A 54825-nucleotide genomic window follows, 5' to 3' on the forward strand; every position below is an offset into this window, starting at 1 on the left:
GTCTTCGACAGTCCCGACTGGTTCGAAGTGCAACCGCTGTACGGCAAGGCGGTCATCTGCGCGCTGGCCCATCTCGGCGGCCACCCCGTTGCCGTGGTGGCCAACCAGCCCAAGGTGCTGGCCGGCTCCATCGATGCCGACGCAGCCGACAAGGCGGCGCACTTCATCATGGTGGCCGACTCGTTCCACCTGCCGATCGTGTTCCTCGCCGACAATCCCGGCATGCTGCCGGGCAGCCGGTCCGAGCGCAGCGGCGTGCTGCGCGCCGGTGCGCGCATGTTCGCGGCGCAGACCGCGGCCACCACGCTGAAGCTGCACCTGACGCTGCGCAAGGCGTACGGGTTCGGCTCGATGGTGATGTCGCTGTTGAGTTTCGACCATCAGGTCGCGACCTTCGCCTACCCGGGGGCGACGATGGGCGCGATGAGCGCGGCGGCGCTCACCCGCGCATCTCACGCCGGCGAGGACCTGTCCGCCAAGCTGCGCAGCGCCGAGCTGCAGGCGTCGTATCGATCGGCCGAGCACATGGGCTTCGACGAGCTCATCGATCCCCGCGAGACGCGCGACGCGCTGCTCGCCTCGTTGCGGCGCGGCCTGTCCAGCCGGCAGGCGGCCGCCGAACCCGTTGCGCGCACGGTCATCATGCCCTAAATTTCTCCCGCGAGCAGACGCAAAAGCCCCCATTTCGCCGTGAAATTGGGGGCTTTTGCGTCTGCTCGCGTTACCTAGGCGCCCGACCGATAGGCGGCCACCACGGGCTCGAGTTCGTCGGGTGTGCCGCCGTGCAGGATCACCGCGTCGGCCCCGTAGTCGAACTCCTTGCGGATGCGCGCGGCGCACTGGCTGGCCGACCCGGTGGCCGAAGGCTGCAGCCATTCGTCGGGAATCAGCGTCGCGATGTGCTCGATCTGCTCCGGCGTCGCCTTGTGGTCGATGCCGCCCGCGATCGACGTCACCACCGGGTCTTCCCGAAAGCGTTGCAGCACAGCAGGATCCCAGCCGTTGGTGCGCACCATCAGGTCGCCATAGCCCTGCAGGTAGGTGGCCAGGCGCGCGACGGTCTTCTTCAGCCGCAGCTGTTCGGGAAGGTGATCGCCGACGGTGGCGAAGCATGACCACACCCGAACGGCGTCGGGATCGCGCCCGGCCCGCTCCGCGGCGGTCTTGACGGTCGCCACGCAGCGCTGCAGCGTCTCCGGGGTGAAGTAGGTGTGCAGGATGACGTCGTCGAAGACTCGGCCGCCGAGGGCGAGCGTGTTGGGTCCGAAGGCCACCAGCGCCAGGCGAATGTCCTCGTTGAAGTCCGGATCGAGGAACAGGATCGGGTACTTGCCCATCGGGCCGTCGTGGTTGAAGATCAGCTCGCCGTGCCACAGCCGGCGCATCACCTGTGCCCAGTCCTCCATCTGCGCCGTGGTGACGGCCGGGATGCCGAACGCGCCGTAGATGGCGGCGATGCCGCGGCCGATGCCGAGCGTGAACCTCCCGCCGGAAAGGCGGTGCATGGTGGTCGCCCAGGATCCGGTGATCAGCGGGTGGCGAGTGTTGTGATTGGTTGCGGCCGTCGCGATTTGGATTCGGCTGGTCACCGCGCAGGCCGCCCCGACGAGCGAGGACGCTTCCTTGACGTTCCAGCGCTCGGAGATGAAAGCGGTACCGAACCCGAGTTCCTCGCCGCGGCGGGCCTCGTCCATCAGGGTGGCCGGCCCCTCGCCGCCGGCGCCGGCCAGCAGGTAGTAGCCCAGCTCGTCCAGTGCGCGCTCGCTCAATTCCAAACCCCTTGCTGGTAGCCGCAATTCCAGACCTCGACGATCTTGCCGGCGACGATGCGGAACACCTCGATGCTGGCGACGTGGGTGTCGGCGCCGTCCGTGGTGGTCATCGTCGAGTCGTAGACGATCGCGACGTGCTCGCCGTCGTCACCGGCGACCACGATGTTGAGGTCGAAGCGCAACCGGTCGAACATCTCCCAGACGTCGGCGATGCGTCGGACCGCCTGCGCGTGGGTCAGCGTGTGCGCCTCGCCCACCTCGTGCCGGACGACGGTGTCGGCGAACAACTCCCCGGCCAACGCGAGGTCGCGCTCGTTCCAGACCACCAGGTTGTAGAGCTCGACCACCTCGCGCGCCGTCCGCGTGGTCACCCGGCCACCTCGCCCAGGAAGCGCTCGGTCACCTTGAGCACGCGCCGGGAGAAGATGTGACCGACGTGGCCGCCGTCGTACCAGTACAGCTGGCCGCCCCAGCGTTCCTGCAGCGCTTCGGCGGGCTCGCGCATCGCCATCCGGTCGTGCCACGCCCCGACGATGAGCCGGCGCTGCGGCGGCGGCGCGGGTTCGGCCCGCAGCGGGTCGATCACCGACGTGAGCCTCGACACCTCCGGAGACCCGAGCAGCTCGCGGAATCCCGCGCGTGAGTGCCCGAAGCGCCCCATGTGTCGCGCGATCATCGCGTTGAGCCCCAGGATCGGGGTGTACAGCGCCACCGCGTCGACCTGCCGTTCGAGATGGGAAACCAGCGCGGCCACCGGCGTCCCCATCGAAATGCCTGCCACCACAACGGCGCTCGCCTGCGGCTGCACCCAGCGCACGACGGCGCGAACCTCCGACACCGCGCGCATCATGCCCGCGACGTTGCCCAGCGGGTCCACGTCGGGGTAGGCCGGCCATTCACCGCGCCGGCAACCGTGACCGGGTTGCACCGGCATGGCGACGTTGAACCCCAGCCCGTGATGGATGCGGCCGATGCGGGACAGCAACAGGTCCTCCGTGCCGCCCTGGCCGGCGCCGTGAACCCAGACCAGCCACGGCCGGGGGCCGCCGCGGTGCCGGCACACGTGCACCACCGCCCGCGCCGGGCCGCCCAGGCCGTCGGCCTCCAGCGTTGCCGGCAGCCTCGGATCGTGTTCGAACGTCATCCGCTCGTAGGCCAGGCCGGCGATCCGACGCCGCCGCACCGAGGTCGCCCGCAACGGCTCCGGCTCGGCATGCGCCCCGTCGATGCCCAGCGCCGACAATTCCTCGGCCGCCGCCGCGCAGGCCTCCCGCGGCCGCGGCGCGGGCGGACTGCCGCTCAGCAGCGAAAAGCCGCTCAGTACAAGCTCATCCAGCATGACCTCGCCGAATTGCCGGACGCCTCGCGGCGATACCGGGGCCCAGCCCGTTGATTCGTTCAGGCCGGACACCGTGCGCGGCAGCAGCATGCCCAGCTCGCGGGTGACGTCCAGTGCGCGGCGCAGCATTACGCCAGCTTGAAGCCGGTGTATCCGCCGGCCGCGATTTCGTCGCAGCGGCGCCGGTATTCGGGGATTCCGCCGGTATAGCCCATATACATCCGTTTCTTGCCGGGCACGTTGCCACCGTTGTACCAGGAGTTGCAGGACGGGTGCATCAGGACGGTCGGTGCGACGAGTGCGGTGGCGTGGTCGATCCACTCCTGCTGGGCCGCGGGCGTCGCCTCGATGGTGCGGATCCCGTTGCTGCTCAGGTGGGCGATGCAGTCGCCGATCCACTCCACGTGCTGCTCCAGCGCGGCCACGAAGTTGGTTGCGGCGCTGGGACTCCCGGGCCCCTGGATGGTGAACAGGTTCGGGAAGCCGGCCACCGCCAACCCCAGGTACGACAGCGGCCCGTGGCCGGCCCAGAAATCGCCGAGCGACACGCCGCCGCGGCCGCGGACGTCGATGCGGCTGAGCGCGCCGGTCATCGCGTCGAATCCGGTGGCGTAGACGATGACGTCCATTTCGTGGCAACCCCGGTCAGTGCGGATGCCGGTCGGCGTCACCTCGCGGATGGGCGCCGCGCGCAGGTCGACGAGCGTGACGTTGTCCCGGTTGAACGTCTCGTAGTACCCCTGGTCGATGATCGGTCGCTTGCAGCCGAACGGATGATCGGGCACCAGGGCGGTCGCGGTGTCCGGGTCCTTGACGATCCTGGCCACCGCCTCCCCGTACAGCTTGCCGGCCATCCGGTTGGCCTCGATGTCGAAGAAGATGTCTCCCCAGTTCAGCGCGCCGAGGATGCCGTTGTCCTCGATGGCGCGCAGCTGCTCCTCGCGGGTCGCCGACTTCAGCGGCGGCCTGCCTAGCATCCCGAGCAGCACCGAGAAGGCGCTCAGCCGCGCCGCGCCGACCGGATGGGCCCGCTGCGCCGCCCGGATCTCGTCGTAGCGGGCCTTCATCTCGTCCAGCTCGCCGGGCTCCAGGCGCCGCACCCGCCACGGCAGCGTGTACGCCGGCGAGCGCTGAAACACCGTCAACCGCAGGGCTTCCCGGGCGACGACCGGAATGAGCTGGACGCCGGTCGAGCCGGTGCCGATGACACCGACGCGCTTCCCGGTGAGATCGACACCCGCCCTTGGCCAGCGGCTGGTGAACAGCGAGGTTCCGGCGAAGGTGTCCATCCCGGGGATGCCGGGTTCCAGCGGCACCGACAGGATGCCGGTCGCTGCGATGACGAACGGGGCCCTGAACGTCTGGCCCGCAGCGGTTCGCACCACCCATGCCCCGGCGTCCTCGTCGAAGGCCATCGCGACGACCTCGGTGCAGAACTGGATGTCGCGGCGCAGATCCAGGCGGTCGGCGACGAAGTTCAGGTAGGCCTCGATCTCGGGCTGAGCCGGCATGGACTCCGTCCACACCCAGTCCCGCTGAATCTCGTCGGAGAAGCTGTAGGAGTACTCGATGCTTTCGATGTCGCAGCGTGCGCCGGGATACCGGTTGAACAGCCAGGTGCCGCCGACGTTTTCGGCTTTCTCGAGCAACCGGGTCCGAATGCCCAGCTCCCGCAGCCGGTGCAGCATGTAGAGCCCGGAGAATCCGGCGCCGATCACCAGGGCGTCGAAGCGTTCCATAAAGCTCCCTTGCCGCATGATCGAGGAACTGCTGAAATCTATACTGTAAACGGCTTAGTATCAATCAATCGGAGGCCCGGCGTGAAAGTGTCCTTCACCTGGAAGGTAACCGGGTGGTTCATGGTCGGGTGGTCGCCCGAGTTCCCGACCGGCGAGGTGCGGCCGCTGCACTATTTCGGCGAGGACCTGGTGGCCTACCGCGACGAGTCCGGTGAGCTCCATGTGCCGGAGGCGCACTGCAAGCACCTCGGCGCCCATTTCGAGTACGTGCATCACGCCACGGTGACGCCGCGGGTGCTGGACTGGAAGATCGTCGACCACGAGTGGCAGTTCGTCGCGGGGTGGCCGGACGCGCGCAGCGACGACCCCGAGGATCTCGCGTTGCGCTTCCACAGCCACCTGTTCGGCCTCGGCGGCGCTATCAGCGTCTTCGAGGGGGCGCAGAATCACCGGCTGATCTTCACCTGCACACCGGTCGACGACGAGTGTTCCGACCTGTTCTATTCGATCCGGTGGCCGCGGGTCCCCGGCGACACCGCCGACGTGCCGCAGGGCACGCTGCTTGACGTCATCGAGAAGCAGTTCCTGTCCACCGTCTTCGACGACCTGCAAATCTGGCGCTACCAGAAGTACGTCGATCGTCCGGCCCTGTCCAGGGCGGATGCGAAAGGGTATATGGCACTGCGCAAATGGGCGACCCAGTTCTACGAAGTGCCGGCATGACGGCGCTGGAGGACCTCGCGGCGCCCGAGCACACCGCGATCGTCACCCAGGAGTGCCAGGGCGCGGTGATGGGCCCGAACGCCGGCCTGGGGATGCTGGCCACCGAGGCGCGCCGAGTCGCCCTGCCGAACATCGTGCGGCTGTTGCCCGCGGCCCGGGCCGCCGGTGTGCGGGTGGTGCACTGCCTGGTCCGCCGGCGCCCCGACGGGCTCGGCTCCAACCACAACGCCAAGATCTTCGCCATCGGAGGAGGGGGCATCGACATCACCCCCGGCACACCCGGGGCCGCCCTGCTGCCCGAACTAGGGCCTGAGCCAACGGATCTGGTCCTCAGCCGCTGGCACGGCGTCGGACCTATGGGGGGCACCGACCTCGACGCGGTGCTGCGCAACCTCGGGGTCACCACCCTGGTCGTGGTGGGCGTGTCGCTCAACATCGCGATACCCAACGTCGTCATGGATGCGGTCAACGCCGCCTACCGCGTCGTCGTGCCCAAAGACGCGGTCGCCGGCGTGCCCGCCGAGTACGGCGCCGCCATCATCGCCAACACGCTGTCGTTGCTCGCGACGATCACCACCACCGACGACCTGCTTCGGGCGTGGGAGCGCCCATGACCGAGACAGAGCCCGGGGTTCGCGGCGGGTTCCCCGAGATCAAGCCGGCCGAGCAGGCGCCCGCCGGGCTGGGCCGGTTCGTCGCCGCGCTGCGCCGCCTGCAGGATCTCACCGTCTCCACCGATAGCTCGGCGTGGGAGGCCGCGGCCGAGCACGTCGAACGGGCGTGCGCGCTGCTGGACGGGCATCAGGTGGCCGAAGGCGCAGCACCTGGCGGGCGGGTCATCGAGCTGCCCGGGCTGGGGCACCCGCTGCTGCCGCCCTGGCTGGTCACGGAATCGGGGCCGGATGGGGTGACAATGGACGGGCACTTCTCCCGCGCCCACGTCGGCGGGAACAACGCCGTGCACGGCGGCATGATCCCGCTCTTCTACGACTGGCTGTTCGGGATGGTCGTCTCGACCGCGGGCTGCCCGCCCACCCGCACCGCCTTCCTGCACGTCGACTATCGCAACATCACCCCGATCGACGAACCGTTGACCGCCCGTGGCCGGATTACGAACGTCGACGGCAGGAAATTCTTCGTTGCGGCTACCATGACGGCTGCCGACGGCACGCTGCTCAGCGAGGCCGACGGCCTGATGGTCCGCCTGCTACCCCACCAGCCGTGAGAGGCACGATGTCCGACACCACAACGCAATTCACCGTGCCCGAGGTCGCCAAAGCCGTCGCCGCGGCAATCCCGGACCGCGACCTGGTGATCCGGGGCGACCGCCGATACAGCTATGCGCAGGTCCTGGAGCGGGCGAACCGGCTTGCCGCATACCTGCACTCGCGCGGTCTGGGGTGTCACACCGAACGTTCCGCGCTCGCGGGCCATGAGGTCGGCCAGGACCTGCTCGGCCTGTACGCCTACAACGGCAACGAGTTCGTCGAGGCCCTGCTGGGCGCCTTTGCCGCGCGGGTCGCCCCCTTCAATGTCAACTTCCGCTACGTCAAAAGCGAGCTGCAATACCTACTGGCGGATTCCGGGGCCTCCGCCCTGATCTATCACTCAGCGTTCGCGCCGCGGGTCGCCGAGATCCTGCCGGAGCTGCCGCAGCTGCGCGTCCTGATACAGATCGCCGACGATTCGGGCAACGACTTGATCTACGGCGCGGTGGATTACGAGGCCGCGCTGGCGTCCAGCGCGCCGGAGCCGCCGCCCGTGCAGCATTCGCCCGACGACCTCTACGTGCTCTACACGGGCGGCACGACGGGGATGCCGAAGGGTGTGCTGTGGCGTCAGCACGACATCTTCATGACGTCATTCGGCGGGCGGAACCTGATGACCGGCGAGCCATCAGCGTCGGTCGAGGAGATCGTTGCGCGGCTGAGCACCGGCCCGGGCACCAAGTTGCTGATCTTGCCGCCACTGATCCACGGCGCCGCCCAGTGGAGCGTGATGACCGCGATCACGACCGGGCAGTCCGTCGTCTTCCCCTCTGTCGTAGACCATTTGGACGCCGACGACGTGGTGCGCACCATCGAGCGCGAGCGGGTCAGCGTGGTGACGGTCGTCGGGGATGCGATGGCGCGACCGCTGGTGGCCGCCATCGAGAAGGGCACCGCCGACGTGTCGTCATTGGCCGTGGTCGCCAACGGCGGCGCGCTGTTGACGCCGTACGTCAAGCAACGCCTGATCGAGGCGCTGCCGAACGCCGTCGTGGTCGACGGCGTCGGATCCTCGGAGACCGGGGCGCAGATGCACCACCTGTCCGCCCCGGGCGCGGTGTCGACCGGAACGTTCAACGCCGGGCCCGACACCTTCGTGGTGGCCGAGGATCTGTCCGCGATCCTTCGGCACGGTCACGACGGTATCGGCTGGCTCGCGCAGCGTGGCTATGTTCCGTTGGGCTACAAGGGCGATGCGGCCAAGACGGCCAAGACCTTCCCGGTGATCGAAGGCGTGCGGTATGCCGTCCCCGGCGACCGCGCGCGCCACCGCGCCGACGGCGCCATCGAATTGCTGGGCCGCGACTCGGTGACCATCAATTCCGGCGGCGAGAAGATCTTCGTCGAGGAGGTCGAAACCGCGATCGCGTCGCATCCGGCGGTGGCAGACGTGGTGGTAGCCGGGCGGCCCAGCGAACGTTGGGGCCAGGAGGTGGTGGCCATCGTCGCGCTCGCCGAGGGTGCAAGTGCCGACGCCGACGAGCTCGTCACCCACGCGGCGAAGTCGTTGGCGCGCTACAAACTTCCCAAGGCGATCGTCTTCCGTCCGGTGATCGAGCGCAGTCCGTCGGGCAAGGCCGACTACCGGTGGGCGCGCGAGCAGGCGGTGACCGGCTGACACCTCAAACCGGTGATGGGAGCCGAATTCTCAACAGCGCCTGACGATACGAGGCGGTGACGAGCAGTTCGTCGCGGCCTTGTCGCACGCACACGTTGGTCGGCAGTGACCCGCCGGGCAGGACGATCGCATCCAGGATCCGGCCCGTCTCGCCGACGAGGTCGAGCCGGTCGCCGCCCGTCAACGCCACCCAGCAGGCCCCATCAGCCCGAACCGCCATTCCCGCCGGCCAGCCGCGCTCGAAGGTGCACAGCACGTCACCGGCGGTGCCGTCGAGGGAGCCCGTCGCTCCGATCGGATAGCGCACGAGCTGCGCGCCGGACGTCGCGGTCACCAGCAGTCGGCGCCAATCCGGGCTGAAGCCAAGGCCATTGATCCAGACCGGCCCGTTTTCGAGGATCAAATCCTTAACGCCGGTGTCGGCATCGACGGTCCACAGCCATCCGCGCTTGCTTTGGTCGGGGTGGAAGAGCTCCATTTCGGCGCGGGTGTCGGTGACCCACAGCCGGCCGTCGGGCCCGAACGCGAGATCGTTCGGCGCGTCCATACCTTCGGCGAGGTAGTCGACCCGGCCGTCGCGGATGACCTGCACCCCGGGCTCGGCCGTCGCGTCGGAACCGAAACTGCCGCCGTTCTGGGCGACGAAGATGGATCCATCGGACCCGACGCACAGGCCGTTGGGCCCGCCACCCGTGTCGATCCTTTCCGGCGAGCCGCCGGCCGGGTCGACGATGTATACACAGCCGTGCGTGACCGAGACCAGCGCGACCCTGCCGTCCGGCAGATAGGCGGGTCCTTCGGTGAAGCCCAGCCCGTCGGCGATCGTTTCGACCGTCATCAGGTCACCTTCTTCGGCGATGAACAGGCGCGGTACCGGACGGCGCGCTGGGGGATCATGTTACGGACGGGTCGGTCCGGACGGGGAAACGACGGGGATCGGCCGCAACCAGCCCCGACCCCATGTTGTCTACTGTAAGAATTACAGTAGGATCTTGCGCAAGGACCGCCCGTTCCTGCGGAAGATGCTGGAGATCTAGGTGACGACCAACGTCCACACCGGCCCGGAGACCGTCAGCCTGCGTGACCCCTACCCCTTCTTCGCCCACAAGCGCCGGCAGGCCGGCGCCTTCCGCGGCACGGTCATGGACTATTCCAAGACGCCGGAGTCGCTGCTGCCCAAGCGCGAGTATTCGGCGGTGTCGTTCGACGCGGTGAACACGGTGTTCCGGGACGGCCGGGTGTTCAGCTCCGCACCGTATGACAAAACGATCGGACTCTTCATGGGGCCGACGATTCTGGCGATGGAGGGCAAGGAGCACCGCGACCATCGCAATCTGGTCTCGGCGGCGTTCAAGTCCAGGGCGCTGGCCCGGTGGGAGCCCGCCATCGTAAGGCCGATCTGCAACACGTTGATCGACGAGTTCATCGACGCCGGCGAGGCCGACCTGGTCCGGCAGTTCACCTTCGAATTTCCCACCCGGGTCATCGCCCAGCTCCTGGGCCTGCCGGCCGAAGACCTGCCGGTGTTTCGCCGGCGCGCGGTGGAATTGATCAGCTACCACGTGAATTACGAGCGGGCCTTCGAGGCGTCGGCGGCGCTGAAGGACTACTTCCTCGAGCAGATCGAGCGACGCAGGTCCGCGCCCACCGAGGACATCATCGGCGACCTGGTGGCCGCCGAGATCGACGGCGAAAAGCTCAGCGACGAGGCGATTTACTCCTTCCTGCGCCTGTTGCTGCCCGCCGGCCTGGAGACCACCTACCGGTCGTCGGGAAACCTGTTGTATCTGTTGCTCACCCATCCCGACCAGTTCGCGGCGGTTCAGGCGGACCATGGGCTGATCGGCCAGGCGATCGAGGAGGGGCTGCGCTACGAGACCCCGCTGACCACGGTGCAGCGATTCACCACGGAGGACACCGAACTGGACGGTGTGGAGATCCCCGCCCGCGCCGTGGTCGGAGTGTGCATCGGTTCCGCGAATCGTGACGAGCGGCGCTGGCCACGTTCCGAAGAATTCGACGTCTTCCGTCCGCACCTGCCGCACATCTCCTTCGCCGCCGGCGAGCACACCTGCCTTGGCCTGAACCTGGCGCGGCTGGAGACGCGGGTCGCCCTCGAATGCCTGCTGAATCGGCTGACCAACCTCAACCTGCTGACCGCCGGCGACCCACACATCCACGGCCAGCCCTTCCGTTCGCCGACCGCGCTTCCGGTCACGTTCGACGCGAAGTAGGGTCCGAAAATGGTAAAAGTCATGTCGGGCTTCCGGGTCCTCGAACTAGCGCAATTCACCTTCGTCCCGGCGGCGGGGGCCATCCTCGCCGACTGGGGCGCGGACGTCATCAAGGTCGAGCACCCACTGCGCGGCGACACCCAGCGCGGCTTCCTCAACATGGGCGGCATCCAGGTCGACCCCGAGCGACACCCGCTCATGGAGCATCCCAACCGGGGCAAGCGCAGCGTGGGCATCGACATCGCCACACCGGGCGGTCAGGAAGTGATCTACGAACTGGCCAAGGCCTCCGACGTGTTCCTCACCAATTACCTTCCCGCGCAGCGCCAGAAGCACAAGTTCGACGTCGAGCACATCCGCGCGGTGAACCCGAACATCGTCTATGCGCGCGGTTCGGCGCACGGCGACAAGGGGATCGAGCGCGACATCGGCGGCTACGACGGCACGGTGTTCTGGACGCGCAGCGGCATCGGCTACGCGCTGACTCCGGCGGAGCTGGGCGGCGCACTGGGACAGGGCATTCCCGCGTTCGGCGACTCAATCGGCGGCATGTTCATCGCGGGCGGCATCGCGGCTGCGCTGCTGCATCGCGAACGCACCGGCGAGGCCGTCGAGCTCGACGTCTCGCTGTTGAGCACCGCCTGGTGGGCCGCCGGGGCCAGCGTGACGCAGGGCATGGAGACCGGCGAGGTGATGCGCACGCCCATGCCGGGTCCCGGCGCGCGATCCGTCAATCCCTTCATGGGTAACTACGAAACCTCCGACGGCGGCACGATCAACCTGTGCATCATCAGCCCGACCGGCTTGATTCGTGACACCTTCGAGCACCTCGGCATCCCGGAGGCCGCAGACGATCCCCGGTTTTCCGAGGTGCTCCCGCTGATCCAAAACGCCGACGCGGCCGCCGAGCTTATCGCGAAGGCCTTCGCGGCCAAGCCCTTTGGCTACTGGCGCCAGCACCTGAAGACGATGAAGGGCCAGTGGGCGCCCTTCCAGAGCCTCCTCGACCTGGTCGACGACGAGCAGGCCATCGCCAACGACATGATCTCCGAGGTCGAACTGGCCGGTGGCGGAAAGCCTTTCCGCGTCGTGCGCGGCCCCGTTCAGTTCAATCACGAGCCGCTGGTGACCACTCGGGCGCCGCAGGCATCCGAGCACACCGAGCTCGTGCTGATGGAGCTCGGCATGGACTGGGACCGCATCGCCGAACTCAAGGACTCGGGAGCAATCGCTTGAACCGCGCCGGGAGCGACGAGCGGTGGCCGTGACCCGTCGGCCCGACCAGTTCCCCATCTCCGCCGCGCGGCTGACCGTCGCGGGCGCGGACGTGCGGCGCGATGACCTCGCCGGGATCGTCGCGGGCGCCGACGCCGTGCTGTCGACGCTCGGCGTGCCGTTCACGCGCAGGCCCGTCGACACGTATTCCGTCGGCACCCGCAATATCGTGAACGCGATGCGCGAGTCGGGCGTCATCCGGCTTGTCGTGGTGAGTTCCACCGGCGCCTACGCGGCGCGCGGCCGGCGCCGTGCGCCACTGGCGTAGCGGCTGTTCGAGCCGATCATCACCCGGACCATCGGCAAGACCGTCTACGAGGACACCGCCGGATGGAAGCGGTGGTGCGCGAGAGCGGCCTGGACTGGACGATCGTGCGTCCGTCCGGGTTGTTCGATTTAACGGAGTTGACGAGTTATGTTGCGGGAGAATTTGATCCGGTCGGCGCCTTCACGGCGCGCGTCGACCTGGCGGACTACCTCGTCAAACTTGCCCAAGACGGCACCACACGATCCAGGACCGTTGTCATCTCGACAACCCAACACATTCCGACCATGTGGGAGATGGTCCGCCGCGAGGCCTTCAAGAGCGATGCCACAGCCGCGCCGAGCGCCTAACCCACCGGATTAACAAACGCCCTTGATCGGGTTGCCGCCGGGTGCCCACGCAGCGACGTCAGGGTTAATTTAAATCCCAGGCAGAAATCGCACTGCTGTTGTCATCGGGTTTGCTCGTAGGCTAACGCCGGAAAAACCTGCTCGAAGTCGAGGTCAGGAGTTGCGGTGTCTACTACCGAATTTCCATCCGAGGACGTCCCACTGGCCGCGGATGAGCACTTCGTAACCATCCAGGCGAGCCCCGAGTTCGCCGAACTTCGGCGCAAACTACGCCGGTTCGTGTTTCCGATGACGGCGCTCTTCCTCGCCTGGTACGCCGCCTACGTGCTGTTGGGCGCCTTCGCGCACGACTTCATGGCGACCAAGGTCTTCGGGAACGTCAACGTCGGACTGCTGATCGGACTGGGCCAATTCCTGACGACATTCATCATCACCGGGCTCTACGTAAGGTTCGCGGACCGGGAGCTTGACCCGAGAGCCGCAGCAATTCGCGCGGAAGGCCAGGCTTCATGACCCTACTGGCCGCCGGTCAGCAGACGATCGGGAATCCCATCGCCAACATCGCGATCTTCGCGGTCTTCGTCCTGATCACCCTGTACGTGGTGATCCGGGCCAGCCAGCGAAACGCCACCGCGACCGAGTTCTTCACCGCCGACCGGGCGTTCACGGGCCCGCAGAACGGCATCGCCATCGCCGGCGATTATCTTTCCGCGGCCAGCTTCCTCGGCATCGCCGGCGCGATCGCGGTCTACGGCTACGACGGGTTCCTGTATTCGATCGGATTCCTGGTGGCCTGGTTGGTGGCCCTGCTCTTGGTCGCCGAACTGATACGCAACACAGGCAAATTCACCATGGCGGACGTGCTGAGCTTCCGGCTCAGGCAGCGCCCGGTGCGGCTGGTCGCTGCGATCTCGACGCTGACGGTGTCCTTGTTCTACCTCCTCGCGCAGATGGCCGGAGCGGGTGGTTTGGTCGCCCTGCTGCTCAATGTCAAAGGGCGCCTTGGTGAGTCGATCGTCATCGCGGTCGTCGGTGTTCTGATGATCGTCTACGTCCTGGTTGGTGGGATGAAGGGCACCACGTGGGTGCAGATCATCAAGGCCGTGCTGCTGATACTCGGTGCGGCGACGATGACGGTGATGGTGCTGGCGAAGTTCGGCTTCAACTTCTCCGACATCCTGGGGTCGGCGCAGTCGGCGGTCTCGCACGCCACCACCAAGGGCGTCGGCGGCCGCAACGTGTTGGCCCCCGGCGCGCAATACGGTGGGTCGACGACGTCGAAGATCAACCTGCTGTCGCTGGGCCTTGCGCTGGTGCTGGGCACCGCGGGCCTGCCCCATGTGTTGATGCGTTTCTACACGGTGCCGACCGCGAAAGAGGCGCGGAGGTCGGTGGTCTGGGCCATCGGCCTCATCGGCGCGTTTTATCTGTTCACGCTGGCGCTGGGCTATGGCGCCGCCGCCGTCGTCGGGCCCGACCGGATCCTCAAGGCCGCCGGCGGCCAGAACTCGGCGGCACCGTTGCTGGCGTTCCAGCTCGGCGGCGTGGTCCTGCTCGGCGTCATTTCCGCGGTGGCATTCGCGACGATCCTCGCCGTGGTCGCGGGTCTGACGATCACCGCGTCGACGTCGTTCGCCCACGACATCTATGCCAGCCTGATCAAGCGCCACACGGTGACCGAGAGCGAACAGGTGCGGGTGTCCCGCATCACCGCCGTGGTGCTGGGCATATTCGGCATCGCGCTGGGCATCCTGGCCAACGGCCAGAACGTCGCCTTCCTGGTGGCGCTCGCGTTCGCGATCGCGGCCTCGGCCAACCTGCCGACGATCCTGTATTCGCTGTATTGGCGGCGGTTCAACACCCGCGGCGCGCTGTGGAGCATGTACGGCGGCCTGATCTCGACCATCGTGCTGATCGTCTTCTCCCCCGCGGTGTCGGGCGCCAAAGCCGCGATGATCCCCGGCGCGGACTTCGCCTGGTTCCCGCTCTCCAATCCGGGCATCGTGTCGATCCCGCTGTCGTTCATCCTCGGCATCGCCGGCACGCTGTCGTCGCCCGATCGCGGCGATCCCGTGCGCAACGCCGAGATGGAGGTCCGTTCGCTTACCGGCATCGGCGCGGAGAAGGCCGTCGTCACGCACTAGCTGCTCGGCACGGCCGCGCGAACGGCTACGGCGTCTTCTGCACTGGCGGTGAGTAATTCGGCTTGCCCAGGCCGAGCATGTACTGGCCGATCATGTTGCGGAACACCTCCAGCGTGCCGCCATAGATGCCCACCAGCGGGGCGAACCGGTAGGCGTACTCGGCGCTGCCGTCGTCGGCGGCTCCGTCGGTCCCGTATGGCAAGGCAGAGGCCGCGCCGAGGATGTCCATCAGGTCCGGCGAGATGTCGCGCATCGTCTGCGCGATCGCGACGCGGCCGAAGATGCTCGGGGACGATAGCGCGACTTCCAATCGAGCAGCGCTGCGGCCCAGGCGGTAGGCGACGGACTTGTCGTCGATCAGCCGGCCCCCGTCGGGGTCGGGCCGGCTGACGCGGGCCGCGGCCTTGTCGACGGCCTCGGCCATGAATCCCGCCTGGTGCATCATGATTGAGGTGTCCTGCAGACCGTCAGGCGCTGCGGCGACCGCGCCGTGCTCGACGTTGAGCGGCTCGCGCAGCACCGTCCAGCCCGCGTTCACGTCGCCGAGCCGGTACTTGTCGTCGACGCGAACGTCGCTGTAGTAGACGATGTTGGTCCGGTCGCCGTCCACCGTGCGGATGCCCTGGATCTCGATGCCCGGCGAGTCGAGCGGGACCAGGAACATGGTCAGGCTCTTGTGTTTCGGCGCGTCGGGGTCGGTGTTGGTGATCAGGAACACGTACTGACAGTTATGCGCGCCGGTGGTGAACATCTTGGAGCCATTGATGACCCAGCTCGATCCATCCGCCTCCCGCACGGCGCGGGTCTTACAGGTGGCGACGTCGGAACCGCCTTCGGGCTCGGTATAGCCGAGGCAGAGCCGAACCTCGCCGCTGAAAACCTTGGGCAGCACCTCGTCGCGCAGTTCGGGCGACCCGAACTTCGCAACCGAGCGGGCCACCATGGCGGTGGTCCCCCAGGTCACCCAGGGCACGTGGACCCGCCGCTTCTCCAGCTCCCAGATGCGGCGCCGGAGCCGGCTGAACCCGCCCTCGGATTCCGGTTTCCACTCTGCCTCCAAATAGCCTGCGGCGCCGAACTTCAGGTGCAGACCCTCGTCGAAGTTGTCGCCCGTCTCGCGATCGCGACGCCGGACCTCTTCGGTCATGTGGGTGCTCAGGAAATTCCGCGCCTCGTCGCGGAAGGCCTCGTCTTCCGTCGACAGCTCGACTCGGGAGAAGTCCATTCTTTTCGCTCCTACCCTAGGCCGGCCGGCGTGCGGTCTCGCGGGCCGCGACGAGCTCGCCGACCCGCGCGGCGGTGGCGCCCGGATCGCCGGCGGCCAGCGGCCAGCCCCGCGCCCGCACCAGATACGCCGTGGCCGCGGCCTCGGAGGACACCCCCAGGCCGCCCTGGATGTGCACCGCCATCGTGGCGGCCTTGGCGGCCTCCTCGGCCATGAAGACGAAAGCCGACGGCGCCAAGTCGGGGCGTTCGTCGGGTTCGTTGTCCAGGAACCAGGCGGCCCGGCGGGCGAGGTTACGCCCGCCCTGAACGGTGATCGCCATGTTCGCCAACGGGTGCGAGATCGCCTGCAGCGTGGAGATCGGCACGCCCAGCGTGTAGCGGGTCTTGGCGAACTCCGCGGCGATCGTCATCGTCTCCTCGACCAGGCCGACCAGCGCCGCCGCGGTGAGCAGCCGCCATTCGTCCAGGGCCCGTTGGTAACTCGCCACCGCGTCGGGCCCCTCGGCCACCACCGCGCGGGTGTCGGCGGCGGCCGGATCCACCCAGGCCATCGGCAACCGGCCGATGTTGTCCACCTTCGCCGGCCGGGTGCCGAAGGTCAGCCGCACCACCCGGTCGCCGTCGCGGACGACGATGTGGTCGGCGATCGAGCCCGTCGGAATCAGGCGCACACCCGGCCCGGCGTCGATGCGCGCGTCGAGCGCGGCCAGCTGTTCACCACTGGCCACACCGGCGGTGTCGGCGCCGAGGCGTGCCAGCAGCCGGGTGGCGCACACGTGGTCGATCCACGGGACCGGGGCCAGCGACCGGCCGATCTCCTCGGCCACCAGGGTGAGGTCGACGAGTGTCGCGCCGTCGCCGCCGCAGGACTCCGGCAGCGCCATCGTCGTCGCGCCCATGGCGCACAGCCGTTCCCACAGGTTCCGGTCGAAACCGGATTGCTCTGCCGCGCGGACCGTTTCGATCGAGCAGTGCGTCTTGAAGAATTGCTTGTACGCGTCTTGCAGCGCCACGTGGTCATCGGACAGGCTGTAGTCGAGTCTGCGCAGCTCGAAGCGGTCCATGGTCAATGGTCCTTCCCGAAGAAGAATTCCTGCGCATTGTTGTACAGGTAGTTGTCCAGTACTTCGGGCGGCAGGTCCAGCGCTCGGGCCTCGGGGATCACCCGGTGCATGCGCAGCACCGGCCAGTCCGACGCGTAGATCACCTTGTCCGGGCCACGCGTGCGCATGTAGTGCAGCAGGCTTTCCGGCAGTCGCTTGGGCGACCACGCCGACGTCATCAGGCGCAGGTTGGCGTATTTGAGCAGCAACCGGATGGCGACGTCCCACCACGGGTCGGCCCCGTGGATCATGCACAGCTTCAGCTCCGGGAACCGCACGCAGACGCGGTCCAGGTGCATCGGATGCTGCACCTCGCCGGGAATCGGGGGGCCCGGGATGCCGGTGTTGACGCACAGCGGCAGTTCCAGCTCCGCGCACTTCGCGTAGAGCGGGTAGTACACGGCGTCGCTGGGCGGGTATTGCCCGTCGCCCCAAAAGCTGGGTCCCACGACGGCATACGCGACCGGCAGGTCGCCGACGGCGGCGGTCAGTTCGCGCAGCGACCGCACCGGGCGCAGCAGGTTGACCCCGCCCATCGCCAGGGCGAACCGGTCCGGCCTGGCCTCGACGAACTTGCGCGCGGTGGTGGACGGGCCGGCGAGGGAGTCCATCAGGATCGCCCTCTGCACGCCGTGGGCGTCCATCTCGTCGAGCAGCTCGGCCAGATCGACCGGCGCGAACATCGACTCCGGGCCCTTGAAGTAGTCGTCGCGGACCTTGAGCATCCAGGCGGGCTGTGCGTCGGACTCCCCGAAATGCACGTTGACCAGGCAGTCAATCGCTTTGGTGTTCATGGCACCTTCTGTTCGGCCTGCTCGCGGGCCCATCGATAGTTGGGCTTGCCGTTGCCGAGTCGCTGGATCTGCGCGACGAAGATGAACGCCTTGGGCGCCTTGAAATGCGCCAGCTGCGAGGTGCAGAAGGTGTAGAGCGCCCGCCCGTCGGCGCTCAGGTCGCCGCCCGGGTGCACAGCGACGAGCGCGACGACCTCCTGCCCCCACCGCTCGCTCGGCCGTCCCACCACCAGGGCGTCGGCGACGCCCGGGTGCGCGCGCAGCACCTCTTCGACCTCTTCGACGAACACCTTCTCGCCGCCCGTGTTGACGACCAACGAGTCGCGACCGAAAAGCCTTATGGTACCGTCTTTTTCGAGAGAGGCCCGGTCGCCGGGGATGACCACGCGGCGGCCGTCAATCTGCGGGAAGGTAAGCCGAGTGGCCTCGGCGTCGCCGAAGTAGCCGAGCGGAATCCGGCCCGTCCTCGCGGCCCAGCCGACCTCCTGTTCGCCGGGGCGCAGGAAGCGCGTGCGGTCGGCGGAGACGACGGTGGCCCCCTCCCTGGGTTGGAACGTCTCGCTGGCGGTCCCCTCGCGGCTGTGCCCGAACGCCATGTTGCCGCTCTCGGACGACCCATAGCCCTCGATGATGGTGACGTGCGGCAGGCATTCCATCAGTGCCCGTTTGTATTTCGCGTTGGTGGCGGCCCCGCCGGTGCCGATGGCGTTCAGCGAGGAGAGGTCGTAGCGACGCGCGCGGAGTTCGGCGATCAGCGGCCCGGCGTACGCGTCGCCGACCATCGTCATCATGCCCACCTTCTCCCGCTCTGCGGTTTCCCACACCGAACGCACGTCGAGCTTGTTGCGGTCGTCGTAGAGAACGACCGGCAGCCCGGCGCACAGCGCCGCGAACGCGGTCCACATGCCCGCCGCGTGCATCAGGGGAGAAACCGCGAACCACGGCGGACCGCCACCGCGCACCTTGTCGTGGATCTCGGTGACGCTGTCGTGGTCGGCTCCGACCATGGACGACACGTACATGTCGCTCTGGCGCCACAGGACTCCCTTGGGGCGGCCGGTCGTTCCGCCGGTGCACATCATGATCACGTCGTCCGGCGAACCCACCGGGCGCGCGTTCGGGTCGCCGGCGGCCAGGGCGTCGTCCAGCGCCACGGCGCCCGGCAGTTCGGGCGCGCCGCTGCCATCGTCGACGGAGATCAGCAGCTCGGTCCCATCGGGGGGCAGCACATCGGCGAACCGGGCGCCGAGGGCGCGGTGGTAGATGATTGCCCGGGGCCGCACGTAGGCGAGCAGGTCGGCGATTTCGCGCGGCGAGTAGTGGTGGTTGACGTTGACCGGGACGGTGCGCGCTTTGAGGCATCCGATCACCATGTCGGGGTACAGGTCGTTGTACATCAGCAGCGCGACGCGGTCCTGGCCGCATTCCCAAGGTTCGAGCGTCTCGCGCTCGGCGTGGGCGCCAAACCCCTTGCCGTGCAGAAAGTTCGCCAGCCGGGTGGTGCGGGCCGCCGATTCGGCGAACGTGCTTCGGCGGTCACCGCAGACGGTCATCAGACGGTCTCCGATGACGTCGGCGATGGCGTCGAGAACGGCGCCCACGGTCCACTCGCTCATGGTGTCAGCGGCTAGGCGGACGATCCGACCTGGACACCGAGGAGGTCGAGGGCGTTGTCGCGCATGATTTTTCGGACGTCGGAAGCACTGAAGCCGACGAGCTCTCCGGTGAAGGACACCGGCGACTCGAGGCCTTCGCCGTGCGGCCAGTCGGACCCGAACAGGATCTTGTCGATGCCGATCGCGTCGGCGAGCTCCTCCAGGTCGTCCTCGTAGTAGGGCGCGATCCAGACGTTGCTGCGCAACTGCTCGACCGGGTCCTCGGGGAAATGCCGCGGATAGTTGTTGGCCGCCTTCTTCAGCCGCTTGATTAGCCGGTGCACGAAGTAGGAGCCGTTTTCGATGCTGACCGCCTTGAGTTTCGGGTGGCGGGTGAACACGCCGTGCACGATCATCGAGGCCATCGTGTCGTGGATGGCGCGGTCGTCGAGGAGCACCGTGTCCAGCGGGTCCTTTTCGCCGAATCCCTCGAAGGTCGCCTTGCCGCCCCATTGCGCGGCGATGTGCAAATAGCCGCTGTCGCTGAGGTGGAAGCCCACCGGCACGCCCGCCTCGGCCAGCCGGGCCCACACCGGGTCGTGGCTGGGATCGCCCAGCGACCGCGGCTTGACCACGCCGGGCACGGGCGCCGGCCGTACCAGCACCAGCTTGGCGCCGCGCGCCAGCACGAAGTCGACCTCTTCGAGCGCCGCGGCCGGATCGGCCAGGGAGATGATCGGCGCGGCAATGATCCGGTGATCGGGCCGATCGAAGCCCCAGTCCTCGTCGAGCCAGAGGTTGAATGCGTGGACCGACGCGATCGTCGCGTCGATGTCGTGCTTGAGCGCCTCCTCGACGCCGCAACCGAAAGTCGGCAGCATGAAAGCCGTCTCGATGTCCTGCAGGTCCATCACAGCGATCCGCGCCTCGCGGTTCTGGTACTCGGGGTGGTCGCTCAGCCTCTCCACCTTCATCAGCGAGGCCGGATCGACACCCTCCGGGATCTCGCCGCGGAACAACAAGTCCAGGCAGCCGGGCACGATGATCGGGTCGAAGGTGGGGTTGGGGATGAAGTGGTTGACGCGGTCCCCGATCACGGCCCAGGTGCGCTTGCCGTCGCTGAGCATCTGCACGCCGCGTCGCTTGAACCTCTTGTCCAAGTGGCGGGTGAAGGCGTCCAGCGGCTCGTAATAGTGGTTGTCGACGTCGATCGCCCGGTAATCCAAGTCGGCCATGATCATCCTTTCCGGTGCAACCGGCAAAACTAAGCTTCTGTTGAAGTGAGCTTCCCCAACAAAGAAGGGAATTGGGGCGGGCGCTTCTCGAGGAAGCTGGTGATCCCTTCGATGACATCCGGTCGCGGCATCGCCTCGTGCAGCAGAACCTCGGCCCGCGCCGTGGCGTCTACGACGTCGCGGGTGGCGTCGCCATAGACCTGCTGTTTGATCACCGCCATCGCAGCGGGCGAACAGTTTCGCGCGATGTCCTCGGCGTACTCGAGGGCACGCGACATCAGGCTTTCGGGGGCGACGACTTCTTTGACGAGGCCCAGCTCGGCCGCCTCCTCGGCGAGAAAGGTGCGGCCGCTGAGCAACAGGTCGAGGGCCACTCCCCAACTGGTCAGCCGCGGAAGAATCCAGGAGACGCCGAATTCGGCGATCAGTCCGCGGCGGGCGAACACGGCGGCGAACTTGGCCCCGGTGGCCGCGAAGCGGACGTCGCACATCAGGGCCTGGGTCAGACCGATGCCGACGCAGGCCCCGTTGATCGCCGCGACGACGGGCTTGCGCAGCGTGGTGACGAAGTGGGGTGGGCGCTCGCCGACCAATGCGGCAAGGTCGGTCTGGGCCGCCTTCTCCATCGTCTTGTCGTAAGTCGCCGCCGAACTCGGCGCGCCCAGATACGCGCCGGCGCAGAATCCCTTGCCCCGACCGGTCACCACGATCACCCGGATGTCCTGATCCTGTTCGGCGCGGTCGATTCCGGCGTAGAACGCGGCGGCGATGTCGGGGCCCCAGGCATTGAGGCGATCCGGGCGATTGAATGTCAGGATGGCGACACCGCTCGCCGTGGCCTCGTAGAGCACCGCGTCTTCGGAAGCACCGTCGCTGCCGGACACCTGTCGCGGCACCTCCTCACGCTCGCGCACCCGATAATCGTCCGACTTTGTACGCATACTGTATACCTATCGGTAGCGCATTCCACAACCGGCGCTACCTGCACGCGAACCGCGACCACACAGCGTTTTTCGGCGCGTTCAGCCGGGCGCGGCCGCACTCAGCGCGACGGCCGCCGCCGGGCGACCAGCTTGACGATCGCCAGGAGGATCACGGCCCCCAACAGACATGTCAGGAAGGAGAAGAACAGACCCCGACCATTGACGTCGACACCCAGGCCGCGTAGGACGAAACCGCCGAGCAATCCACCGACCACACCGACCACGATGTTGAGCAGCAGCCCCATCTGGGCGTCGGTCCCCGTGATTTTGCTGCCCACCCAGCCCGCCAAGCCCCCGACGACGATCCAGCCGATGACACCCAGCGTGAGCACCGTCCGATCCTAACCGCGGGTGCAGGGGTTTGGGATGGCCATGCGGGGGTTATCGATGACTCGTGAACACAGCGTGGAGGGGCCTGCGCCGGGTGCGCTCGGTGGTGCTGCGGGCCGAGCTGGCGGTGACGGGCGCGCAGATCCTCTTCTGGGCCGCGCTGATCGGCGTTGTGGCCGGGCTCGCGTTGCGGGCGTGGACCAGGCACCGTCAGTCGCAAGCGGAGCCGGAGGCGCCGGTCCTGGCGGATTGAGGCTGTGGCGTCGGCCACCTGGGCGAGATGTTTGCGTAGGTGGCGTGTGCGGGAAGCCTGCAAGGCAAGCCATCCATCAATGGGAGGGAGATGCAATGGTTGACGCCAAGAGCGGGCCGGTCCAGGCCATTCGGGGAATCGTCGAAGGCGTGATCGGCAACGCCAAGGAGTTGATCGGCACGGTCATCGGCAGCAATGACCTGGTCAACGAAGGCGAAGCCCAGCAGGACAAGGCTGACGCGCAGCGCAATGTCGCACGCAAGGAAGCCGCGGCGGAGAAGGCGCGCGGCAAGGCGAAGGCGGCCGAGGAGCGCGAGCGGGCCGAGCAGAACTAACCGCTGGTCATACGGAGCGGGCCCGGTTCACAGCGGGCCCGCTTCGATGCGTAAGTCGTTCTACCGCAACACGGTTTCGATCAGGCCGAGGCGTCGGTACGCGTTCTCGATCTGGTCCTTCGCCTCGGGCGGCAGCTCCGCCTGCGGCGGTCGGGAATGCGGGTAGTCGCCGATCGGCAGCCCGAGCAGCGATGCGGCGTATTTGAATGCGCCGCCCCAGTGGGTGAAGTAGTCCGATCGCCCCGGGTAGCACGTCCACCACGAGCCTATGTCGAGGCCGAACTGGTCCATGCCGGACTCGCGCCCGTAATCCATCGCCTCGACGAGCTTGTCGTTGACGACCAGCTCCCAATATTCGGAGAACAACCGCCGTTGCGGGGTCTCGAACAGATAGCCGGCGGTGCCCAGCTGTGCGGGGCAGACGATACCGGCGCGCAGCCACCCGGCGCGGTACACGGTCCGGTCGCATTCCCAGACCGCGAGGTCGGGCGCCAATTCGTGCAGGCGCCGGCTCGCCTCCGGCCGGAAGGCGCCCTCCTTGGTGGCGCACACGGCGGGCACCTCGGCACAGATTCGCGCGCTCTCCGCCGGGGTCAGGACGTAGCCGGAGGACGGGGAGTTGAACATGCCCAACGCGATATCGGTGCGCGCGGCGATGTACTTGAAGAACCTCAAGACGCCCTCGCCGCCGTGCGCCTCCATCATCGGCGTTTGGATGTAGGCGATGTCGGCGCCCGCCTCCTGGGCGTGCCGGGTCAATTCCAAACAGTCCTTGGCCGACGTCGCCGCCGTGCAGGCCTGCACGACGACATCGGGATTCAGGCCGCGCGACTCCTCAATTGCCACCTCCAACAGGCGTTTTCGCTCCTCGAGGGTCAGCGACCAGAACTCGGCGATGCCGCTGGTACACCACAACATCGGGTGCCCGAGATCGCCGACGCAGTAGCGCACCAGCGTCCGATAGGCGTCCCAGTCGATGTCGTCGCCGTCGGTCCCGCAGAACGGCGTGTAGAGGGAGTCGCCGATCCCCCGCAATGCCGCCCGCGCCCAGGTGCGCGCCTCACTCGCCGTCGCCACAATGACTCCTTCTGTCGGCCAAACGATTTCGGGTCAGGTGAAGTCCGAACCACCGTCGACGTTGATGTTGGCGCCGGTCATGTAGGAGTTGCGCCGCGACGCGAGAAACGCGGCGACCGGGCCGATTTCTTCCGGCAGGCCGGCCCGCGGCATCTGCGCGGGATGGCCGAAATGCTCGGCGATGGCGTCCATCAGGGCGTAGGGGTCGGTGCCGTCGACGCCGACGGACGTCGCCCAGCCGACGAGTGACTCGGACGCGATACTGCCGGGAGAGACCACGTTGACCAGGATCTCGTCCTTCGCCAGCAGCAAGGAGAGGTTTTTCGAGACGCTGGTCAGCATCGACTTGGCGGCCGTGTAGGCGGGCAGCAGTACGCTTTGCCGCTGGGTCGAGTGCGCCGAGAAGTTGACGATCCGGGCCCATTGCGCCTTGCGCAGCAGGGGAAGTGCGGAACGGACGCAACGCACCATGCCCATGACCCCGTCCTCGACGGCCCGGTGCCACTCGTCGTCGGTCAGGTCCTCGAAGCGGCCCGCTGCGCCCGGGCCGACCGTATTGATGAGCACGTTGAGTTCGCCGTCCCAGCGCCCGGCGAGATCGGCGAACACCTTGTCGACCGCGGCGGCATCGCCGATATCGGCCGCGAGCCCGAGCGCTTCCGGGCTGCCGCGTCGCGTCAAATCGTCCACCGCGGAATCGAGCGCGTCGCGGCTGCGCCCGACCACCGCCACCCGGGCTCCTTCATCGGCGAGGCAGCGGGCCGTTGCCAGGCCCATCCCGCGGCTACCACCGACCACGACGGCCGTGGCATTCGCCAGCCCTAGATCCATGTGTCCAGCCGTTTTACCAAAAAGCCTACGATAGGTATTACAGTAGCAGACGGAAAACGCGTCGACACGCCTGCGTATGCGCAGGTCAGAGAGGAACTACCGGTAGATTTCACTATACCGGTGGCAAGGTCAGATCCTGATGGAGGTGCCCGTAGTGGCAAAGCAGGCAACCGCTGATAAGCGTCAACGACGCGAACGCGGGTCCATCAACCCCGACGACATCATCAGCGGTGCATTCGAACTCGCGGAGCAGGTGTCGATCGACAACCTGAGCATGCCGCTGCTCGGCAAACACCTCGGCGTGGGCGTCACCAGCATCTACTGGTACTTCCGCAAGAAGGACGATCTGCTCAACGCGATGACCGACCGCGCCCTGGGCAAGTACGTTTTCGCCACCCCCTATGTCGAGGCCAGCGATTGGCGCGAGACGCTGCGCAACCACGCCCGCCTGATGCGTAAAACATTCATGGGCAACCCGATTCTGTGCGACCTGATTCTGATTCGCGCCGCCCTGAGCCCGAAGGCGGCGCGGGTGGGCGCTCAGGAGATGGAGCGCGCGATCGCCAACCTCGTGGAGGCCGGCCTGTCGCCCGAGGACGCCTTCGACACCTATTCCGCGGTCTCGCTACATGTCCGCGGTTCGGTGGTGCTGCAACGGCTCTACGACAAGAACCAGACGCCGGACAGCGGACCGCGCGCCATCGAGGACGCGGTGGCCATCGATCCGGCCACTACCCCGCTGATCGCCCAGGTGACCGGCCAGGGACACCGCATCGGGGCTCCCGACGAAGCGAATTTCGAGTTCGGGCTGGACTGCATCCTCGACCACGCCGGCAGCCTGATCGAAAAGGGCGCCAAGGGCGCGGCGTCCCGGCCACGCAAGGCGGCCAAGTCGACGGCCCAGCGCGGCGGACGGAGCAAGGCCGCAGCCGCGCGTTAGGACCGACCTCGCCGCTGCGCACCGCCGAACGTGAACTCACGGCGGCTTTTTGGCCGATTTTTCGCCCTAACTGCACGCTCGGCGTGAACGCCTGGTTATGCCTCCGGCTCCGGTACGTGGAAGTGCTCGTCGCGCAGCCGGAACGCCTCCTTGGCGCCGTGCTGTGCGCGGGTTTTGACGAAATTGAACTCGCCGGGAGCGAATTGCAGGTTGGTCCCGAAGGCATGGAACAGATAGCTCGCGACTTCCTCGCCGTTGTACACCTGCGTCTGCTCGACGAGGCGAAACGCTTCCTTGGCGATGACGACCCCGTCGGCGGGCATCTTCGCCGCCTTCTCCGCCCAATACCGCGCCCGCGCCGTCACCGAGCCGGAATCGCATGTCTCGGTGAAGATTCCGAGGTGCCCGATCTCGCCGGCCTGGATGATGTCACCCGTCAGCAGCAGACGCCGGGCCAGCACCGGGCCCAGCCGGTGGAAGAACATATGCAGGCTGCCCAGCGCCGGGCCGAGGAAGCGCGTCGCCGGCATGCCGATTTCGGTGTCACGCGCGATGACCGAGATGTCCATCATCAGCGCCATCTCGAACCCACCGCCCAGCGCGTAGCCGGCGATCTCGCCCACGGTCACCTTCGGGAAGCCCATGAGGTTGTGGTAGAAGCCAAAAGACTTGCGGTCCACGGTGAGCCGGCGGCGCTGACTGGGGCGGCGGGTGGCCTGGTCGTCGCTGCCGGGACCGTACCAGCCATACGCGTTGTTCATGTCGGCCCCGGTGGAAAAGACGCCCTCGGCGCCGCGCAACAGCACCACCGTCAGGTCGTCGTCGTCGGCCACGCGATCCAGGCAGCGGGCGATGGCCTCGCGCATCGTGGCGTCGTAAGAATTGCGCCGCTTCGGGTTGTTCAGGGTGATGGTCGCGATGCGCCGATCGGGTTCGACCTCGAAGAGCACCCGTTCGTCGGAAACGTTGGAGGAGCTCACCTGTCGGATTCCTTTCGCCGCCTGCCGAATTTGAATCCGGTCAGCTGCTCGGGCGGTGACGCCAAGGTGGTGACCTCGCCCGTACAGAGCACCTCTTCGCCGAGCAGCAGCCGCGCCGTCGACGTGATGCCCCGCTCGACTGGAGACCGATCGATGTCGAAACGCAGTTCGGTGAGCACCGGCGTCGGCCGGCGGAAGTTGACCAGCAGCGAGCGCGTCTTGCCGGAAAGACCGGTGACACAATTGTGGTGCTGGATCACGCAGTCGAAGAAGACGCCGAGGAAACCGCCGTGCACCAACCCCGGTGGCCCCTCGTAGACCAGTGGGAAGCACACCAGCCCGGTGGCTTTCTCGGCGTCGACCTGATCGAACCGGTATTCGGGAAAGCACGGGTTGTAGGCGCCGATGTCGGTGGCGTGGTTCAGATATACCCGCCGGGGATCGTCGGGGATCTCGCCGATCCGCGGCGCCGGGTCCGCCGCGGCCGCGGGGGCCAGCTCGCCCTCCCACTCGGCGAACCTCGCGAGCATGGCATCCACGGTCGGATGCGGGTGCTCGAGGGACAGCAGCAGCGAGCTGAGTCGACGCATCGCGCCGGCGGCCACCACCGTCTGGGCAAGCGGCGCTTCGCCGAATTTCGCGTCACCGACCATGCTGCCCGCTTTCACCGGGCTCACCCGGTTGTTCCGTCGTTAGCGTTTCCTTGCTAACTTATACCTCGTATCAATCGTATTGCCTACTGTATGGGTAACCGTATCGGCGGGGAAAGGCCGGGTACACGGTGGATCACGAGGCCGATACGGCCGGCGCCGACGGTTCGGTGACGGCGTGCCGCGAGGGCGCGGTCTTGCGGGTCACCCTCGACCGTCCCGCCCGGCGTAACGCGTTGACCCACTTGATGATCGAGGCTTTGGTCGACGCGCTGACGAATGCCGCCGCCGACGACTCGCTGCGCGCGATTCACATCGGTGGCGCCGGGGACGACTTCTGCGCCGGCGCCGACTGGGTGGCCGCCAACGATCCCCGCGGTCAGCGCCCGCGCGCCGGCGATCTGGTGCGCCGGATCCCGCACGCCGCCCACCGCGTGATCGAACTCGTCGCGAGCATCCAGCTGCCGGTGGTCTGCAGCGTGCGGGGCTGGGCGGTGGGCTTCGGCTGCAACCTCGCGCTGGCCGCCGACTTCGCCGTCGCCGCCGACGACGCGGTGTTCTGGGAACCGTTCGTGGAACGCGGCTTCAGCCCCGATTCGGGGTCCACGTGGCTGCTGCCCCGACTGGTCGGTGTGGCGCGGGCCAGGCGGATGCTGCTGCTCGGCGAGAAGGTCGGCGCGGCCGATGCGGCGGACTGGGGCCTGATCCACCAAGCGGTGAGCGGGGCCGAACTCGACGCTGCGGCCGACACGCTGCTGGAGCGCCTGGCCGGCGGGCCGACCGCCGCGATCGGGCTGGCCAAGCAGGCGCTGAGCTTCGGCCAGCACGCGACACTGGCCCAATCCATGACGCAGGAGCTGTTCAATCTGGAACTGTCCTGCCGGACAAGCGATTTCAAAGAGGGACTGCAAGCCTTTCAGCAACGACGTGCACCGAAGTTCGAGGGCCGATGAACATGCCGACGTTCGACACCATCACGTACGAGGTCGATGGGCATACCGCCACCCTCACACTGAACCGCCCGGAGGCCCTCAACGCGCTCAGCCCGCACATGATCACCGAACTGCGCGCCGCCTACGACGAGGCCGAGAACGACGACAACGTGTGGCTGCTCATCGTCACCGGCACCGGCCGCGCGTTCTGCACGGGCGCCGACGTCAAAGAGATCCCCGAAGACGGCAAGGTGATCTACGAGCGGCCGTACCTCTCGACGTATGACCAGTGGGAGGCCCCACAGGAGGGCACTCCCCCGTTTCGCACCATGGCCAAACCCGTGCTGACCGCCGTCAACGGTCTGTGCTGCGGCGCCGGCATGGATTGGGTCACCACGACGGATATCGTCATCGCATCCGAGCAGGCGACCTTTTTCGATCCGCACGTCAGCATCGGGCTGGTGGCCGGTCGCGAACTGGTGCGGATATCCAGGGTGTTGCCCCGCTCGATCGCCCTGCGGATGGCCCTGATGGGCAGGCACGAGCGGATGAGCGCGCAACGCGCCTACGATCTCGGGCTGATCAGCGAAATCGTCGAGCACGACCGACTGCTGGAGCGGGCCCGCGAGATCGCCGACATCGTCAATTCCAATGCGCCGCTGGCGGTCCGGGGCACCAGGCTGGCCATTCTCAAGGGCCTGAACGTGCCGCTGCACGAGGCGGAGATACTCGCCGAAACCTTCCGCGAACGCGTGCTGCGGACGGAGGACGCCCAGGAAGGCCCCAGGGCCTTTGTCGAGAAACGTCAACCCAATTGGAAATGCCGGTGACGGCACCGCGGTTCGAAACCATCCTGCTCGACGTCGACGCGGGCGACCACGTCGCCACCATCACGCTCAATCGGCCCGAGCAGCTCAACGCGTTCAACCGCACCATGTGCGAGGAGATGGCCCGCGCCTGGCGCACCGTCAAACTCGACGAGTCGGTGCACGCGGTGGTGCTGAGGGCTGCCGGCGACCGGGCGTTCAGCGCCGGACTCGACATCAAGACGCCGTACGGCCAACCCGACAACGTCTGGAATCACGAGGATCCGGGCGAGGCGCTCAGCCCCAAGTGGCAGAAGATGTGGAAGCCCGTGGTGTGCGCCGTCCAGGGCATGTGCACCGCGGGGGCCTTCTACTTCATCAACGAATCGGACGTGGTCATCTGCTCCGAGGGCGCAACGTTTTTCGACTCCCACGTCTCGGCCGGCCTGGTGTGCGCGCTGGAACCCATCGGCCTGATGCGGCGCATCGGCCTGGGCGAGACGTTGCGGATCGCGTTGATGGGCAACGACGAGCGGGTGGGCGCCGACACCGCGCTGCGCATCGGGTTGGTGACGGAGGTGGTCCCCGCCGACCAGCTGTGGCACCGCGCCCACCAGATCGCCGCGACGATCGCCGCCAAGCCGCCGTCGGCCACCCAGGGCACCGTGAAGGCGATCTGGGAATCGCTGGACAAGCCCTACCGCGCCGCCATGGAACAGGGGCTCATCTACACGCGGCTGGGCAACCCGCTTGGCACCGCCGAACTGGCCGCAAGGCACGGCGAGGCCGGCGCGCGCGAGCCGAAGATCCGCTGATGCATCCGCTGAGTCGGCGCATCGCCGACGTGCTCGATCTGCGTCCCGACGCGCACGCGATCGAGTATGAGGGCCAATGGTTCTCGTGGCGGCGGGTGGGCGACGCGGCGCGCAGCATCGCGCCCCTCGCCGGTGCAAGCGCGGGCGTCGGGATGCTGCTGCGCAACCGGCCCGGCCAGGTGGCGGCCTTCCTCGGGGTGCTGCTGGGCGGCGGGACGGTCGTGGCGATCAACCCCGCCCGCGGCGACGAGCGCACCCGCGCCGACATCGCCGCCCTGCGGCTGCCGCTGATCATCGGCGAGGCCGACGATCTGGCAGCGCTGGTTCCACCGGGAACCGCGACGCTGGCGATTTCGGCTGCTCTGGAAAACGCCTCGGCCCGCCCTGCCGAAGCACCCAGCGCGGAGCACGGCGTGGCGGTGCGCATGCTGACCAGCGGAACGACCGGACCGCCCAAACGGATCGACCTCAGCTACGACATGCTGGCGCGCAGCGTGATGGGCGCCGACCCCGTCGCCACGCCGGCGCCGACAGAGCCGCGCCGCGGCGTCGCGATCGTCAACTCGCCGCTGGTGCACATCGGCGGCGTCTTCCGCGTCCTACAGTGCGTCGCCGAGGCCAGACCCTTTGTGCTGCTGGAACGATTCGAGCTCGAGGCCTGGGCCGAGGCGGTGCGCCGGCACCGGCCCCGCACCGTGTCGCTCGTGCCGGCCGCGCTGCGAACGGTGCTGCACTCCAATCTCACGCGGGCCGACCTGGACAGCATCCGCGCCGTCACGTGCGGCACGGCCCCGCTTTCGGCCGACGACGCCGACGCCTTCACCGACAAGTACGGCATCCCGGTGCTGACGTCATATGCCGCAACGGAATTCGGCGGCGGCGTCGCCGGCTGGACCCTCGCCGACCACCGGCAGTACTGGCACGCCAAGCGCGGCAGCGTGGGCCGGGCCAACCCGGGCGCGCAGCTTCGGGTGGTCGACGACGAGGGGGCGACCCTCGCGCCGGACCGGGTCGGTCTGCTGGAGGTCAAGCCGGGGCAACTGGGCCCGGCGGCGGATTGGATGCGGACGACGGATCTGGCGCGCATCGACGCCGACGGCTTCCTCTGGATCGTCGGGCGGGCCGACCAGGCCATCATCCGCGGCGGGTTCAAGGTGATGCCCGACGAGGTGCGCATCGCGCTGGAGGGCCACCCCGCGGTAGTGGGCGCAGCCGTCGTCGGGCGGCCCGATCGACGCCTCGGTGAGACCCCGGTCGCGATGGTGCAGCTGCGCGACTCGGCCGATACCGACGCGTTGCTGGATTATCTGCGGACCCGACTGGCCCGTTACGAAATCCCCACCGAGATCGCGATCGTCGACGCCATCCCGCGGACTCCTTCGGGCAAGCCCGATCTCGCGGCGGTCAGGCTCTTTTTCGGCGGCTCCTCGGAGGTCACAGCCCGGCGCGACCATGCCGGGTGACTCGCTGACGGTCGCGGAAACCCTGCGGCGCCAAGCCCGCTCGCGCGGCGCCCACCCCCTGCTGGTCTGCGACGACGAGCGCATCAGCTACGCCGAGGCGGACCGCCGTTCCGCCGAGCTGGCCCGCGGGCTGATCGCGCGCGGGGCGGGCAAGGGCACCCACGTGGGACTGCTCTACCCGAACGGCGCCGAGTTCGTCGTCGGCATGCTGGCGGCGGCGCGGATCGGCGCGGTCGTGGTCCCGTTCTCCACGTTCGCCACCGCCCGGGAGCTGCGCGAGCAGCTGGTCGACAGCGACACCGAAATCCTGTTGGCCACGCCGTCGTTTCGCTCCCACGACTACCTGCGACGACTGGCCGAAGTGCTCGCGCATGCCGACCTGGACTCCGACGACCGGCTGTTCGTCCCCGCCACGCCGCAACTGCGCCACGTCGTGCTCCATCCCGAACGGGCGCACCGGCTCGCGGGCGACGTCGACCCCGCACTGCTGGCGGCGATGGAGAACGACGTCGACGGCTGCGATCTGCTGGCCATCGTGTACACGTCCGGCTCCACCAGCGCCCCGAAGGGGGTCATGCACACGCACGCCGGCCTGCTCGGACATCAGCGCAACCTCAACGACATCCGCGGTCTGACGGCGGCGGACCGGCTGTTCTGCAATTCGCCATTCTTCTGGATCGGCGGATTCGCGTTCGGCCTGCTCGCCACGCTGGTCGCCGGGTCGACGCTGGTGTGCTCCAATGCCACCGATGCCGGTGAGACGCTCGACCTGCTGGAGGCCGAAAAGCCCACAATCACCAATGGTTTCGCGGCCGGGATCGCCCACCTGGCGGAGCACCCGAGCTTTCCCCGGCGCGATCTGTCGTCGATGCGCCGCGGCAACCTCTACCCGATCATGGCGCCCGGAGCGCGACCGGCCGACCCGGAGCTGCGGCACAACATGCTGGGGCTGACCGAGGCCGGGAGCGTCGTGTTGATCAGCGGTGACGAATCCGACCAGCCCGAGGTGCGACGCGGATCCTTCGGCAAGCCGGCGCCCGGATTCGACACCATGATTGTGGAGCCGGATGCGTCGGGTGTTGGTGGGCTGTGCATCCGCGGGCCGTATGTGATGCAGGGCTATTGCAAGCGCAGCCGCGAGGAGTGCTTCGACGCCGACGGCTGGTTCCACACCGGCGATCTGGTGCGCGCCGACGCCGACGGGTTCTTCTATTTCGTCGGCAGGATCAGCGGAATGATCAAGACGGCGGGTGCCAATGTCTCGGCGGCCGAGGTGGAGAAGGCGATCGCGAAGGTCACCGGCGCGGAGGCTCACGTCATGGGCATTCCCGACGCGCAACGTGGAGAGCTGGTTGTTGCCGTGGTTGCGCAGCCGGACCTTGACGAGGTCGCGCTGCGGGAGCGTCTCAAGGAGGAGTTGTCTTCGTACAAGATTCCCAAGCGATTCGTCGCACTGGCGCCGGCGGAGGTTCCCCTGCTGTCCAGTGGCAAGGTCGACGCGAAGCGGTTGAGAAAGCTGTTCGATGACTGAGGCCATCATCGACCGACTCGTGCGGTCCCGCGCCGCGCGGCACGGCGCCAAGCCGATGGTGATCGACCCGTCGGCGCGGATCAGCTATCGCGAACTCGACGCAACCACAAGCGAATTAGCCGCAGTCTTGGTCGAAGCCGGCGTCGGCAAGGGCACCCGCGTCGGCCTGATCATGCCGAACGGCGCCCGCTGGGTACAGGTGGCGATCGCCGTGGCCCGCATTGGCGCCGTGCTGGTCCCGTTGAGCACCCTGCTGCGGCCCGGCGAACTCGTCGCGCAGCTGCGGACGGCGTCGGTGCAGTTCTTGCTGAGCGTGGAGGAGTTCCGCGGCCACCGCTACCTGGATGACCTGCAAGCCGTGCCGCCCCTCGAGCTCCCCGCCTTGCGCGGGGTTTGGCCGGCCGAGAACCTGGCGCGCGCCGCCGCCGGCCCGGCCCGGCGGATTGTCGACGCACTCACCGAAACAGTCACGGCTGCAGACCCGTTGGTCGTCATGTTCACCTCCGGCAGCAGTGGGACGCCCAAGGGCGTCATCCACTCCCACGGCAGCGCGCTGGGCGCGGTGCGAGCGGGCCTTGCGGCGCGCTGCATCACGTCCGACACCCGCTTGTATCTGCCGATGCCGTTCTTCTGGGTAGGCGGCTTCGGCAGCGGGATCCTGTCCACGCTGCTGGCCGGTGCCACCCTGGTGACCGAGCAGATTCCGCGACCAGAGACGACCCTGCGGCTGCTGGAAGCCGAGCGGGTCACGCTGTTTCGCGGGTGGCCGGATCAGGCCGAGGCGCTGGCGCGGCACGCCGGCACGGTGGGCGCCGACCTGTCGGCGCTGCGACCGGGCAGCCTGGAGGCCCTGCTGCCCCCCGACCGGCGGGCCCAACCGGGCGCCCGGGCCACGCTGTTCGGCATGACGGAGGCGTTCGGTCCGTACTGCGGGTACGCCGCCGACACCGACATGCCGGCGTCGGCGTGGGGCAGCTGCGGGAAACCGTTCCCCGGCATGGAAGTCCGCATCGTCGACACCGATGGCGGAGGGCCGGTGCCGCCGGGATCCGTTGGCGAGATCCAGATCCGCGGACCCCACACGCTGCGCGGCATCTGCCGTCGCGGCCGCGAGGAGCTGTTCACCCCGGACGGCTTCTACCCCACTGGCGACCTCGCCCATCTCGACGACGACGGGTTCCTGTTCTACCACGGCCGCTCCGACGACATGTTCAAGGTCAGCGGCGCCACCGTCTACCCCGGCGAGGTGGAGCGGGCGCTGCGCGCCATCGAGGGCGTCCACAACGCCCACGTCACCAATCTGCCCGGCACCCAAGGCGAACGGGTTGGAGCGGCGGTGGTATGCGATAGCGACTTGACCGCCGACCAGCTGCGTGGCGCGGCCCGAGAGTTGCTGAGCGTCTTCAAGGTTCCGACGGTCTGGGTATTGCTGGAATCCGACGATGACGTACCGCGCGGCGCCACCGGCAAGGTCGACACCCGGCGGCTGCGCGAGATGTTGATCGAAGCGAATCCGCCCTAGGGGACCCGCGTCCAGGGCTGGCAGTTCTGCGACTCGAACGCCTTGACCGACGTGTTGATGTTCGCGTACATCGGACCGACGGACATGTTCGTCTGGAGTACGTGGTCCTTGTTCGCGTCCGGCGTGCTGTAGGTGAACCATGCGCACATGGAGTCCTGGGTCGGCACGTTGTTGATCCAAACCCCAAACGCCGACGCGGAACCGGCCGTGTGGTACAGGCCCGGCGCGATGTCAGGCCCGACGACGAAGACACCGTTGCCGGGGATCGGGTCCAGCAGGTCTGCGCTGGCCGGCGGCGCGAGGGCGATCACCACGACGGATGCAACGAAGACGGCCGCTGCGCGAATCTTTCGGGGCACTGTTCCTCGCTCTATGTCATTGCCCCCTCAGAGGGCAGCCTATGCCCAGGTGCGCCTCGGCAACAACTAGTTCGGCGCCGGACGGGTCCCGTCGACGACCACGCCCCGCGCGGTCAGGTGCGCGATCAGGGGAACCGCGCCGGCGGCGAGGTGCTGTGACATCGCCGCGCGCGCGAGCTCCTCGTCGTGCTTATTGAGCGCGGACAGGATCCGCCGATGATCCTTCATCGACTGTTCCGGCCAGCCCTCGATGGCGGGAAACACCGATTCCGGTGCGTAACGGGTGATCTGCGACATGAGCTGCGCGAGTTTGGGCGAGTCCGCGGCGACGTTGACGGCCCGGTGGAACTCGTGATTGAGCCGGACGGTCCGCTCGTCATCGGCGCCGGCATAGGCTTCCTCGAGTTCGGCCTGGATCTGCTTGAGTTCGCGCAGCTGGTCGTCCGTGATGTTGACCGCGGCGCGCGCGGCCAATTCCCCACCGACGTAACCCTGCACGTTCGCGACGTCGGCGACGTCGCGTCCCGTGACCGGCAACACCACGAACCCGCGGTGCGGCTGCTGGGCGATCAGGCCCTCGGCCCGCAGCGCGAACAGCGCCTCACGCACGGGCGTGACGCTGATTCCCAGTTCCGCGGCCAGTTGATCCAGCCGGACGTAGGACCCCGCGGCGTAGACGCCGTCGAATATCCTCGTACGGATCAGGCGCGCGACGTCGTCGGAAAGTTGGGTGCGCGCGGCGAAATCCGGAACGGTCATCGCGTCACACCTGATACTCGGCGAGCAGTCGCTTGCTGATGATCGACTTCTGGATTTCGCTGGTCCCCTCGCCGATGAGCAGGAAGGGGGCGTCGCGCATCAGCCGCTCGATCTCGTACTCCTTGGAGTAGCCATAGCCGCCGTGGATCCGGAAGCTCTGCTGCGTGACCTCCGAACAGTATTCGCTGGCAAGATATTTGGCCATGCCGGCGGCGACGTCGTTGCGCTCGCCGGAATCCTTCAGCCGCGCCGCATTCACCATCATGAGATGCGCCGCTTCCACTTTGGTCGCCATCTCGGCCAGCTGGAACGCGATGGCCTGGTGCTCGGCGATCGGCTTGCCGAAAGTCTGCCGCTGCTGGGCATACCGCACGGCGAGCTCGAAGGCCCGGATGCCGATACCGCACGCCCGGGCCGAGACGTTGACCCGGCCGACCTCGATGCCGTCCATCATCTGGAAGAAGCCCTGCCCCGGTTTGCCCCCGAGGACGTCGTCGGCGCCGGCCTGGTAGCCGTCGAAGATGAGCTCGGTGGTGTCGATCCCCTTGTAGCCCAGCTTGTCGATCTTGCCGGGTATCACCAGGCCGGGCACGACTTCGCCGAAGCCCGTTGGTTTTTCGACAAGGAAGGCGGTCAGGTTGCGGTGCGGCTTGTCGGCGCCCTCGTCGGTGCGCACCAGCACGGCGACCAGCGTCGAACTGCCGCCGTTGGTCAGCCACATCTTCTGCCCGTTGATGGTGTAATTGCCGTCCGGGTTGCGCGCCGCCCGGGTCCGGATCGCGGCGACGTCCGAACCCAGCTCCGGCTCGGACATGGAGAACGCGCCGCGGACCTCGCCGGTCGCCATGCGCGGCAGGAACCGCTGCTTCTGGGCGTCCGTGCCGTGCTGGCGCAGCATGTACGCCACGATGAAATGTGTGTTGAGCACCCCCGATACGCTCATCCACCCGCGCGCCAGCTCCTCGACACACAGCGCGTACGTCAGCAGCGACTCCCCGAGCCCGCCGTATTCCTGGGGAATCATCAGCCCGAAGAGGCCCATGTCGCGCATCTGGTCGACGATGTGCTGGGGATAGGTGTCGCCACGTTCGAGTTCCGGCGCGTTGGGGATGACTTCCTTGTCGACGAATTGCCGCACCGTGGCGATGATTTCGGTCTGGAACTCGGTCAGGCCGAGGGTTTGGGCGAGCTTGGTCACGGGCGGTCCCTTCAGGCGATCGTTTTCGCGTCGGTCAAACGCGCGATGTCGGCGGTCGAAAGCCCCAGGCACCCGACGAGGACGTCGGCGGTGTCCTGTCCCAGCGCGGGCGCCGGCGCGCCGGCGGGATGGGCGCCGTCGAACGCGGCCGGCAGGCCCGCGGCGAAGTACTCCCCGACGCCAGGCTGGTGCAGCCGCGAAAACAGCGGATTGGCGGTCACTTTCGGCCCCGCCGCGACGTCGGCGAAGGTGCTGTAGCGCTCGAACAACACCGTGGTGTCCGCCAGCGCGGCGGTGATCTCGTCGGCCGAGTGGTCGGCGAACCAGGTGGCGAGCAGCCCCGACAGCGCGTCGCGGTAGCGATAACGGTCGCCCTCCGACCCGAAGTCCACGCCCAGGGCGCCCTCGAGCGCCGACACCGCCGCACCGGTCCCGGTAACGTCGACGAGATCGCGAAAGTGCCTGCGCGTCAACGTGACCACCATGAACGCGGCCCCGTCGCGGCTGTCGAAGTCCTGGCCGTACTGGCCATAGATGGCATTGCCCAACCGCTGTCGTTGCGTCCCGTTGACCTGCGGCTCGGTCAGCAGCCCGAGATTTCCCGCCGTGGCCAGCGCCACGTCCTCCAGCGCCAGGCTGACGCGTGCCCCCTCGCCCGCCCGGTCCCGGCGGCGCACGGCGGCCACGACCGCGAGGGCCGCGTACAGGCCGCAGCACACGTCCCAGGCGGGCAGCACGTGGTTGATCGGGCCGGCGTGCCCGGCCGGACCGGTGACGAGCGGGTACCCGACACCGGCGTTGACGGTGTAGTCCACCGCGGTGGAACCGTCGCCGCGCCCCAGCAGCTGGACGTGGATGACGTCGGAACGCTTGGCGGCCAGCACCTGATGGCTCAGCCAGGACAGGCCGGCGGCGTTGGTGACGACGACGCCGTCGCCCTCGACGATGAGGCGCTGTACCAGCTCCTGGCCCTCGGCCGAGCGCAGATCGATGGTGGCCGAACGCTTTCCCTTGTTCAACCCGGTCCAGTAGATCGACGCGCCGCCCGCGGCCAGCGGCCAGCGCTGGACGTCGGAGGCCCCGCCGATCGGGTCGATGCGGATCACCTGAGCGCCAAGCTGACCCAGCGTCATGCCGCACAGCGGTGCGGCGACGAAGCTCGACACCTCGACGACGGTGAGGCCGCTCAACGGGCCGGTCATGCCGAGGCGACCCGCTCGAACACCGCGGCGAGCCCCTGTCCGCCGCCGATGCACATCGTCTCCAGCCCATAGCGGGCATCGCGGCGTTCGAGTTCGCGCGCCAGCGTGGCCAGCATCCTGCCGCCGGTGGCGCCGACGGGATGGCCCAGCGAGATCCCCGACCCGTGCACGTTGGTGCGGTCGTGGTCGGCGGCGCCGAAATTCCATTCCCGCATCACCGCAAGCGCCTGCGCGGCAAAGGCTTCGTTCAGCTCGATGACGTCGATGTCGGAGAGCCGCAGGCCCGCCTTGGCGAGGGCGACCTCGGTGGCCGGCACGGGCCCGATGCCCATGACGTTGGGCGCCACGCCCGCCGACCCCCAGGACACCAGGCGGACCAACGGCGTCAGCCCGCATTCGGCCGCCTTCTCGGGCGTGGTCACCACGCACATCGACGCGGCGTCGTTCTGACCGCTGGCGTTGCCGGCGGTGACCGTCGCCTCCGGATCCTCGCCCAGCAGAACGGGTTTGAGCTTGGCCAGCGACTCCACCGAGGTGTCGGCGCGCGGGTGCTCGTCGGTGTCGATCAGCTCCTCGCCCTGGCGCGTGCTTACCGAGACCGGGATGATCTCCTCGGCCATCAGGCCGTCCTTCTGCGCGGCCACCGCGCGCTGGTGCGAGCGCACCGCCAGCTCGTCCTGCTCGAGGCGCGAAATGCCGTACTGGCGGCGCAGATTCTCGGCTGTCTCCAGCATCCCGCCCGGCACCGGGTAGTGGCGGCCGCCGGCGGTCGTGCGCCCGCGTGCGAGCCCGTCGTGCACCCGGATTCCGCTACGCGCACCGCCCCAACGCATGTCGGTGGAGTAGAACGCGACGTTGCTCATGCTTTCGCAGCCACCGGCGATGACGAGGTCGTTGTCGCCGTTGCCGACCTGCAGGCACGCCTGGATCACGGCCTGCAGGCCCGACCCACAGCGCCGATCGACCTGCATCCCGGGAACCGTCACCGGCAGTCCGGAATCCAGCGCGACGACGCGCCCGATCGCGGGCGCCTCGCTGCTGGGGTAGCAGTGCCCGAGGATGACGTCCTCGACCGCCTCGGGCGAAATCCCGGTCCGCTCCAGCAGCCCCTTGAGGGCGGCCACCCCGAGGTCCACGGCGGTCAGCGACTTGAACATTCCGCCGTAGCGGCCGATCGGCGTGCGGACGGGCTCGCAGATCACGGTTTCGCGCATTGCCAGTTCTCCGCTCAGATGTGCCGGCCGCCGGTGACCTCCATGACGGTGCCCGTCATGTAGGACGACAGATCGGAGGCCAGAAACAGGGCGACGCTGGCGACTTCGCTGGGCTCACCGGCGCGACCCATCGGGATCTCGGCCACCTTCTCGTCCCAGATGCGTTGCGGCATGGCCTCCGTCATGGCCGAACGAATCAGGCCGGGGGCGATCGCGTTGACCCGGACACCCAGGTAGGCAAGCTCTTTGGCCGCTGCCTTGGTCATCCCGACGATCCCGGCCTTCGCCGCCGAATAGTTGGTCTGGCCGATCATTCCGACCTTGCCCGACACCGACGACATGTTCACGATGGCGCCACGCTTGTTTTCCCGCATGATCGCAGCCGCCAGCCGGATGCCGTTCCACGTTCCCTTCAGGTGTACGTCGATGACCTGATCGAACTGCTCCTCGGTCATCTTGCGCATCGTCGCGTCGCGGGTGATTCCGGCGTTGTTGACCATGATGTCGAGGCCGCCGAAACGTTCGACGGCGGTCTGGATCAAGGCTTCGACATCGGCCACCTTCGTGACGTCGCAGCGCACCGCCAACGCGACATCGCTGCCGCCCAGTTCTTTCGCCGCGACTTCGGTTGCCTCCAGGTTCAGGTCACCGAGCACCACCCGCGCGCCCTCGGCGACGAATCGCTGCGCGATGGCCAAGCCGAGTCCTTGTGCGCCTCCTGTGACGACCGCCGTCTGACCGTTGAGCAACGACACCTGAATCACGCCTCCCTTTGGGTTCGCTTCCATCGCGGGGTACCCGACGGCCAAATATCATATTTCATATAGGATCGCGTCCGGCGCCGGGTGGGTAACCCGAGCGATGAGTGCCACAGAGGAGCGTCCGCCATGACCACCGCCGAAGTCCAGGAAGTGCCCGACGACGACTTCCGGGACATCCTTGCCCAGACCCGCCACTTCGTACGGACCGCCGTCGTCCCCCGCGAGCAGGAGATCCTGACCGACGACCGGGTGCCCGACGATCTGCGCGACCAGGCCAAGAAGATGGGCCTGTTCGGCTACGCGATCCCGCAGCGCTGGGGCGGCCTGGGCCTGAACCTGGTCCAAGACGTCGAGCTGGCAATGGAATTGGGCTACACCTCGCTGGCGGTGCGGTCGATGTTCGGCACCAACAACGGCATCGCCGGACAGGTCCTGGTCGGCTTCGGCACCGACGGGCAAAAGCGCCGCTGGCTGGAGTCGATGGCCTCCGGCGAGGTCGTCGCCTCGTTCGCGCTGACCGAACCCGGCGCCGGATCCAACCCGGCCGGCCTGCGGACCAAGGCCGTCCGCGACGGCGATCAGTGGGTGATCTCCGGGGAGAAGCGCTTCATCACCAACGCGCCGGTCGCCAACCTGTTCGTGGTGTTCGCGCGCACGCGCCCGGCCGACGACCAGGGCCCGGGGATCGCCGTGTTCCTGGTGCCGGCGGACGCAGCGGGCGTTCAGGTCGGCGCCAAGGACACAAAGATGGGCCAGGAGGGCGCGTGGACCGCCGACGTCGCCTTCAACGACGTCCGCGTCGGCAGCGACGCGCTGATCGGCGGCAGCGAGGACATCGGCTACCGGGCGGCGATGACCTCCCTGGCGCGTGGCCGGGTGCACATCGCCGCCCTCGCGGTCGGCGCCGCCCAGCGCGCGCTCGACGAGTCGGTGGCGTACGCCGCCACCGCGACCCAGGGCGGCACGCCGATCGGCAGCTTTCAGTTGGTGCAGGCGATGATCGCCGACCAGCAGACCGGGGTGCTTGCGGGCCGCGCACTGGTCCGCGACGCCGCGCGGCTGTGGGTCACCAATTCCGACCGCCGGGTCGCGCCGTCGGCGGCCAAGCTGTTCTGCACCGAAATGGCCGGAAAGGTCGCCGATCTCGCGGTGCAGATCCACGGCGGCAGCGGCTACATGCACGGCGTCCCGGTCGAGCGCATCTACCGCGACGTGCGCCTGCTGCGGTTATATGAGGGGACCAGCGAGATCCAGCGCCTGATCATCGGGTCGAATCTCGTCAAGGCGGCGCAGCGATGAGCGGCAGGCTCGCGGGCCGGGTGGCCTTCATCACCGGGGCGGCACGCGGCCAGGGCCGCGCGCACGCCGTTCGGATGGCCCGGGAGGGCGCCGACGTCATCGCCGTCGACCTCGCGGGCAAGCTCCCGTCGTGTGTCCCCTACGATTCGGCCACGCCCGACGACCTCGCCGAGACCGTCCGCCTCGTCGAAGGGACCGGGCGTCGAATCTTGGCCACCGCGACCGATGTTCGTGACTTCGACGCACTCCGCCGGGTGGTCGACGACGGCGTCGCCGCCCTCGGCCGCCTGGACATCATCGTCGCCAACGCCGGCATCTCGGCTCCCCAGGCCTGGAACGACATCACACCAGAGACGTTCGGCGATGTCATGGAGATCAACGTCACCGGCACCTGGAATACCGTGATGGCCGGCGCCCAAAGGATCATCGAGGGCGGCCGGGGCGGCTCGATCATCCTGATCAGTTCCGCGGCCGGCATGAAGCTGCAGCCGTTCATGGTGCACTACACCACCAGCAAGCATGCCGTCGCGGGGATGGCGCGCGCGTTCGCCGCCGAGTTGGGCAAACACTCGATCCGGGTCAACAGCGTGCATCCGGGGCCGGTGAACACCCCGATGGGTTCCGGCGACATGATCGCGGCGATGGCCAAGGCCATGGAAACCAACCCGCAGCTGACCAACATGCTCACGCCGTTCTTGCCCAACTGGGCCGCCGAGCCCGAAGAGGTCGCAGACGCCGTGTGCTGGCTGGCCAGCGACGAATCGCGCAATGTCACCGCCCCGCAGATCCCGGTGGACCAGGGCTCGACGCAGTACTGATCGACGCGCGCCGGGACCAGAAGGGAATAGCCCTAACGGTTTGGCGTTCGTAGTGCGCATGAGGAGTTTCAGCGAAGCCGAACGTCAGGAGTTTCTCGCCGCCACGCACGTCGCGGTCCTGTCCGTCGCCGCCGACGGCCGCCCACCGGCCAGCGTCCCGATCTGGTACGACTACACGCCCGGCGGCCACATCCGGATCATGACCGGGACGTCGAGTCGTAAGGCTCGGCTCATCCAGCGGGCCGGTGCGGTGACGCTGGTGGTCCAGCGCGAGGATCCGCCGTATCAGTACGTGGTGGTGGAGGGCAGCGTCGTCGACACCACCACCCCCGCCCCGGCGGACCTGCAGGAAGCCATCGCAATTCGCTACCTGGGCGAGGAAGGTGGGCGCGCGTTCGTCCGCAGCATGGAGGGCGTCGAGGAAGTGCTGTTCACCATCCGGCCGGACAAGTGGTTGTCCGCCGATTTCACCGGCGACCTCTAGGCGATCAGCTCCAGCGTCCCCAGTTCGCGGATGGCCCGGCAGCCGCGGCTGAGCATGGCCAGCACCATGTCGTCGCCGCGCTCGGTGGCGGCCGCGAAGGCGAACCCGAGCGCAGAGATCAGCGGCGCCTGCAACACCCCGAGCCGGTAGTCGCGCCAGCAGGTGTCCCGGTCGTAGTCGCTGAGCCCCGAGCGCGACAGCTCCAGGTGATAGGCGGTGACGAGGTCTTCCTCGATGGTCGCCCGCAGCTCCGGATTCAGGCTGGTGGCGGTGAAGTAGGCGAGATCGCGGGCCGGCAGGCCCACCCCGAGCGTCTGCCAGTCGACCACGCTGACCCGTGTCCGGTCCGGGTCGAACAGCATGTTGTCCAGCCGATAGTCACCGTGCAGCAGCGCGAAGCGGTCGTACTCGGCCAGCAGCCACGGCGCCACCAAACCCATTGCCGCACCGAAGGTGTGGCGGTCCTCCGGGGTCATTCGATCGCCCAGCTTCTCGAGGGTGATGTCGGCGCTCATCTTCGCCACCTCGCCCATGCCGCCGGCCCCGGCTTCGTCCGGCCGCGCGAACGCGATGCCCGGGAAGTCCAGCCAGACCGGATCACACCAGCTGGGCGCGTGCAGGCCCGCAAGGGCGGTCACCGCAAGGTGCGCTTCGGCTTCGCCGCAGCCGGCGAGCTGGTCGCCCTGCACTGCCGGCGCCTGATCGGCGAGCAACAGGGCGAAATCCATTGCGTCCTCGCTGATCTCGCAGTAGAAGCACTCCGGCGTCGGCACCCGCACCCGATCGGCCACCGATGAATAGAATGCGCATTCGCTGCGGTATCCGACGACGACGCGGTCGCGCACGGTGTCATCCTGGGCCGGCAGCTTGATCACAAAGGTCTGCGGCAGGCCACCCGGGTCCGTCGCATACCTGGCCGCCAGGCGGTAGGTCGCGCCGGTCTGGCCGGTGCCGATGGCAGCCACGTCGACGTCGGAGACCTCGACGGGTGCGCCGCGCCCGGACAGCGCCGCCGACAGCCATTCGGGTGTCACGTCGCCGGGGTACCGCGGAATCGACACCACAGCACTCATCTGCACGCCTCCAGCACTCCCGACGGTCGACCGACCGCCTAACTGTAAGGCATACGGCAAGCGTCGCGGCTGAGGCTCCGCGGCGCCGAGATGGCACTGCCCGCCTAACCGCGTCGGGTGCCCATCGCGCGCGCAGTGCGCCAGTACGCCTGAGCGTGCATCGCGGCCCTGGGAAATCCGAACTCGTCGCGCAGCCGCCGCCGGACATGCTTGAGGGTCGTGGCCTCCGGCGTCGCCCACGCGTACCACCCCGACCAGTCCCGGCTTTCAATCGCCGCGGCCAGCGACGTCTCGTCGCCGCGCGCCACCCAATGCAGCCGCATGTTGGGGTGCTGCGCGAGCGGAATCAGCGTGTCGTGGTCGTCGTGCTGCTCGAGGTACATCTCGATCGGGACGTCGTCGGGGACCGTTGCGATGATCCCGTTCATGCCCGGGATGGACGCGGAGTCGCCGATCAGCAGGTAACCGGCCGGCTGCTGCTCGGGGATGTCGAAACGCGCCGACCCCATCATCGACATGACCGCGATCGTCGTGCCGGGTTTCACGGTGCGTGCCCACAGTGACGCCGGACCGGCGGGCTCGTGCAGCACGACGTCGACCGCGAAGCGCCCGGCGGCGGCGTCTGCCTCGCAGATGGTGTAGGCACGCTGGAACTCGGTGTTGGACCCCTCGGGGTCGGGGAACCAGAACCGCAGCCACGCCGCGGGGGTGGCCCGCGCGTCTTCGAACAGCGTCGGCGAGCCCAATCGGACCCGCACGAAATGTGGTGCCAGGCGGACGGTTTCGATCACGGTCGCGGTGTGGTCCCGGGCGCCCAGGCCGCGCAGTATCACCCCCTGCAAACCGCGGGCCATCAGCAGTCCTGCCCGGCCGATGGCGTCCGGCGCCCTTCGCTTCGGTAGCTCACCCCCACAAACTAAGGGTTGCCTTACCAAAGGTCAACTCGGCTGGGGGCTACGCCGCCCGCCCGGACCCCCGCAACTCCCGCATGGCCGTGCGCAGGCCGCGCCGTTTGCCCGTGGCCGGATCGGTGAAGCTTTCCCGCAGTCCCTCGCGCACGCGGAACCTCAGCTCCGAGCGCGTTTCGCGGGCGTCGTCGGGCGTGGCCTGCAGAAGCTTGTCGGGCAGCGCGAGTTTGAGAATCGTCCAGAACGTCTGCAGGTATTGGCGGCCGAGGGAGCCCGTGGTGTAGGGCAGGTCGTACTTGTCGCACAGCTCGCGCACCCGCACCGCGATCTCCGCGTAGCGATTGCTGGGCAGGTCCGGGAACAGGTGGTGCTCGATCTGGTAGCAGAGGTTGCCGCTGACGAAGGCCATCAGCGGGCCGGCGTTGAAGTTCGCCGAACCGAGCATCTGCCGCAGGTACCACTCCCCATGGGTCTCGTTCTCGAACTCCTCGACGGTGAATTTCTCCGCGCCGTCGGGGAAGTGTCCGCAGAAGATCACCATGTAGGCCCAGATGTTGCGGATCAGGTTGGCGGTCATGTTGGCCTTGATGGTGCGCTTCCAGTTGCGCCCGCTCAGCGCGGGGAAGATCAGGTAATCCTTCCCCTCCTGCCGGACGACCTTTTTCATGATCACCCGCAGGTCCTTGGCCGCCTCGGCGTAACTCTTCTGCTTCTTCCGCAGCTTCGCGGTCTCGATATGGTGCAGCGCGACGCCGTACTGGAAGAACGTGCCCAGCAGCACGTTGTAGATCGGGTTGCCGAGCATCCAGGGCTCCCACGGCTCGTCGCGGGTCACGCGCATGATGCCGTAGCCCACGTCGGCGTCGAGGCCGACGACGTTCGTGTACTTGTGGTGGACGAAGTTATGGGAATGCTTCCACTGCACGCTCGGGCAGGTGGTGTCCCACTCCCATTCCGTGGAGTGGATCTCCGGGTCGTTCATCCAGTCCCACTGGCCGTGAATGATGTTGTGGCCCAATTCCATGTTCTCGATGATTTTCGCCATGGCGAGCATGGCGGTGCCGGAGAGCCAAGCAAGCTTGTTGTGGCTGGCGAACAACGCGATTCGACCGCCGGCGGCCAGCGCGCGCTGGAGCTGAATCGACCGGCGGATGTAGCGGGCGTCGCGCTCACCGCGGGACTCTTCGATGTCGGCGCGGATCGCGTCCAGTTCCTGCGCGAGCTGCTCGACGTCCTCGGTGGTCAGGTGCGCGTATTCCTTGATGTCGGTGATTGCCATCGGTTCTCCCCTAGATCTTGATGGTGCAGTCTCCGGATGCCGTGGAGATGCAGGTTTGGATGCGGTCGCCCGCGCCGTGTTCGGTCCCCGACCGGAAGTCGCGCACGTGACCCGCCTCGAGCGGCAGCACGCACGTCTGGCAGATTCCCATCCGGCAGCCGAAGGGCATCTGGATCCCCACCTGTTCGCCGGCCTCCATAATCGATGTGGCACCGTCGATTTCGACGGTCTTATCGGATATGGCGAAGGTGACCGTGCCGCCTTCCCCGCCCTTGTCCGTGGCGGCGATGGTGAAGCGCTCCATGTGCAGCTGATCGCTGCAGTCAGCGCCTTTCCACGCCTCTTCGGCGGCGTCCAGCAGGGAGTTCGGGCCGCACACCCAGGCCGGGCGTTCCCGCCAATCGGGCACGATGTCGGCGAGGTGGTCGAGTTCGAGGTGGCCCTGAGTTTTGGTGAGCTGCAAGCGAAGTCGATATCCCGGCTGTGCTTTCTCCAGCTCGCGCAGCTCGTCGTGGAAGATCACGTCGTCGGCGCTGGGCGCCGAGTGGATGTGCACGATGTCCGCCTGCTGCCCGCGCGACTTGAGGGTGCGCAGCATGGCCATCACCGGGGTGATGCCGCTGCCGGCGGTGATGAACAGGATCTTGGCCGGCGCCGGGTCGGGCAGCGCGAAGTCGCCCTTGGGTGAGGCCAGGCGCACGATGGTGCCCGGTTTGACGCCCTTGACCAGGTGGGTCGACAAAAAGCCCTCGGGGGTGGCCTTGACGGTGATGGTGATGTTTTTGTTGTCGCGGCGCGGGACCGACGTCAGCGAATAGGAGCGCCAGTGCCACCGACCGTCGATCCGCAGGCCGATCCCGACGTATTGGCCCGGCTTGTACCTGCCCGAAAAGCCCCATCCGGGCTTGATCGTGACGGTCGCCGAGTCGGCGGTTTCGGGGCGCACGTCGACGATCAGGCCGCGCAACTCCCGCGCCGACCACAGCGGGTTGAGCAGCTTGAGGTAGTCGTCGGGCAGCAGCGGGGTGGTCGCCCGGGCGGCCAGACCGCGCGGCACATTGACCCAGGACCTTGCGGTCTGCACGCCCTTCGCGGGCGCAGTGCTCCATCGGGTGAGGCTGCGAAGCGGAGAAACCATAGTCGTCCCACCGGTTTGATCGAAACTTCCGTGAGCGGTCGGCTCACGCTTCCCCATCGGCTTCCCAGCCGTGGCGTTCGATAAACACGTGTTCTCTCAGTGGATGCCGACGGGGCGCCACAACGCGCGCTGCCTGGGTGTTAACGTGCGCGCCAAGCCCGTTGCCCGACAGCCGAATACGCCGGTTCCGTATACCGAACGGTCGGATTGCTAGCCATTTTCGCCCAGAGTCAGGTCGGCTTCGGATTCTTTGCGCTTGGCTTCGGCCAGCTCGCGGTCGTCGGCGGCCGCTTGGCGGTGGCGGATCGCGGACCCGCGGTGCGTGTCGGCGTCCAAAACTCCCTGCGCGACGGTCTCGTCTTGCACCTGAGCGAGCCGTTGGTGGCACTGCGCCGACGCCGCGATGCTCTGGGCGGCCGACAGTCCCGCGTGCGCGGCGCGTTCCCGCGCCTGTGCGGCCCCGCGTTCCGCGAGGTTTACATCTTCTGCGGTGAAGGCTTCGTCGCTCGATGTTGGCTTGCCGTCTCCGGTGTCCATGGCGCCTCCCGTTGTCCTGTCGAGTTCATGTACCCGCCGTGAAGCGTCTGACGCGCCTTTGCCGCGTTTAGCCAGCCGACACCGGGGTATGCGGAGGTTCATTGAACACATGTCAACTAGACATCACCGGAGGTGCGGGAATCTTGACCGTCGAAGTCTGCCCCGCGTGTGGCTACCCCACTCTTGGCCCCGAGCTGTGCGCCTTCTGCCGCTCCGTCGAAATGCTGTCCGACGACAAAACTTTCGAGCCGAATGCTTGGGATCGATCCGGTCACCTACGCGTGCTGGAGAAGACCGTCACGAGCGCGCCGACCGCCATCTGACGACGTGAGAAGTGGGGAGCGAACCCGCGCGAACTGGCCTGGAGGTTCCGTCGAATGACTAACGGACCCGTCAGGGTTGTTCCGCCGGTGCGGGCGGCGGTGGGCACGGCTTGCCGCCGCGTACTCCAATGATCCTCAATCCCGTGCTCGTGGTCACCGGCCCGACCGTCACGCCGCAGGGCCAGTTGGCCTGGAGACCGGGATCATTCGGGTCCGGATCCACATAGTCGGCTTGCGCGACCCCGGCGCTGAACGCCAAGGCGATTAGCGCCAGCCCCGCGGCGATGATTGGTGGTTTCCGCATTTCTTCACCTCTACCTGTGGGGAAGGGTGCCCTCGGCAGCCGCCATCATGACCGCCCAGAACCGAGTGAGCGCGCGGCGAGCCCGTGCCCGCTGCGCCCTAAAGCTCTTTACCCCCGTCGCCCCGCGAGTGAAACGGACCAGACCGGCTCAGCTCGCGCCTAAACGGCAACCGGTTGTCCCCGTATGCATCTGGGTGGTGGATTCCCGTGGATGCTTCCTGAGTGGCGCCGGGAGCGAGCGCCTTCAGGCTCACCACATCGGTGCGGGCGGAGGGATTCGAACCCTCACGCTCTTTCGAGCAATGGCACCTAAAACCATCGCGTCTGCCATTTCGCCACGCCCGCAGCGTGCCGATCGTACCGCTCGGCTTCGATGAGTTCGTCGGTCCCAAATCGTGAGCGGTACCTTCAAGGGGTGCCGACTACCCGCCGCCGCAGGCCCGCGCTGATCGCCTTGGTGATCGTGGCGGCGTGCGGCTGCCTGGCCCTGGGCTGGTGGCAGTGGACCAGATTCCAATCCGTCTCGGGAACGTTCCAGAACCTGGGCTATGCGCTGCAGTGGCCGCTGTTCGCGTGGTTCTGCGTGTACGCGTACCGCAAGTTCGTGCGCTACGAAGATGCGCCGCCAGCACCGCGCACGGGCGGCGAGATGACCGAGATACCCGCCGGCCTGCTGCCCGAGCGGCCCAAGGCGGCGCCACAGACAATCGACGATCCCGCGCTGCGGGAGTACAACGCCTACCTGGCCGAGCTCGCCAAAGAAGATGCCGAGAAGCAGAACAGGACCACCGCATGACCACACCGGAGACACCCGGGGCGCCCGCGCCCGCTTTCCCCGTCGAAAAGATCCGCACCGCACTGCTCGGCTACCGGGTCATGGCGTGGACGACGGGCCTGTGGCTGATCGCGCTGTGCTACGAGATCGTCTCGCACGTCGTTTTCCACCACGAGATCCGGTGGATCGAGGTGGTGCACGGCTGGGTGTATTTCGTCTACGTGCTGGCGGCGTTCAACCTCGCGATCAAGGTTCGCTGGCCGATCGGCAAGACCATCGGGGTGCTGCTGTCGGGCACCATCCCACTGCTGGGCATCATCGTCGAGCACTTCCAGACGAAGGACGTCAAGACGCGCTTCGGCCTGTAGGACGGTTCAATCACATCCGCTACGGTGTCGCCAGCTCCCGCAGAGCCGGCACCAACAGCGCCAGCGCACGGCCGCGATGCGAGACCGCGTCCTTCTCCGCAGGGCTCAACTGCGCCGCGGTGCGGTCATCCCCGTCAGGAATGAACACCGGGTCGTAGCCGAACCCGCCGTCGCCGCGCGCCTCCCGCGCGATGGCGCCGGGCCACTCGCCGCGGACGACGACCTCGCCGGACGGCGACACCAGCGCGCAGGCCGACACGAACGCCGCGCCGCGCCGCTCGTCGGGAACGTCACGCAACTGCGCCAGCAGCAGCGCGGTGTTGGCGCCGTCGTCGCCGTGGTGGCCGCACCAGCGCGCCGACAGCACGCCGGGCATCCCGTTCAACGCGGCCACCTCCAAACCGGAGTCGTCGGCCACGCAGGCCAGACCCGTCGCGGCGAAACCGTCCCGCGCCTTGGCCAGCGCGTTGTCCTCGAACGTCGCGCCGGTTTCGGGGGATTCGTCGAACGGCGCGACGTCGTTCAGCGAGACCAGCGTCAACCCCGACAGGCCGGCGCCGTCGAGCACGCGGCGCAGCTCGGCCAGCTTCTTGGGGTTGCGGCTGGCAACCAGCAGCCGGGTCATCATCTGTTCCTAAACATGCGTCTGGGCCGTCGCCGATGCACCCCGGCCACCTTACGGACTGCGAGCGCGAAGGGTCGGCGACGCGAGCTGCATTCTGCAGTGCCCGGCGCACGGGGTACAACGGGACGCTCCCAGGAATAGACAGGTCGATCGAGTGGCTGCGTCCAGCGTGAGTCAAAAACCCGATACCGAGACGCTCAAGGCGCTCAATCACAACATCACCGACGAGTTTCGCGCCAACGCCGGCAAGGTCGGCGGCCGATTCGAAGGCAACGAGCTGTTGCTACTGACTACGAAGGGCGCGAAGTCCGGCGAGCCGCGTGTCGCGCCGCTCGTGGTCTTCCGTATCGACGGCAAGCTGCTGATCGTCGCCGGTTACGGTGGCGCCGACATCAATCCGGCGTGGGTGCACAACCTGCGGGCCAACCCGCGGGCGCGTGTTGAAGTCGCCACCGCCTCATTCGACGTCGTCGCGCACGAGCTCGACGCGTCCGAACGTGAGACGATCATCCCCAAGATCAACGCGGCCGTACCCGCGTTCGCGTTCGAGAAGTACCAGTCAAAAACCAAGCGCACCATCCCGATATTCGAACTGCGGGAGGACGAGTCATGACTGACCGGAATGGGTCTCGTCTTGGCCGCGGTGTCGGCGGTGGTAGACCGCGCGGCAGTTAGACCAGGGTCGAGGCTGGCAGTCAGCTGCCAAACGCCTTCGACGGTGGCGGCCCTTCCGGCAGCACGCCCGGGTACGGCTGCTCGAGCGCCTCCCGCTGCGCGGCGAACAACTGGTCGCAGGCGGCCAACGCCACGTCGAGCAACTTGTCCAGCGTCGAGCGCGGGAACGTGGCGCCCTCGCCGGTGCCCTGGACCTCCACCAGCGTTCCGGTGTCGGTGGCGACGACGTTCATGTCGACCTCGGCGCGCGAGTCCTCGTCGTAGGGCAGGTCGACCCGGACCCGGCCGTCGACGACGCCGACGCTCACCGCCGCGATGGCGCACGACAGCGGCCGCGGATCCGACAGCTTGCCCGCCGCCGAAAGATAGGTGACGGCGTCGGCCAGCGCGACGTAGGCGCCGGTGATGGCCGCGGTGCGGGTCCCGCCGTCGGCCTGCAGCACGTCGCAGTCGACGGCAATCGTGTTCTCCCCCAACGCCCTCAGGTCGATGCACGCCCGCAGCGACCGGCCGATCAGCCGGCTGATCTCCTGGGTGCGGCCGCTCAGCCGCCCCTTCACCGACTCGCGGTCGGAGCGGGAGTGGGTGGCCGACGGCAGCATCGCGTACTCGGCCGTCAGCCACCCAAGGCCCGATCCCTTGCGCCAGCGGGGCACCCCCTCGGTGACGCTGGCGGTGCACATGACCTTGGTGTGACCGAATTCGATCAGTACCGAACCCGCCGGGTGGTCGGTGAATCCGCGGGTGATGACCACGGGGCGAAGCTCGTCGTCGAGGCGGCCGTCTTCTCGTTTGGACACGCAGTAACCCTAGCCAACGCCGGGTGCTCAGACCCTTTCGGAGCGGCGGACGTCGAACGTCTCGCCGCACACCACCGCGTGCACCGGACCGTCGAACTCTGCCTTGGCCTCGCTGATCACGTCCTCGCGCGAAGTCCACGGCGGAATGTGGGTCAACAGCAGCTCGTGAACGCCGGCCTGCGCGGCGACCCGGCCCGCCTCGGTGCCGGACAGGTGCAGCGCGGGCGGGCGATCCGGCGCGTGCGTCCAGGAGGCCTCGCAGAGGAAAACGTCGGCGTCGCGGGCCAGCTCCGCGAGTTGATCGCAGGGTCCGGTGTCGCCGCTGTAGACAAACGACGCGCCGCTGGCATCGGTGATCCGCAAGCCGTACGACTCGGTGGGGTGCGCGACGATGCGCGGCACCACCGTGAGCGTGCCGAACGTCACGGGCTCACCGTCGACCCAGTGACGAACGTCGAAAATGTCGGAGCAATCGTCGATCTCGCCGCCGTAGGGCGACGACGCGGCGCCGAGTCGCGACCAGGTGTCGCTCGGGCCGTACAGCAACGCCTTGCCGAGCGGCTTGGACGGGTGATAGCGACGCCAGACGAACAGGCCCGGCACATCCAGGCAGTGATCGGCGTGCAGGTGCGACAGCAGCACGTGGACCGAACCGGGGTCGGCGTAGCGCTGCAATGCGCCCAACACACCGCCGCCGAAGTCGAGAACCAGCGGCGGGGTGTCCGGTGCCCTGAGCAGATAACCCGATGCCGGCGAATCCGGACCGACCACGCTGCCCGAGCAGCCGAGCACGGTTATTCGCACAGGCACTACTGTGCCATGCCCGGTCGCGCGATGGAGAAAACATCGCCGCTTTGATGTGACCAGAATCTCGCCGCGCTACCGGCCGTGCGAGTGGCGCACGGGCTGAACCCCGGTCACCGCGGGACCCAGGAATCGCGCCGCCAGTTTGGTGAACGCGTCGGGGTCGCCGGTCGCCTCGAACACGCGGGTGGCGGGCGGCGCGTCATGGGGACGCAGCAGGTCCTGTTCGGTGAGCACCCGCAGCACCTCCTTGGCGGTTTCCTCGGCGCTCGACACCAGCGCCACGTTGTCGCCCATCGCCAGTTGGATCAGCCCGGACAGCAGCGGGTAGTGCGTGCAGCCCAGCACCAGCGTGTCCACCTGCGCGCGCTGCAGCGGCTCCAGATAACCCTCGGCCAGCCCCAGCACCTGACGTCCGCTGGTCACCCCGCGCTCGACGAAGTCGACGAACCGCGGGCAGGCCACCGCGGTGATCTCCGTGTCGCGGGCGGCGGCGAAGGCGTCCTGGTAGGCGTGCGAGGCGATGGTGGCCCGCGTGCCGATGACGCCGATGCGTCCGTTGCGGGTGGTGGCGACCGCGCGGCGCACCGCCGGCAGAATCACCTCGACGACCGGAACGTCGTAGCGCTCACGGGCATCGCGCAGGCAGGCGGCCGACGCCGTGTTGCAGGCGATCACCAGCGCCTTGACGCCGCGCTCGACCAGGTCGTCACCGATGGCCAACGCGTGCGCGCGGACCTCGGAAATGGTCAGCGGACCGTACGGGCCGTTGGCGGTGTCGCCGACGTAGATCATGTCCTCGTCGGGCAGCTGATCGATGATCGCCCGCGCGACGGTCAGTCCCCCGACGCCGGAGTCGAAGACCCCGACGGGCGCCAACGGCGAACTCATGTCTTGGGGCGCCGGGCGCCGCCTTTCTTCGAGGCGCGCGCCTTTCGCTCCGGGCCGGACAGGAGGTAGGCGGCCAGGACGCCCGCCAGCGCGCCGCACAGGTGGCCCTGCCAGGACACGCCGCCGCACTTGTCCAGCACCGGGACGGCGCTCACCAGGATGCCGCCGTAGGCGAACAAGACCACCAGACCGGTGATGATGTCCCAGAACCTGCGCACGAAGATCCCGAACACGAGCAGGAACGTCAGCCAACCGAAGATGAGGCCGGAGGCCCCGATGTGGTCGGACTCGAAGCGGCAGCCGCCCCAGTTCCCGATCAGCCAGGTGCCGAAGCCGCCGACGATCCACACGATCGCGGTGGCCCAGACGAACCGCGACATGCCGGCCAGGGTCATCAGGAAGCCCAGCACCAGGGCCGGGACGGTGTTGGCCAACAGGTGCGTCCAGCTCGCGTGCAGGAAGGGCGCCCAGATGATCCCCCACAGCCCGTCGGCTTCCAACGGCCTGATGCCGTTGCGGTCCAGCGAGTGGTTCATCAGCTGATCGATCAGCTCGACGAGGTACAGCAGCGCCACGAAGGTGAGGATGGTGGCGGCGCCGACCGCCCACGGCGGTCGCTTGTTTGATCGCTTCGCCGGCGTGCGCGGCTGCCCGACATGCCCGCTCATGCCCATAGCTGCCCTTCTCGCGCGGTCTCGGCACCGTCCAGGCTACCGGCGTAGGCGCCGGTAGACCGATACTTCCCCGCTCAGCCGAACGCCCCGGGCAGCACGTCGCGGTAGGCCGGGATGCCGGCCACCGAGTCGGCGGCGAACACCCCGACGAGCACCGCGCGGGCCAGGCAATCGGCCGCGGCCGCGCCCACCTCGGCGACCAGCCCCGTCTCGGGCGAGAACGCGGCGGGCACCGGTTTGGAATCGACCGCCGGGGCCACCTCGACCGCCCCGGTGGCCAGCGCGAACACCGTGTCGCCGTCCAGCGGGGTGTGTGCCGGCCGGATGGTGCGGGCCAGGCCGTCGTGGGCGGCGATCGCGACGCGCCGGCACGCGGCCGCACTCAGCGCGGCGTCGGTCGCGACCACCGCGATGGTGGTGTTCAGCGGGTTCAGCGCCGAAGGCAGCTCGGCGTACGCGTCGACCTGCGCGGCCGGCGGCGACGTCAGCGCGAACTCCTCGATCAGGCTCGCCATCCACGGCAGGCCGGTGGCGCGGTCGGCGACGTCGCCCGCCGAGTTCACGGCGACGATCGCGCCGACGGTGACACCGGGAGCGGCCGGCGTCGTCAAAGTCATCGAGGCCGTCCCGAGACCGCCCTTGAGCACCCCGGCGCGCGCCCCCACCCCCGCGCCGACGGTCCCGACCGCGATTCCTCCAGCGCCCGCGGCTTCGCACGCGCCGTAGCCGAACTCGGCCGTCGGCCTGCGGTCCCAGCCACCGACCGGCAGGTCGAAGATCACCGCGCCCGGCACGATGGGCACCACGCCGCCGTCCAGGCTCACGCCGCGTCCGCGCTCCTCCAGCCAGCGCATCACTCCGTCCGCGGCCGCCAGGCCGTAGGCGCTGCCGCCGGCGAGCAGCACCGCGTCGACGAAGCGCACGGTGTTGGCCGGGTCCAGCAGGTCGGTCTCGCGGGTGCCGGGAGCGCCGCCGCGGCAATCGACGCCGCCGACCGTCCCGGGCGGGGTGAGCACGACGGTCACGCCGCAGGCCCAGCCGGCGCCCAACGACGCGTCGGGGTCGAGTCGCTGGTAGTGACCGACGCGGATGCCGCCGACGTCGGTGATCGAATTCATCCGGGCGACTTCCGCATCAACGCCAGGACCAGGTACTCCTGCAGAACGGTCAGCCACTGGTAGACGTCGAAGTGCACCGCCAGCGGATGGTCGGCCGGGAGCCGATCGGGGCCGTCCGGCCCGATCTCGAGCATGACCCCCAACGTCAACCGGATGTCGTTGACGGCCGCGACCCAGGCGTTCGCCTCGCCGTCGGTCAGCTCGAACCGGCCGCCGTTGTTCGGAATAGTGCTCAGAAGGCTTTGTGCGGCAGAGCGTTTGGCGTCGATGATGTCCGGCTCGTGCAGGCTGCGCAGCGCGGCGTTGAGGC

General features: G+C 68.1%; 60 protein-coding genes, 1 tRNA gene and 2 pseudogenes (2 of these 63 cut by a window edge). 27 read left to right on the forward strand and 36 right to left on the reverse strand.

Annotated features, from left to right (window positions below):
* Positions 1-651, forward strand: partial view of an acyl-CoA carboxylase subunit beta gene (locus tag A5705_RS14615; protein ID WP_067875974.1) — the 3' portion only. 846 nt of this gene lie to the left of the window's left edge; 651 of the gene's 1497 nt are visible here — the last part of the coding sequence; its start codon lies beyond the left edge, outside the window; it ends in the stop codon at positions 649-651.
* Between the two features lie 74 nt (positions 652-725).
* Here the strand turns inward: A5705_RS14615 and A5705_RS14620 are convergent, their stop codons facing one another.
* From A5705_RS14620 to A5705_RS14635, 4 genes are read right to left on the reverse strand one after another with little or no spacing between them, the layout of a single operon-like run.
* A complete protein-coding gene (locus A5705_RS14620) occupies positions 726-1769 on the reverse strand; it encodes a TIGR03857 family LLM class F420-dependent oxidoreductase (protein WP_068278359.1) in 1044 nt (347 codons plus the stop codon).
* Positions 1766-2143, reverse strand: coding sequence for a nuclear transport factor 2 family protein (locus A5705_RS28580; protein WP_068278279.1), 378 nt, complete (start codon positions 2141-2143; stop codon positions 1766-1768). Before A5705_RS28580 ends, A5705_RS14620 begins: the two co-directional genes overlap by 4 nt.
* Complete coding sequence (locus A5705_RS28585; protein WP_068278280.1) at positions 2140-3240, reverse strand: alpha/beta fold hydrolase; 1101 nt, start codon at positions 3238-3240, stop codon at positions 2140-2142. The genes A5705_RS28580 and A5705_RS28585 overlap by 4 nt, the downstream gene beginning before the upstream one ends.
* Positions 3240-4850, reverse strand: coding sequence for an NAD(P)/FAD-dependent oxidoreductase (locus A5705_RS14635; protein WP_156763123.1), 1611 nt, complete (start codon positions 4848-4850; stop codon positions 3240-3242). The genes A5705_RS28585 and A5705_RS14635 overlap by 1 nt, the downstream gene beginning before the upstream one ends.
* Positions 4851-4931: 81 nt before the next feature.
* On the opposite strand from A5705_RS14635, the gene A5705_RS14640 reads away from it, so the two are divergent.
* Genes A5705_RS14640 through A5705_RS14655 form a run of 4 tightly spaced genes read left to right on the forward strand, consistent with a single transcriptional unit; the run spans position 4932 to position 8459 of the window.
* The gene (locus tag A5705_RS14640; protein ID WP_068278282.1) at positions 4932-5573 is read left to right on the forward strand and encodes a Rieske 2Fe-2S domain-containing protein; all 642 of its coding nucleotides are present in this window, start codon (positions 4932-4934) and stop codon (positions 5571-5573) included.
* Positions 5570-6187: an isochorismatase family protein gene (locus tag A5705_RS14645; RefSeq protein ID WP_068278284.1), complete on the forward strand. Its 618-nt coding sequence runs from the start codon at positions 5570-5572 to the stop codon at positions 6185-6187. Before A5705_RS14640 ends, A5705_RS14645 begins: the two co-directional genes overlap by 4 nt.
* Positions 6184-6798, forward strand: a complete 615-nt coding sequence (locus A5705_RS14650; protein ID WP_067875956.1) for a PaaI family thioesterase — start codon at positions 6184-6186, stop codon at positions 6796-6798. The genes A5705_RS14645 and A5705_RS14650 overlap by 4 nt, the downstream gene beginning before the upstream one ends.
* Positions 6799-6806: 8 nt before the next feature.
* Positions 6807-8459, forward strand: coding sequence for an acyl-CoA synthetase (locus tag A5705_RS14655; protein ID WP_068278286.1), 1653 nt, complete (start codon positions 6807-6809; stop codon positions 8457-8459).
* Positions 8460-8463: 4 nt separating this feature from the next.
* Here the strand turns inward: A5705_RS14655 and A5705_RS14660 are convergent, their stop codons facing one another.
* Positions 8464-9297: an SMP-30/gluconolactonase/LRE family protein gene (locus tag A5705_RS14660; RefSeq protein WP_068278288.1), complete on the reverse strand. Its 834-nt coding sequence runs from the start codon at positions 9295-9297 to the stop codon at positions 8464-8466.
* A 199-nt stretch (positions 9298-9496) separates the two neighbouring features.
* Between A5705_RS14660 and A5705_RS14665 the strand changes: the two genes are divergently transcribed.
* From A5705_RS14665 to A5705_RS14685, 6 genes are all read left to right on the forward strand, one after another.
* Positions 9497-10693 carry a cytochrome P450 gene (locus tag A5705_RS14665; RefSeq protein WP_067875947.1) on the forward strand — a complete coding sequence of 399 codons (1197 nt, stop codon included), beginning with the start codon at positions 9497-9499 and terminating at the stop codon, positions 10691-10693.
* Between the two features lie 21 nt (positions 10694-10714).
* On the forward strand, positions 10715-11929 hold the full coding sequence (locus tag A5705_RS14670; protein ID WP_067875944.1) for a CaiB/BaiF CoA-transferase family protein: 1215 nt from the start codon (positions 10715-10717) through the stop codon (positions 11927-11929).
* A gap of 28 nt (positions 11930-11957) precedes the next feature.
* On the forward strand, positions 11958-12236 hold the full coding sequence (locus tag A5705_RS28880) for an NAD(P)H-binding protein (protein ID WP_255381160.1): 279 nt from the start codon (positions 11958-11960) through the stop codon (positions 12234-12236).
* 62 nt (positions 12237-12298) lie between these two features.
* Positions 12299-12583 (forward strand): NAD(P)H-binding protein, encoded by a 285-nt coding sequence (locus A5705_RS28885; RefSeq protein ID WP_255381159.1) that lies wholly within the window; start codon positions 12299-12301, stop codon positions 12581-12583.
* A 201-nt stretch (positions 12584-12784) separates the two neighbouring features.
* Entirely contained in the window at positions 12785-13096 is a 312-nt protein-coding gene (locus A5705_RS14680) for a DUF485 domain-containing protein (RefSeq protein ID WP_156738305.1), read from the forward strand.
* Positions 13093-14727, forward strand: coding sequence for a cation acetate symporter (locus A5705_RS14685; protein WP_067875937.1), 1635 nt, complete (start codon positions 13093-13095; stop codon positions 14725-14727). Before A5705_RS14680 ends, A5705_RS14685 begins: the two co-directional genes overlap by 4 nt.
* 25 nt (positions 14728-14752) lie before the next feature.
* Here the strand turns inward: A5705_RS14685 and A5705_RS14690 are convergent, their stop codons facing one another.
* The 7 genes from A5705_RS14690 to A5705_RS14720 all read right to left on the reverse strand — a co-directional run bounded on the left by A5705_RS14690 (position 14753) and on the right by A5705_RS14720 (position 21996).
* Positions 14753-15952, reverse strand: a complete 1200-nt coding sequence (locus A5705_RS14690) for an acyl-CoA dehydrogenase family protein (RefSeq protein WP_067875934.1) — start codon at positions 15950-15952, stop codon at positions 14753-14755.
* A 16-nt stretch (positions 15953-15968) separates the two neighbouring features.
* Positions 15969-17018 (reverse strand): acyl-CoA dehydrogenase family protein, encoded by a 1050-nt coding sequence (locus tag A5705_RS14695; RefSeq protein ID WP_067875933.1) that lies wholly within the window; start codon positions 17016-17018, stop codon positions 15969-15971.
* A 2-nt stretch (positions 17019-17020) separates the two neighbouring features.
* Complete coding sequence (locus tag A5705_RS14700; protein ID WP_067875931.1) at positions 17021-17851, reverse strand: amidohydrolase family protein; 831 nt, start codon at positions 17849-17851, stop codon at positions 17021-17023.
* Positions 17848-19467, reverse strand: coding sequence for an acyl-CoA synthetase (locus A5705_RS14705; protein ID WP_067875928.1), 1620 nt, complete (start codon positions 19465-19467; stop codon positions 17848-17850). Before A5705_RS14705 ends, A5705_RS14700 begins: the two co-directional genes overlap by 4 nt.
* Before the next feature lie 11 nt (positions 19468-19478).
* The gene (locus A5705_RS14710; RefSeq protein WP_067876587.1) at positions 19479-20681 is read right to left on the reverse strand and encodes an amidohydrolase family protein; all 1203 of its coding nucleotides are present in this window, start codon (positions 20679-20681) and stop codon (positions 19479-19481) included.
* Positions 20682-20710: 29 nt separating this feature from the next.
* On the reverse strand, positions 20711-21622 hold the full coding sequence (locus A5705_RS14715) for an enoyl-CoA hydratase (RefSeq protein ID WP_369803307.1): 912 nt from the start codon (positions 21620-21622) through the stop codon (positions 20711-20713).
* A 101-nt stretch (positions 21623-21723) separates the two neighbouring features.
* A complete protein-coding gene (locus A5705_RS14720) occupies positions 21724-21996 on the reverse strand; it encodes a GlsB/YeaQ/YmgE family stress response membrane protein (RefSeq protein ID WP_067875925.1) in 273 nt (90 codons plus the stop codon).
* A gap of 62 nt (positions 21997-22058) precedes the next feature.
* Between A5705_RS14720 and A5705_RS14725 the strand changes: the two genes are divergently transcribed.
* Entirely contained in the window at positions 22059-22247 is a 189-nt protein-coding gene (locus A5705_RS14725) for a hypothetical protein (RefSeq protein WP_067875922.1), read from the forward strand.
* A gap of 95 nt (positions 22248-22342) precedes the next feature.
* Positions 22343-22582 (forward strand): general stress protein CsbD, encoded by a 240-nt coding sequence (locus tag A5705_RS14730; protein ID WP_067875919.1) that lies wholly within the window; start codon positions 22343-22345, stop codon positions 22580-22582.
* Positions 22583-22642: 60 nt separating this feature from the next.
* On the opposite strand, the gene A5705_RS14735 is transcribed toward A5705_RS14730, so the two are convergent.
* Positions 22643-23659 (reverse strand): dihydrodipicolinate synthase family protein, encoded by a 1017-nt coding sequence (locus tag A5705_RS14735; protein ID WP_067875916.1) that lies wholly within the window; start codon positions 23657-23659, stop codon positions 22643-22645.
* Between the two features lie 33 nt (positions 23660-23692).
* Positions 23693-24490 (reverse strand): SDR family NAD(P)-dependent oxidoreductase, encoded by a 798-nt coding sequence (locus tag A5705_RS14740; RefSeq protein WP_067875912.1) that lies wholly within the window; start codon positions 24488-24490, stop codon positions 23693-23695.
* Positions 24491-24629: 139 nt separating this feature from the next.
* Here A5705_RS14740 and A5705_RS14745 point away from each other — a divergent pair, with 139 nt between their 5' ends.
* Entirely contained in the window at positions 24630-25430 is an 801-nt protein-coding gene (locus A5705_RS14745) for a TetR/AcrR family transcriptional regulator (protein ID WP_067875909.1), read from the forward strand.
* Positions 25431-25525: 95 nt separating this feature from the next.
* Here the strand turns inward: A5705_RS14745 and A5705_RS14750 are convergent, their stop codons facing one another.
* Together A5705_RS14750 and A5705_RS14755 are read right to left on the reverse strand one after the other, a co-directional pair.
* A complete protein-coding gene (locus A5705_RS14750; protein ID WP_067875906.1) occupies positions 25526-26410 on the reverse strand; it encodes an enoyl-CoA hydratase/isomerase family protein in 885 nt (294 codons plus the stop codon).
* Positions 26407-27063, reverse strand: a complete 657-nt coding sequence (locus A5705_RS14755) for a hypothetical protein (RefSeq protein ID WP_068278361.1) — start codon at positions 27061-27063, stop codon at positions 26407-26409. Before A5705_RS14755 ends, A5705_RS14750 begins: the two co-directional genes overlap by 4 nt.
* A gap of 128 nt (positions 27064-27191) precedes the next feature.
* Between A5705_RS14755 and A5705_RS14760 the strand changes: the two genes are divergently transcribed.
* From A5705_RS14760 to A5705_RS14785, 6 genes are read left to right on the forward strand one after another with little or no spacing between them, the layout of a single operon-like run.
* The gene (locus A5705_RS14760) at positions 27192-28013 is read left to right on the forward strand and encodes an enoyl-CoA hydratase-related protein (protein WP_067875902.1); all 822 of its coding nucleotides are present in this window, start codon (positions 27192-27194) and stop codon (positions 28011-28013) included.
* Entirely contained in the window at positions 28010-28822 is an 813-nt protein-coding gene (locus A5705_RS14765; RefSeq protein WP_067875899.1) for an enoyl-CoA hydratase/isomerase family protein, read from the forward strand. The genes A5705_RS14760 and A5705_RS14765 overlap by 4 nt, the downstream gene beginning before the upstream one ends.
* On the forward strand, positions 28813-29613 hold the full coding sequence (locus A5705_RS14770) for an enoyl-CoA hydratase/isomerase family protein (protein WP_067875896.1): 801 nt from the start codon (positions 28813-28815) through the stop codon (positions 29611-29613). The genes A5705_RS14765 and A5705_RS14770 overlap by 10 nt, the downstream gene beginning before the upstream one ends.
* Positions 29613-31076 carry a class I adenylate-forming enzyme family protein gene (locus tag A5705_RS14775; RefSeq protein WP_067875893.1) on the forward strand — a complete coding sequence of 488 codons (1464 nt, stop codon included), beginning with the start codon at positions 29613-29615 and terminating at the stop codon, positions 31074-31076. The genes A5705_RS14770 and A5705_RS14775 overlap by 1 nt, the downstream gene beginning before the upstream one ends.
* On the forward strand, positions 31066-32607 hold the full coding sequence (locus A5705_RS14780) for a class I adenylate-forming enzyme family protein (RefSeq protein WP_067875890.1): 1542 nt from the start codon (positions 31066-31068) through the stop codon (positions 32605-32607). The genes A5705_RS14775 and A5705_RS14780 overlap by 11 nt, the downstream gene beginning before the upstream one ends.
* Positions 32600-34129 (forward strand): class I adenylate-forming enzyme family protein, encoded by a 1530-nt coding sequence (locus tag A5705_RS14785; RefSeq protein WP_068278290.1) that lies wholly within the window; start codon positions 32600-32602, stop codon positions 34127-34129. Before A5705_RS14780 ends, A5705_RS14785 begins: the two co-directional genes overlap by 8 nt.
* Here A5705_RS14785 and A5705_RS14790 read toward each other — a convergent pair.
* The 6 genes from A5705_RS14790 to fabG form a co-directional block, all read right to left on the reverse strand.
* A complete protein-coding gene (locus A5705_RS14790) occupies positions 34126-34488 on the reverse strand; it encodes a hypothetical protein (RefSeq protein ID WP_067875884.1) in 363 nt (120 codons plus the stop codon). The two genes, A5705_RS14785 and A5705_RS14790, sit on opposite strands and share 4 nt — an antisense overlap.
* A gap of 66 nt (positions 34489-34554) precedes the next feature.
* Positions 34555-35247 (reverse strand): GntR family transcriptional regulator, encoded by a 693-nt coding sequence (locus A5705_RS14795; protein ID WP_068278292.1) that lies wholly within the window; start codon positions 35245-35247, stop codon positions 34555-34557.
* 4 nt (positions 35248-35251) lie between these two features.
* Entirely contained in the window at positions 35252-36445 is a 1194-nt protein-coding gene (locus A5705_RS14800; RefSeq protein WP_068278294.1) for an acyl-CoA dehydrogenase family protein, read from the reverse strand.
* 11 nt (positions 36446-36456) lie between these two features.
* Positions 36457-37647, reverse strand: coding sequence for a CoA transferase (locus A5705_RS14805; RefSeq protein ID WP_068278298.1), 1191 nt, complete (start codon positions 37645-37647; stop codon positions 36457-36459).
* A complete protein-coding gene (locus tag A5705_RS14810; RefSeq protein WP_068278300.1) occupies positions 37644-38861 on the reverse strand; it encodes an acetyl-CoA C-acetyltransferase in 1218 nt (405 codons plus the stop codon). Before A5705_RS14810 ends, A5705_RS14805 begins: the two co-directional genes overlap by 4 nt.
* A gap of 14 nt (positions 38862-38875) precedes the next feature.
* The gene (gene fabG / locus A5705_RS14815; RefSeq protein ID WP_156738294.1) at positions 38876-39649 is read right to left on the reverse strand and encodes a 3-oxoacyl-ACP reductase FabG; all 774 of its coding nucleotides are present in this window, start codon (positions 39647-39649) and stop codon (positions 38876-38878) included.
* A 99-nt stretch (positions 39650-39748) separates the two neighbouring features.
* Here fabG and A5705_RS14820 point away from each other — a divergent pair, with 99 nt between their 5' ends.
* From A5705_RS14820 to A5705_RS14830, 3 genes are read left to right on the forward strand one after another with little or no spacing between them, the layout of a single operon-like run.
* Complete coding sequence (locus A5705_RS14820; RefSeq protein WP_068278302.1) at positions 39749-40921, forward strand: acyl-CoA dehydrogenase family protein; 1173 nt, start codon at positions 39749-39751, stop codon at positions 40919-40921.
* Entirely contained in the window at positions 40918-41739 is an 822-nt protein-coding gene (locus A5705_RS14825; RefSeq protein WP_068278304.1) for a mycofactocin-coupled SDR family oxidoreductase, read from the forward strand. The genes A5705_RS14820 and A5705_RS14825 overlap by 4 nt, the downstream gene beginning before the upstream one ends.
* Positions 41740-41797: 58 nt before the next feature.
* A complete protein-coding gene (locus A5705_RS14830; RefSeq protein WP_068278306.1) occupies positions 41798-42223 on the forward strand; it encodes a pyridoxamine 5'-phosphate oxidase family protein in 426 nt (141 codons plus the stop codon).
* Here A5705_RS14830 and A5705_RS14835 read toward each other — a convergent pair.
* The 5 genes and pseudogenes from A5705_RS14835 to A5705_RS14855 all read right to left on the reverse strand — a co-directional run bounded on the left by A5705_RS14835 (position 42220) and on the right by A5705_RS14855 (position 47158).
* A complete protein-coding gene (locus A5705_RS14835; protein WP_068278307.1) occupies positions 42220-43296 on the reverse strand; it encodes a phosphotransferase family protein in 1077 nt (358 codons plus the stop codon). The two genes, A5705_RS14830 and A5705_RS14835, sit on opposite strands and share 4 nt — an antisense overlap.
* A gap of 110 nt (positions 43297-43406) precedes the next feature.
* Positions 43407-44150: pseudogene (locus A5705_RS14840) on the reverse strand (siderophore-interacting protein); the annotation flags it as partial.
* Between the two features lie 100 nt (positions 44151-44250).
* Positions 44251-45483, reverse strand: a complete 1233-nt coding sequence (locus A5705_RS14845) for a fatty acid desaturase (protein ID WP_068278308.1) — start codon at positions 45481-45483, stop codon at positions 44251-44253.
* A 10-nt stretch (positions 45484-45493) separates the two neighbouring features.
* Positions 45494-46621, reverse strand: coding sequence for a ferredoxin reductase (locus A5705_RS14850; RefSeq protein ID WP_067875854.1), 1128 nt, complete (start codon positions 46619-46621; stop codon positions 45494-45496).
* Between the two features lie 210 nt (positions 46622-46831).
* On the reverse strand, positions 46832-47158 hold the full coding sequence (locus A5705_RS14855) for a hypothetical protein (protein WP_067875850.1): 327 nt from the start codon (positions 47156-47158) through the stop codon (positions 46832-46834).
* A 143-nt stretch (positions 47159-47301) separates the two neighbouring features.
* On the opposite strand from A5705_RS14855, the gene A5705_RS27830 reads away from it, so the two are divergent.
* The gene (locus A5705_RS27830; protein WP_156738293.1) at positions 47302-47481 is read left to right on the forward strand and encodes a hypothetical protein; all 180 of its coding nucleotides are present in this window, start codon (positions 47302-47304) and stop codon (positions 47479-47481) included.
* A 566-nt stretch (positions 47482-48047) separates the two neighbouring features.
* Here A5705_RS27830 and A5705_RS14860 read toward each other — a convergent pair.
* Positions 48048-48130: transfer RNA gene (locus A5705_RS14860), tRNA-Leu, on the reverse strand.
* Positions 48131-48200: 70 nt separating this feature from the next.
* On the opposite strand from A5705_RS14860, the gene A5705_RS14865 reads away from it, so the two are divergent.
* Positions 48201-48581: a hypothetical protein gene (locus A5705_RS14865; RefSeq protein ID WP_067875846.1), complete on the forward strand. Its 381-nt coding sequence runs from the start codon at positions 48201-48203 to the stop codon at positions 48579-48581.
* Positions 48578-48928 (forward strand): DUF3817 domain-containing protein, encoded by a 351-nt coding sequence (locus A5705_RS14870; protein ID WP_067875843.1) that lies wholly within the window; start codon positions 48578-48580, stop codon positions 48926-48928. Before A5705_RS14865 ends, A5705_RS14870 begins: the two co-directional genes overlap by 4 nt.
* Before the next feature lie 19 nt (positions 48929-48947).
* Here A5705_RS14870 and rdgB read toward each other — a convergent pair whose 3' ends face one another.
* The gene (gene rdgB, locus A5705_RS14875; protein ID WP_156738292.1) at positions 48948-49556 is read right to left on the reverse strand and encodes an RdgB/HAM1 family non-canonical purine NTP pyrophosphatase; all 609 of its coding nucleotides are present in this window, start codon (positions 49554-49556) and stop codon (positions 48948-48950) included.
* 166 nt (positions 49557-49722) lie between these two features.
* Between rdgB and A5705_RS14880 the strand changes: the two genes are divergently transcribed.
* Positions 49723-50166 (forward strand): nitroreductase family deazaflavin-dependent oxidoreductase, encoded by a 444-nt coding sequence (locus A5705_RS14880; RefSeq protein ID WP_067875840.1) that lies wholly within the window; start codon positions 49723-49725, stop codon positions 50164-50166.
* 82 nt (positions 50167-50248) lie between these two features.
* Here the strand turns inward: A5705_RS14880 and rph are convergent, their stop codons facing one another.
* The 7 genes and pseudogenes from rph to A5705_RS14910 form a co-directional block, all read right to left on the reverse strand.
* A complete protein-coding gene (rph, locus tag A5705_RS14885; protein WP_067875837.1) occupies positions 50249-51028 on the reverse strand; it encodes a ribonuclease PH in 780 nt (259 codons plus the stop codon).
* Positions 51029-51055: 27 nt separating this feature from the next.
* Positions 51056-51838 carry a cyclic nucleotide-degrading phosphodiesterase gene (locus A5705_RS14890; RefSeq protein WP_067875834.1) on the reverse strand — a complete coding sequence of 261 codons (783 nt, stop codon included), beginning with the start codon at positions 51836-51838 and terminating at the stop codon, positions 51056-51058.
* A gap of 69 nt (positions 51839-51907) precedes the next feature.
* Complete coding sequence (gene murI, locus A5705_RS14895) at positions 51908-52723, reverse strand: glutamate racemase (RefSeq protein WP_067875831.1); 816 nt, start codon at positions 52721-52723, stop codon at positions 51908-51910.
* Positions 52720-53397: a rhomboid family intramembrane serine protease gene (locus tag A5705_RS14900; RefSeq protein ID WP_369829600.1), complete on the reverse strand. Its 678-nt coding sequence runs from the start codon at positions 53395-53397 to the stop codon at positions 52720-52722. The genes murI and A5705_RS14900 overlap by 4 nt, the downstream gene beginning before the upstream one ends.
* Positions 53388-53465, reverse strand: a pseudogene (locus A5705_RS28590) (hypothetical protein); the annotation flags it as partial. The gene A5705_RS14900 and the pseudogene A5705_RS28590, both read right to left, overlap by 10 nt.
* A 6-nt stretch (positions 53466-53471) precedes the next feature.
* Complete coding sequence (locus tag A5705_RS14905; protein ID WP_068278311.1) at positions 53472-54515, reverse strand: P1 family peptidase; 1044 nt, start codon at positions 54513-54515, stop codon at positions 53472-53474.
* Positions 54512-54825: the 3' portion of a DUF2017 domain-containing protein gene (locus A5705_RS14910; protein WP_068278313.1), read on the reverse strand. It continues 292 nt past the right edge of the window; 314 of the gene's 606 nt are visible here — the last part of the coding sequence; its start codon lies off the right edge, out of view; the stop codon is at positions 54512-54514. Before A5705_RS14910 ends, A5705_RS14905 begins: the two co-directional genes overlap by 4 nt.

The sequence above is a fragment of the Mycobacterium sp. E787 genome (assembly GCF_001668725.1).
Taxonomy (GTDB): domain Bacteria; phylum Actinomycetota; class Actinomycetes; order Mycobacteriales; family Mycobacteriaceae; genus Mycobacterium.

Excerpts from the sequence above, each read along its gene's own strand:
- A5705_RS28585 (WP_068278280.1), bottom strand. The coding sequence starts at position 3,240 with ATGCTGCGCCGCGCACTGGACGTCACCCGCGAGCTGGGCATGCTGCTG.
- A5705_RS14635 (WP_156763123.1), bottom strand. The coding sequence starts at position 4,850 with ATGGAACGCTTCGACGCCCTGGTGATCGGCGCCGGATTCTCCGGGCTC.
- A5705_RS14645 (WP_068278284.1), top strand. The coding sequence starts at position 5,570 with ATGACGGCGCTGGAGGACCTCGCGGCGCCCGAGCACACCGCGATCGTC.
- A5705_RS14650 (WP_067875956.1), top strand. The coding sequence starts at position 6,184 with ATGACCGAGACAGAGCCCGGGGTTCGCGGCGGGTTCCCCGAGATCAAG.
- A5705_RS14655 (WP_068278286.1), top strand. The coding sequence starts at position 6,807 with ATGTCCGACACCACAACGCAATTCACCGTGCCCGAGGTCGCCAAAGCC.
- A5705_RS14660 (WP_068278288.1), bottom strand. The coding sequence starts at position 9,297 with ATGACGGTCGAAACGATCGCCGACGGGCTGGGCTTCACCGAAGGACCC.
- A5705_RS14670 (WP_067875944.1), top strand. The coding sequence starts at position 10,715 with ATGTCGGGCTTCCGGGTCCTCGAACTAGCGCAATTCACCTTCGTCCCG.
- A5705_RS28885 (WP_255381159.1), top strand. The coding sequence starts at position 12,299 with ATGGAAGCGGTGGTGCGCGAGAGCGGCCTGGACTGGACGATCGTGCGT.
- A5705_RS14685 (WP_067875937.1), top strand. The coding sequence starts at position 13,093 with ATGACCCTACTGGCCGCCGGTCAGCAGACGATCGGGAATCCCATCGCC.
- A5705_RS14690 (WP_067875934.1), bottom strand. The coding sequence starts at position 15,952 with ATGGACTTCTCCCGAGTCGAGCTGTCGACGGAAGACGAGGCCTTCCGC.
- A5705_RS14695 (WP_067875933.1), bottom strand. The coding sequence starts at position 17,018 with ATGGACCGCTTCGAGCTGCGCAGACTCGACTACAGCCTGTCCGATGAC.
- A5705_RS14700 (WP_067875931.1), bottom strand. The coding sequence starts at position 17,851 with ATGAACACCAAAGCGATTGACTGCCTGGTCAACGTGCATTTCGGGGAG.
- A5705_RS14705 (WP_067875928.1), bottom strand. The coding sequence starts at position 19,467 with ATGAGCGAGTGGACCGTGGGCGCCGTTCTCGACGCCATCGCCGACGTC.
- A5705_RS14710 (WP_067876587.1), bottom strand. The coding sequence starts at position 20,681 with ATGGCCGACTTGGATTACCGGGCGATCGACGTCGACAACCACTATTAC.
- A5705_RS14715 (WP_369803307.1), bottom strand. The coding sequence starts at position 21,622 with ATGCGTACAAAGTCGGACGATTATCGGGTGCGCGAGCGTGAGGAGGTG.
- A5705_RS14730 (WP_067875919.1), top strand. The coding sequence starts at position 22,343 with ATGGTTGACGCCAAGAGCGGGCCGGTCCAGGCCATTCGGGGAATCGTC.
- A5705_RS14740 (WP_067875912.1), bottom strand. The coding sequence starts at position 24,490 with ATGGATCTAGGGCTGGCGAATGCCACGGCCGTCGTGGTCGGTGGTAGC.
- A5705_RS14745 (WP_067875909.1), top strand. The coding sequence starts at position 24,630 with ATGGAGGTGCCCGTAGTGGCAAAGCAGGCAACCGCTGATAAGCGTCAA.
- A5705_RS14755 (WP_068278361.1), bottom strand. The coding sequence starts at position 27,063 with ATGGTCGGTGACGCGAAATTCGGCGAAGCGCCGCTTGCCCAGACGGTG.
- A5705_RS14765 (WP_067875899.1), top strand. The coding sequence starts at position 28,010 with ATGAACATGCCGACGTTCGACACCATCACGTACGAGGTCGATGGGCAT.
- A5705_RS14770 (WP_067875896.1), top strand. The coding sequence starts at position 28,813 with ATGCCGGTGACGGCACCGCGGTTCGAAACCATCCTGCTCGACGTCGAC.
- A5705_RS14775 (WP_067875893.1), top strand. The coding sequence starts at position 29,613 with ATGCATCCGCTGAGTCGGCGCATCGCCGACGTGCTCGATCTGCGTCCC.
- A5705_RS14780 (WP_067875890.1), top strand. The coding sequence starts at position 31,066 with ATGCCGGGTGACTCGCTGACGGTCGCGGAAACCCTGCGGCGCCAAGCC.
- A5705_RS14785 (WP_068278290.1), top strand. The coding sequence starts at position 32,600 with ATGACTGAGGCCATCATCGACCGACTCGTGCGGTCCCGCGCCGCGCGG.
- A5705_RS14795 (WP_068278292.1), bottom strand. The coding sequence starts at position 35,247 with ATGACCGTTCCGGATTTCGCCGCGCGCACCCAACTTTCCGACGACGTC.
- A5705_RS14805 (WP_068278298.1), bottom strand. The coding sequence starts at position 37,647 with ATGACCGGCCCGTTGAGCGGCCTCACCGTCGTCGAGGTGTCGAGCTTC.
- A5705_RS14810 (WP_068278300.1), bottom strand. The coding sequence starts at position 38,861 with ATGCGCGAAACCGTGATCTGCGAGCCCGTCCGCACGCCGATCGGCCGC.
- fabG (WP_156738294.1), bottom strand. The coding sequence starts at position 39,649 with ATGGAAGCGAACCCAAAGGGAGGCGTGATTCAGGTGTCGTTGCTCAAC.
- A5705_RS14820 (WP_068278302.1), top strand. The coding sequence starts at position 39,749 with ATGACCACCGCCGAAGTCCAGGAAGTGCCCGACGACGACTTCCGGGAC.
- A5705_RS14825 (WP_068278304.1), top strand. The coding sequence starts at position 40,918 with ATGAGCGGCAGGCTCGCGGGCCGGGTGGCCTTCATCACCGGGGCGGCA.
- A5705_RS14830 (WP_068278306.1), top strand. The coding sequence starts at position 41,798 with ATGAGGAGTTTCAGCGAAGCCGAACGTCAGGAGTTTCTCGCCGCCACG.
- A5705_RS14835 (WP_068278307.1), bottom strand. The coding sequence starts at position 43,296 with ATGAGTGCTGTGGTGTCGATTCCGCGGTACCCCGGCGACGTGACACCC.
- A5705_RS14845 (WP_068278308.1), bottom strand. The coding sequence starts at position 45,483 with ATGGCAATCACCGACATCAAGGAATACGCGCACCTGACCACCGAGGAC.
- A5705_RS14850 (WP_067875854.1), bottom strand. The coding sequence starts at position 46,621 with ATGGTTTCTCCGCTTCGCAGCCTCACCCGATGGAGCACTGCGCCCGCG.
- A5705_RS14855 (WP_067875850.1), bottom strand. The coding sequence starts at position 47,158 with ATGGACACCGGAGACGGCAAGCCAACATCGAGCGACGAAGCCTTCACC.
- A5705_RS14870 (WP_067875843.1), top strand. The coding sequence starts at position 48,578 with ATGACCACACCGGAGACACCCGGGGCGCCCGCGCCCGCTTTCCCCGTC.
- rdgB (WP_156738292.1), bottom strand. The coding sequence starts at position 49,556 with ATGATGACCCGGCTGCTGGTTGCCAGCCGCAACCCCAAGAAGCTGGCC.
- murI (WP_067875831.1), bottom strand. The coding sequence starts at position 52,723 with ATGAGTTCGCCGTTGGCGCCCGTCGGGGTCTTCGACTCCGGCGTCGGG.
- A5705_RS14900 (WP_369829600.1), bottom strand. The coding sequence starts at position 53,397 with ATGGGCATGAGCGGGCATGTCGGGCAGCCGCGCACGCCGGCGAAGCGA.
- A5705_RS14905 (WP_068278311.1), bottom strand. The coding sequence starts at position 54,515 with ATGAATTCGATCACCGACGTCGGCGGCATCCGCGTCGGTCACTACCAG.